This is a genomic window from Corynebacterium macclintockiae, assembly GCF_027570165.1.
GTDB lineage: Bacteria > Actinomycetota > Actinomycetes > Mycobacteriales > Mycobacteriaceae > Corynebacterium > Corynebacterium macclintockiae.
The window spans coordinates 230253-286509 of sequence record NZ_JAKMUV010000003.1 but is presented as its reverse complement, the minus strand read 5'-3'; the positions used below and the strand labels follow the sequence as shown (position 1 = coordinate 286509).

At 61.9% G+C, this 56257-nt stretch carries 57 protein-coding genes and 1 pseudogene (2 of these 58 only partly in view); 11 read left to right on the top strand and 47 right to left on the bottom strand.

The window, feature by feature from the left end; genetic code table 11:
- Positions 1–40 carry the end of a methionine ABC transporter ATP-binding protein gene (locus L8U58_RS04790; protein WP_269954796.1) on the top strand. It extends 1061 nt beyond the left edge of the window, so the window shows 40 of its 1101 coding nt (coding positions 1062–1101); the start codon falls outside the window, past its left edge; the stop codon is at positions 38–40.
- Positions 37–717 (top strand): methionine ABC transporter permease, encoded by a 681-nt coding sequence (locus L8U58_RS04785; RefSeq protein WP_034971153.1) that lies wholly within the window; start codon positions 37–39, stop codon positions 715–717. The genes L8U58_RS04790 and L8U58_RS04785 overlap by 4 nt, the downstream gene beginning before the upstream one ends.
- 94 nt (positions 718–811) lie before the next feature.
- On the opposite strand, the gene L8U58_RS04780 is transcribed toward L8U58_RS04785, so the two are convergent.
- The 3 genes from L8U58_RS04780 to L8U58_RS04770 are packed head-to-tail and all read right to left on the bottom strand — an operon-like array spanning position 812 to position 4394.
- Entirely contained in the window at positions 812–1867 is a 1056-nt protein-coding gene (locus tag L8U58_RS04780) for a sucrase ferredoxin (protein WP_269954795.1), read from the bottom strand.
- 38 nt (positions 1868–1905) lie between these two features.
- Positions 1906–3651: a Y-family DNA polymerase gene (locus L8U58_RS04775; protein ID WP_269954794.1), complete on the bottom strand. Its 1746-nt coding sequence runs from the start codon at positions 3649–3651 to the stop codon at positions 1906–1908.
- Positions 3642–4394, bottom strand: a complete 753-nt coding sequence (locus tag L8U58_RS04770; RefSeq protein ID WP_269954793.1) for a hypothetical protein — start codon at positions 4392–4394, stop codon at positions 3642–3644. Before L8U58_RS04770 ends, L8U58_RS04775 begins: the two co-directional genes overlap by 10 nt.
- Before the next feature lie 247 nt (positions 4395–4641).
- Here L8U58_RS04770 and L8U58_RS04765 point away from each other — a divergent pair, with 247 nt between their 5' ends.
- On the top strand, positions 4642–5073 hold the full coding sequence (locus L8U58_RS04765) for a hypothetical protein (RefSeq protein ID WP_034971150.1): 432 nt from the start codon (positions 4642–4644) through the stop codon (positions 5071–5073).
- A 90-nt stretch (positions 5074–5163) separates the two neighbouring features.
- Here L8U58_RS04765 and L8U58_RS04760 read toward each other — a convergent pair whose 3' ends face one another.
- The 6 genes from L8U58_RS04760 to L8U58_RS04735 all read right to left on the bottom strand — a co-directional run bounded on the left by L8U58_RS04760 (position 5164) and on the right by L8U58_RS04735 (position 12278).
- Positions 5164–5850, bottom strand: a complete 687-nt coding sequence (locus tag L8U58_RS04760) for a hypothetical protein (protein WP_034976977.1) — start codon at positions 5848–5850, stop codon at positions 5164–5166.
- A 158-nt stretch (positions 5851–6008) separates the two neighbouring features.
- The gene (gene guaA, locus L8U58_RS04755) at positions 6009–7598 is read right to left on the bottom strand and encodes a glutamine-hydrolyzing GMP synthase (protein WP_269954792.1); all 1590 of its coding nucleotides are present in this window, start codon (positions 7596–7598) and stop codon (positions 6009–6011) included.
- Positions 7599–7647: 49 nt separating this feature from the next.
- A complete protein-coding gene (locus tag L8U58_RS04750; protein ID WP_035001334.1) occupies positions 7648–8079 on the bottom strand; it encodes a hypothetical protein in 432 nt (143 codons plus the stop codon).
- 25 nt (positions 8080–8104) lie between these two features.
- A complete protein-coding gene (locus L8U58_RS04745; protein WP_034971146.1) occupies positions 8105–9271 on the bottom strand; it encodes a GuaB3 family IMP dehydrogenase-related protein in 1167 nt (388 codons plus the stop codon).
- A gap of 39 nt (positions 9272–9310) precedes the next feature.
- Entirely contained in the window at positions 9311–10846 is a 1536-nt protein-coding gene (guaB, locus tag L8U58_RS04740; RefSeq protein WP_034971145.1) for an IMP dehydrogenase, read from the bottom strand.
- A 181-nt stretch (positions 10847–11027) separates the two neighbouring features.
- On the bottom strand, positions 11028–12278 hold the full coding sequence (locus L8U58_RS04735) for an ATP-binding protein (protein WP_269954791.1): 1251 nt from the start codon (positions 12276–12278) through the stop codon (positions 11028–11030).
- 156 nt (positions 12279–12434) lie between these two features.
- Here L8U58_RS04735 and L8U58_RS04730 point away from each other — a divergent pair, with 156 nt between their 5' ends.
- A complete protein-coding gene (locus L8U58_RS04730) occupies positions 12435–12833 on the top strand; it encodes a DUF5319 domain-containing protein (RefSeq protein ID WP_034971311.1) in 399 nt (132 codons plus the stop codon).
- Between the two features lie 43 nt (positions 12834–12876).
- Here the strand turns inward: L8U58_RS04730 and L8U58_RS04725 are convergent, their stop codons facing one another.
- Complete coding sequence (locus L8U58_RS04725; RefSeq protein WP_269954790.1) at positions 12877–13779, bottom strand: hypothetical protein; 903 nt, start codon at positions 13777–13779, stop codon at positions 12877–12879.
- Between the two features lie 130 nt (positions 13780–13909).
- Complete coding sequence (locus L8U58_RS04720; RefSeq protein WP_338078541.1) at positions 13910–14539, bottom strand: sigma-70 family RNA polymerase sigma factor; 630 nt, start codon at positions 14537–14539, stop codon at positions 13910–13912.
- A gap of 375 nt (positions 14540–14914) precedes the next feature.
- Between L8U58_RS04720 and L8U58_RS04715 the strand changes: the two genes are divergently transcribed.
- A complete protein-coding gene (locus L8U58_RS04715) occupies positions 14915–15220 on the top strand; it encodes a WhiB family transcriptional regulator (protein WP_034971141.1) in 306 nt (101 codons plus the stop codon).
- Between the two features lie 135 nt (positions 15221–15355).
- Here L8U58_RS04715 and groL read toward each other — a convergent pair whose 3' ends face one another.
- From groL to glmS, 6 genes are all read right to left on the bottom strand, one after another.
- Positions 15356–16975, bottom strand: a complete 1620-nt coding sequence (gene groL / locus L8U58_RS04710) for a chaperonin GroEL (protein WP_034976967.1) — start codon at positions 16973–16975, stop codon at positions 15356–15358.
- Between the two features lie 12 nt (positions 16976–16987).
- On the bottom strand, positions 16988–17287 hold the full coding sequence (gene groES / locus L8U58_RS04705) for a co-chaperone GroES (RefSeq protein ID WP_013889160.1): 300 nt from the start codon (positions 17285–17287) through the stop codon (positions 16988–16990).
- 165 nt (positions 17288–17452) lie between these two features.
- On the bottom strand, positions 17453–17881 hold the full coding sequence (locus L8U58_RS04700) for a hypothetical protein (protein ID WP_034971136.1): 429 nt from the start codon (positions 17879–17881) through the stop codon (positions 17453–17455).
- A gap of 80 nt (positions 17882–17961) precedes the next feature.
- On the bottom strand, positions 17962–20478 hold the full coding sequence (gene tsaD / locus L8U58_RS04695; protein ID WP_034976965.1) for a tRNA (adenosine(37)-N6)-threonylcarbamoyltransferase complex transferase subunit TsaD: 2517 nt from the start codon (positions 20476–20478) through the stop codon (positions 17962–17964).
- A gap of 317 nt (positions 20479–20795) precedes the next feature.
- Complete coding sequence (gene alr, locus L8U58_RS04690; protein WP_269954789.1) at positions 20796–22481, bottom strand: alanine racemase; 1686 nt, start codon at positions 22479–22481, stop codon at positions 20796–20798.
- A 78-nt stretch (positions 22482–22559) separates the two neighbouring features.
- The gene (glmS, locus tag L8U58_RS04685) at positions 22560–24422 is read right to left on the bottom strand and encodes a glutamine--fructose-6-phosphate transaminase (isomerizing) (protein ID WP_269954788.1); all 1863 of its coding nucleotides are present in this window, start codon (positions 24420–24422) and stop codon (positions 22560–22562) included.
- Between the two features lie 61 nt (positions 24423–24483).
- On the opposite strand from glmS, the gene L8U58_RS04680 reads away from it, so the two are divergent.
- The gene (locus L8U58_RS04680) at positions 24484–25359 is read left to right on the top strand and encodes a dienelactone hydrolase family protein (protein WP_269954811.1); all 876 of its coding nucleotides are present in this window, start codon (positions 24484–24486) and stop codon (positions 25357–25359) included.
- 51 nt (positions 25360–25410) lie between these two features.
- Here L8U58_RS04680 and L8U58_RS04675 read toward each other — a convergent pair whose 3' ends face one another.
- The 11 genes from L8U58_RS04675 to L8U58_RS04625 form a co-directional block, all read right to left on the bottom strand.
- Positions 25411–25638 carry a hypothetical protein gene (locus L8U58_RS04675; protein ID WP_269954787.1) on the bottom strand — a complete coding sequence of 76 codons (228 nt, stop codon included), beginning with the start codon at positions 25636–25638 and terminating at the stop codon, positions 25411–25413.
- Positions 25635–27206 carry a PspC-like choline-binding domain-containing protein gene (locus L8U58_RS04670; RefSeq protein WP_269954786.1) on the bottom strand — a complete coding sequence of 524 codons (1572 nt, stop codon included), beginning with the start codon at positions 27204–27206 and terminating at the stop codon, positions 25635–25637. The genes L8U58_RS04675 and L8U58_RS04670 overlap by 4 nt, the downstream gene beginning before the upstream one ends.
- Positions 27203–27511 carry a hypothetical protein gene (locus L8U58_RS04665; RefSeq protein WP_034971124.1) on the bottom strand — a complete coding sequence of 103 codons (309 nt, stop codon included), beginning with the start codon at positions 27509–27511 and terminating at the stop codon, positions 27203–27205. The genes L8U58_RS04670 and L8U58_RS04665 overlap by 4 nt, the downstream gene beginning before the upstream one ends.
- Positions 27512–27602: 91 nt before the next feature.
- A complete protein-coding gene (gene glmM / locus L8U58_RS04660; RefSeq protein WP_070552186.1) occupies positions 27603–28946 on the bottom strand; it encodes a phosphoglucosamine mutase in 1344 nt (447 codons plus the stop codon).
- 178 nt (positions 28947–29124) lie between these two features.
- Positions 29125–29685 (bottom strand): 30S ribosomal protein S9, encoded by a 561-nt coding sequence (rpsI, locus tag L8U58_RS04655; RefSeq protein ID WP_034971122.1) that lies wholly within the window; start codon positions 29683–29685, stop codon positions 29125–29127.
- Positions 29685–30128 carry a 50S ribosomal protein L13 gene (rplM, locus tag L8U58_RS04650; RefSeq protein ID WP_034971121.1) on the bottom strand — a complete coding sequence of 148 codons (444 nt, stop codon included), beginning with the start codon at positions 30126–30128 and terminating at the stop codon, positions 29685–29687. Before rplM ends, rpsI begins: the two co-directional genes overlap by 1 nt.
- 250 nt (positions 30129–30378) lie before the next feature.
- Positions 30379–31305 (bottom strand): PRC and DUF2382 domain-containing protein, encoded by a 927-nt coding sequence (locus tag L8U58_RS04645; protein WP_269954785.1) that lies wholly within the window; start codon positions 31303–31305, stop codon positions 30379–30381.
- Between the two features lie 395 nt (positions 31306–31700).
- On the bottom strand, positions 31701–31982 hold the full coding sequence (locus L8U58_RS04640) for a WXG100 family type VII secretion target (protein WP_034971118.1): 282 nt from the start codon (positions 31980–31982) through the stop codon (positions 31701–31703).
- Positions 31983–32021: 39 nt separating this feature from the next.
- Positions 32022–32309, bottom strand: a complete 288-nt coding sequence (locus L8U58_RS04635) for a WXG100 family type VII secretion target (RefSeq protein WP_034980294.1) — start codon at positions 32307–32309, stop codon at positions 32022–32024.
- 193 nt (positions 32310–32502) lie between these two features.
- Positions 32503–33837 carry a type VII secretion-associated protein gene (locus L8U58_RS04630; RefSeq protein ID WP_269954784.1) on the bottom strand — a complete coding sequence of 445 codons (1335 nt, stop codon included), beginning with the start codon at positions 33835–33837 and terminating at the stop codon, positions 32503–32505.
- A gap of 51 nt (positions 33838–33888) precedes the next feature.
- On the bottom strand, positions 33889–37065 hold the full coding sequence (locus tag L8U58_RS04625) for an FtsK/SpoIIIE domain-containing protein (RefSeq protein WP_269954783.1): 3177 nt from the start codon (positions 37063–37065) through the stop codon (positions 33889–33891).
- 255 nt (positions 37066–37320) lie between these two features.
- Between L8U58_RS04625 and L8U58_RS04620 the strand changes: the two genes are divergently transcribed.
- Positions 37321–38472 carry an EsaB/YukD family protein gene (locus L8U58_RS04620; RefSeq protein WP_269954782.1) on the top strand — a complete coding sequence of 384 codons (1152 nt, stop codon included), beginning with the start codon at positions 37321–37323 and terminating at the stop codon, positions 38470–38472.
- Positions 38472–39287, top strand: a pseudogene (locus L8U58_RS04615) (S8 family serine peptidase); the annotation flags it as partial. The gene L8U58_RS04620 and the pseudogene L8U58_RS04615, both read left to right, overlap by 1 nt.
- 185 nt (positions 39288–39472) lie before the next feature.
- On the opposite strand, the gene eccB reads toward L8U58_RS04615, so the two are convergent.
- Positions 39473–40753, bottom strand: coding sequence for a type VII secretion protein EccB (gene eccB, locus L8U58_RS04610; protein ID WP_269954781.1), 1281 nt, complete (start codon positions 40751–40753; stop codon positions 39473–39475).
- Positions 40754–40881: 128 nt separating this feature from the next.
- Here eccB and L8U58_RS04605 point away from each other — a divergent pair, with 128 nt between their 5' ends.
- Complete coding sequence (locus L8U58_RS04605; protein WP_269954780.1) at positions 40882–42129, top strand: hypothetical protein; 1248 nt, start codon at positions 40882–40884, stop codon at positions 42127–42129.
- On the opposite strand, the gene truA is transcribed toward L8U58_RS04605, so the two are convergent.
- Positions 42033–42935, bottom strand: coding sequence for a tRNA pseudouridine(38-40) synthase TruA (gene truA / locus L8U58_RS04600; RefSeq protein ID WP_269954779.1), 903 nt, complete (start codon positions 42933–42935; stop codon positions 42033–42035). The genes L8U58_RS04605 and truA overlap by 97 nt on opposite strands.
- Positions 42936–43040: 105 nt before the next feature.
- Here truA and L8U58_RS04595 point away from each other — a divergent pair, with 105 nt between their 5' ends.
- Positions 43041–43655: a cation efflux transmembrane domain-containing protein gene (locus L8U58_RS04595; protein WP_269954778.1), complete on the top strand. Its 615-nt coding sequence runs from the start codon at positions 43041–43043 to the stop codon at positions 43653–43655.
- Between the two features lie 217 nt (positions 43656–43872).
- Here L8U58_RS04595 and rplQ read toward each other — a convergent pair whose 3' ends face one another.
- The 17 genes from rplQ to L8U58_RS04510 form a co-directional block, all read right to left on the bottom strand.
- Positions 43873–44445, bottom strand: coding sequence for a 50S ribosomal protein L17 (gene rplQ, locus L8U58_RS04590; protein WP_187402095.1), 573 nt, complete (start codon positions 44443–44445; stop codon positions 43873–43875).
- Positions 44446–44499: 54 nt separating this feature from the next.
- Positions 44500–45513 carry a DNA-directed RNA polymerase subunit alpha gene (locus tag L8U58_RS04585; protein WP_034972456.1) on the bottom strand — a complete coding sequence of 338 codons (1014 nt, stop codon included), beginning with the start codon at positions 45511–45513 and terminating at the stop codon, positions 44500–44502.
- A 142-nt stretch (positions 45514–45655) separates the two neighbouring features.
- Positions 45656–46261, bottom strand: coding sequence for a 30S ribosomal protein S4 (gene rpsD, locus L8U58_RS04580; RefSeq protein ID WP_034971104.1), 606 nt, complete (start codon positions 46259–46261; stop codon positions 45656–45658).
- 26 nt (positions 46262–46287) lie between these two features.
- Positions 46288–46692: a 30S ribosomal protein S11 gene (gene rpsK, locus L8U58_RS04575; protein ID WP_005291870.1), complete on the bottom strand. Its 405-nt coding sequence runs from the start codon at positions 46690–46692 to the stop codon at positions 46288–46290.
- Between the two features lie 3 nt (positions 46693–46695).
- Complete coding sequence (rpsM, locus tag L8U58_RS04570; RefSeq protein WP_005291872.1) at positions 46696–47064, bottom strand: 30S ribosomal protein S13; 369 nt, start codon at positions 47062–47064, stop codon at positions 46696–46698.
- 240 nt (positions 47065–47304) lie between these two features.
- A complete protein-coding gene (gene infA, locus L8U58_RS04565) occupies positions 47305–47526 on the bottom strand; it encodes a translation initiation factor IF-1 (RefSeq protein ID WP_005519800.1) in 222 nt (73 codons plus the stop codon).
- Positions 47527–47717: 191 nt separating this feature from the next.
- On the bottom strand, positions 47718–48911 hold the full coding sequence (locus L8U58_RS04560) for a dicarboxylate/amino acid:cation symporter (protein WP_269954777.1): 1194 nt from the start codon (positions 48909–48911) through the stop codon (positions 47718–47720).
- A 149-nt stretch (positions 48912–49060) separates the two neighbouring features.
- Positions 49061–49855 carry a type I methionyl aminopeptidase gene (gene map, locus L8U58_RS04555; RefSeq protein ID WP_043012326.1) on the bottom strand — a complete coding sequence of 265 codons (795 nt, stop codon included), beginning with the start codon at positions 49853–49855 and terminating at the stop codon, positions 49061–49063.
- A gap of 144 nt (positions 49856–49999) precedes the next feature.
- Positions 50000–50545, bottom strand: a complete 546-nt coding sequence (locus L8U58_RS04550) for an adenylate kinase (RefSeq protein ID WP_269954776.1) — start codon at positions 50543–50545, stop codon at positions 50000–50002.
- Positions 50542–51876: a preprotein translocase subunit SecY gene (gene secY, locus L8U58_RS04545; RefSeq protein ID WP_034971099.1), complete on the bottom strand. Its 1335-nt coding sequence runs from the start codon at positions 51874–51876 to the stop codon at positions 50542–50544. Before secY ends, L8U58_RS04550 begins: the two co-directional genes overlap by 4 nt.
- Positions 51877–52201: 325 nt before the next feature.
- On the bottom strand, positions 52202–52651 hold the full coding sequence (rplO, locus tag L8U58_RS04540) for a 50S ribosomal protein L15 (RefSeq protein WP_034971098.1): 450 nt from the start codon (positions 52649–52651) through the stop codon (positions 52202–52204).
- A gap of 2 nt (positions 52652–52653) precedes the next feature.
- Entirely contained in the window at positions 52654–52839 is a 186-nt protein-coding gene (gene rpmD / locus L8U58_RS04535; protein ID WP_034971097.1) for a 50S ribosomal protein L30, read from the bottom strand.
- A 3-nt stretch (positions 52840–52842) separates the two neighbouring features.
- Complete coding sequence (gene rpsE / locus L8U58_RS04530) at positions 52843–53496, bottom strand: 30S ribosomal protein S5 (RefSeq protein ID WP_034971096.1); 654 nt, start codon at positions 53494–53496, stop codon at positions 52843–52845.
- A gap of 40 nt (positions 53497–53536) precedes the next feature.
- Complete coding sequence (gene rplR, locus L8U58_RS04525; RefSeq protein ID WP_034971095.1) at positions 53537–53941, bottom strand: 50S ribosomal protein L18; 405 nt, start codon at positions 53939–53941, stop codon at positions 53537–53539.
- Positions 53941–54477, bottom strand: coding sequence for a 50S ribosomal protein L6 (gene rplF / locus L8U58_RS04520; RefSeq protein WP_269954775.1), 537 nt, complete (start codon positions 54475–54477; stop codon positions 53941–53943). Before rplF ends, rplR begins: the two co-directional genes overlap by 1 nt.
- Before the next feature lie 18 nt (positions 54478–54495).
- Positions 54496–54894 carry a 30S ribosomal protein S8 gene (gene rpsH / locus L8U58_RS04515; protein ID WP_034971093.1) on the bottom strand — a complete coding sequence of 133 codons (399 nt, stop codon included), beginning with the start codon at positions 54892–54894 and terminating at the stop codon, positions 54496–54498.
- A 285-nt stretch (positions 54895–55179) separates the two neighbouring features.
- Complete coding sequence (locus tag L8U58_RS04510; protein WP_269954774.1) at positions 55180–55809, bottom strand: hypothetical protein; 630 nt, start codon at positions 55807–55809, stop codon at positions 55180–55182.
- Between the two features lie 327 nt (positions 55810–56136).
- On the opposite strand from L8U58_RS04510, the gene L8U58_RS04505 reads away from it, so the two are divergent.
- Positions 56137–56257, top strand: the 5' end (the start) of a protein-coding gene (locus tag L8U58_RS04505) for a hypothetical protein (protein WP_043012329.1). 305 nt of this gene lie beyond the right edge of the window; only the first 121 of its 426 coding nucleotides appear in the window; it begins with the start codon at positions 56137–56139; its stop codon lies off the right edge, out of view.

Below are 56257 nucleotides of genomic sequence, written 5' to 3'. Positions count from 1 at the left end.
CCATATGCAGGATTCCACCGAGATTGAGGAGATCCGATGAACACGATGACCCTCGCGCAAATGGATTGGGACCGCTACGGCAACACGTTCCAAAAGGCGATCTTCGAGACGCTATACATGGTCTCGATCACGCTGGTGATCTCGTCGATCCTGGGCCTAATCATCGGCCTGCTGCTATACACCACCCGCAAGGGCGGCATTCTGCAGAACTCGGTGATCTACTGGGTTACGAACTTCCTGGTTAACTTCATCCGCCCCATCCCGTTCATCATTTTGCTGACTGCGATCGGGCCGCTGACGGATCTGGTGGTGCAGACCCGCATTGGTACGGATGCAGCTATCGTCGGCATGGTCGTCGCCGCCACGTTCGGCGCTGCGCGTATCTTCGAGCAGAACCTCGTAGCAATCGACCCGGGCGTGATCGAGGCCGCCAAGGCGATGGGTGCCTCGCCACTGAAGATCATCTTCACGGTGATCATCCCCGAGGCACTCGGCCCGCTGATCCTGGGCTTCACCTTCATGTTTATCGCCATCGTCGATATGTCCGCCATGGCCGGCTACATCGGTGCAGGTGGTCTGGGCGACTTCGCGATTGTCTACGGTTATCGCTCGTTTAATGACGCCGTCACGTGGACGACCGTTGCAGTGATCATCGTCATCGTTCAGATTGCGCAGCTGGGCGGAAACTGGCTGTCGAAGAAGATCATGCGCCGCTAGTTAGCGGGGAACGCTAGACAGCAAAACCCCTAGGCAGCAAAACCCCCGGGTGCTAGTTCACAGATGTGAACTGCCCCGGGGTTTTGTTGTGCGTTTAGAATTCCGCGACCCAGGTCACGGTCTGCTTGGGCTTCTTACCGCAGGAGGGAACGGAGGTTCCGCCTGGGCGCGAGTGCAAGCGGACCGTGATTTCCTTTTCTGGACTGGATTCTGAGCCGACTTCTACGGCAGCTTCTGGGTTAGCATCCGTGCCTGCTTCTGGGGCAATGGTCACGACGCGCACCTCTGTGGCGGAGTCTGCATCAGGGTTCGTGGCCTCTGTGTTTTCCGACTTGCTCACGCGCATACTCGCCAGCTTGACGGGGTAGCCTTCGCCAGCCATCTTCTCTGCGACGGCGAGTTCGGCTGCCTGACCGATGGGATCCCACAGGCCGCGGCCACGGCAACCTTCCAGCCACAGCTCGCCCTGCTTGGCGTGTTCCAACATGCTGCGCGCGCCGGCGGTTCCGAGCTGGCCATAGGAGTAGTTGCTAGGCAGCAGGATCATGGAGGGTGCGAAGCGGTGCCCCTTGGTGTGGGAGGATTCCCACACCAGCTGGCCATATTCTGCGGTGAGTTCTTCGGCGACGGGGCGACCGAATACGGCACAGCATTTGTCGCGCTTGCCGTGGGTGCACACCAGCAGCAGGGGGCCGTCGATGCGCTGGCCACCAGCTGCGCCGGGGGCGCTGAGGTCGAGTTCTAGGAGCGCTTCAGGGCCGGAGACCTGCAGGCTTTCGAGAATGGGCGTGGGATCGTCGCCATAACCTTCGGCCCAGCTGATGTAGAGCTGCCGGGTGGGGTTGGCGGCACGCTGCTGGCCTTCGCGACCCGGCCTGCGAATGAACTGCAGTTGGGCGCCGTTTTCGTCGAGGAATTTCTCTATCTTCTTTGAGAGTTCCTCCCCCAGCGCAGTGCCGTCGAGGATGTCGTGTCCCCAATTGGTGACGTACTCGAGAGCAAGGATCAACCGACCGGGCTTGGCGGTGCCCGGCAACGTCTCGTCGGTCCGCTGGGAGCACATATCCGCATAGATTCCGCCGGAGGCCTCAGCGGCGGTAACCTGTCCCGAATTTGGCTGTCCAGCCTGCGCATTTCTGGTTGTTGGCATGGTTCCCAGAGTAGCAAGTTACAAAGAATCCGTAGGGGCTAGTAGGTTGCTTCGATCCGCCATTGCCTTCCTTTGCACACCAGCAAGAATGCGTGCACAGATTCCGATGTACCTTCGCGTGCCGAGACCTGCAGCCGGGCATAGCGCTTCCCTTCCGCCCACCAGTGTTCGTCGACGGGCCAGGGGCCAGCCCAGCCGGTGATGTGGAGCTGCCTGGCACCCCAGCGCAGAGTGTCCGGAGGCGCGCTCATCAGACCCCGGCCAGTGACATGGACGGGGGCACTGTGGCGGTCCAGCAGCATCAGTCTGGCGGCGGGATGCGCAGCGCTGGGGTTATGGGTATCAGCTGCCCCGCTGGCCGGGACTACCCCGCTGGTTGGGGCCCCGATCAGCCCGGGCAGGGGGTGCACCAGCTGGCCTTCCCACTGGCGGGTCGGCAACGCGGTGATAGCCTCCGGGTCGTCCTCCCCGTAGGGCACAGTGGCGATGCGTCGAGCAACGGCACGCCCGCCCCTGTGAATGGGGCGCAGTACCCGGTTCATGCCGATCAGTGCTTGCGCTCGACCGGCCGCGGCGCGGGCAGCGCGGATGCCTTCGTCCGGCCCGCCCCACAGTGGGGTGGCCAGGCTCCCCGCCGGCACGGTCTCCACGGGCACGAGCTCGATGCAGGTCACACCGGCGGTATTGTCCGCCCAGTCTGCTTCCCCGCCATGCGCGTCCCCGTCATGCACGTCCCCACCATGCACGTTTCCGCCATCAGCCGTCCCTGCCCGCAGTCGGGTGAGCCAGCCATCGAGTTGCCAGCGCACCCGCTGGGCGGTGTCCTGCTCCGATAGGGGCTCGCGGCAGCGCCAGAGCCGCTCGATGACGGTCGGCCCGGTGTAGTTCGCCGGGGGCTCCAGGTAGGCACGCACGGCCAGGCGCAGGCAGGCCTCCCCCGCGGCGAAAAGTGTGTTGTGCAGCGCGGTAGCTACGTGGCGGGCGATGAAAGCTGCGGTTTCGGTGCGTGCGATGGGGTCCTCGGCCTCATAGCGCACCTCCAATTCCTCACGTCGGCGCGCGGGCGCCACCGCTCTTTCCACGTGTCCGCTGGCTATGCGATGCCATTCCACGGCCTCTTGCCCAAAGCGAGCGGCCACGTCGGCGCGGGGCAGTGCCGCGAAGTCCCGCATTGTGCGCAGCCCCAGCTGCTGCAGCGTGGAACTAAGGTGCGCGGGCGCGCGCAGCTCTGGTTCTATCCCCAGCACGTTGATCGGCAACCCCGCGATGAACGCCGCACTGCCTCCCGGAGGGATACTCTTCCCCTGCCGTGCTGCCCACACTGCGGATACAAGGTCGTCTGCCACCCCGGCCATGCAGTCGGCATGCACTCGCACTGCAGCGTCCAGCAGCTTCTCCACAGCGGTATCTTCGTCCCCGTAGTATCTGGCCAAAGCGTCCACGGGAAAGGCCAGCAGTCCGGGGCGCAAGGTCTCCACCACTGCGCTGACGTCCTGCAGCGCCGCCAGCACGTCCTCATGCACCGAGGCCTGCTTATTCGGGTCATCCTCCGCGACGTTGAGCTGCGGATATGCCGCCAATGCGTGCCGTTGCTTCATTCCGATCTGGATCCCCTGGGCTCGCGCGGCAGCATTGCAGGCCAACACGCGATAATCGGCGATCACCGCGGCGGGTGCCAGTACGTCCCATCCCCGCGATTGAGCTTGCACATACACCGGCCAATCCGGGAACCACAGCACAGCCACCCGCGCTGTGCTGTTTACCTTCGCCCTACTTAAGCCCACTGCTCTCCTACCTCCGCAGCGCTCTCGGCTCCCATCGCTTCTTCTGCCCCGATCGTCGCCCGCACCGCACTGGGCGGCTGAGCTTTGCCCCATACGCGCCCTTCGACCTCCACGGCACGGATCCGTCCGCTTCCACGGCGCAGCCCCAGCACACCACATACCTGCAGTTCCACGTGCATTCTCGCCTGTGGCCACGCGCGCCCACACACCAATAGGGCACATTCGCTTTTGCGCAGTCGCGCCTCCACTGGCCGCGCAAATGTCGGGGGCACGGCACCGCGCTGCATACCCCGTGCACCCTGTACCCCCTGTACGCTCTGTGCACCCTGCCCGCCCGCCGCGAACAGCACCACGTCCATCCCCTCTATCAGCGTGCCTAACACCGCCGCCGTGTGTGGAGTGGAGTCCGGCACCAACACCAGCCTCTCCACGTCACCACCCGCGGCCGCCACTGCCGCGATCGCCAGCCGCGGATAGTCCACCACCGCCACACACATTCCCCGCGCCGTAAGATGCGCCAGCACATCCACCAGCACCGCCGGACAATCCGATATCTGCGTCGCCTGCCCGCGCGCCACCCCGCCACCTGGTAGGTGCCCGGCCAGCCACTGTGGCACTGGCGCTACACGCACGCTTTCTTTTATTTGGGACGCCCCCTCCCCCACCGCAGCACTTTTCGCCTCGATCTGCCGCATCTTTTGCCGCAAACTTGCAATCGTCGCCGTCGCCTCGACCTGCGCCATCGCCTTCACCTCCCTTCCCTGTGCAACAAACGCTGCTACCAACGCACGGCAACCAACTCACGGCAACCAGCACCGCATGTTCTATCAGCACCTGCGGACAGCCCTCCGCCCCACAAACACAGATTAGAACACATGTTCTAACTAAGTTGTGTTGAATATATCCCTCCCCCTCCACAGCGTCAAACGAACAGCCAAAGGCGCAGGTTACAAGGGGCGAGGAATGTGGCGTCACCTAATATGGACAACCATGAGCCAAGAAACCCGCAACGAGCCCGTCATCACCCCACCGACCGCCGTGCGCGCCATAGCCTCGGTGTTATTCGGCCTAGCGGTGGGAATCATGGCCGCTCCGCTCGCGCCAGGATTTCAGGTCATCGTGCTGGTAACAACGGTCGGCGCAGCGCTGCTACTAACGTTTAGCCACCCGTACCGCAGGAAGGTGCGTGAAGAAGTAGAGAAGCGCGACGAGCGCTACCGCACCAGCGCCGCCCAGGTCGCGCCACTATTCCCGCTCTGGATCGCGCTGATGACCATCCCGCTACTCAGCACACGCTCGTGGCTCCTCGTAGCCATCGCCTGGGTAATCGCCGGCGCTTATACCTGGCTTATCTACCCACACATTGACGGCACCGCACACATCAAGCCAATCGGCACAGCCAAGAGGAACAAGAAGAAATAGCGCTGCAGAAACGCAGCGCGCATACAGAAACGGCCCGCACTCCCCAAAATGCCGGGGAGGCGGGCCGAAAAACTGGCTTTAGCTTCCGGATTAGGAGCCAGCGATCGAGGAACCGGACAGACTGCCGGACGGAGCGGCGCCCTTCTTCACGACGATCGGAGTGCCGGTATCGAAGGTCTTGTTGTTGTTAACAACAGCGCCGATCTTCAGGCCAGCACCGTTCTTGTAGGTACCCTCCTTCTCGGGGGCCTTCCAGGTGAAGTCCAGCAGCAGCGGAGTGGCGGTATCGACGGTGGGCTTGTGCTTGATCAGCAGACCCTCCTCCCAAGAGACGTGAACCTCAGTGTTGTCCTTGTTTTGAGTCACGGCGTACTCGGACTGGCCCAGCTGGTGGACAGAGTCACCCAGCAGGCCACCCTTAATGCGCTCAACCTTGACCAGCTTGAAGCCCTTCGGCATCCACTCAATAACCTCGTTGATGCTGGTCTTACCCTTCACACCCTGCACCTCAATGCGGGTCTTGACGGTAGCACCCGGAGCCACGGTGGTCGCACCGTGAACCTGCTTGTACAGGTCAACGTTGAAGGCCGGACCACCGACGTTACCCAGCTTGACCCTGTCCCCCTCCGGGGTATCCAGGTCCTTCTTGCCACCCAGGGAGCCAGTCAGGCCTCCCAGGGAGCCAGCCGGAGCAGCAGATGCGGCACTCACGCCGCCGAAAGCCAATGCAGATGCGGCAGCGATAGCGGTTGCGCCACGAACGAACTTAGAAGCCATGAGGAAATACCTTTTCTAGGAAAGAACAGAACAGACTGCCGCAAAACGTGCAGAGCACTGCAAGTAACGACAACGCACAGCTTAGCCTAGTTAGCGTAGCAAAATCAGTATTTCGGAAGTTTCTTCTAAAAAATCTCTGAGACAGAGCGAAACCGCTTCTACTCCCACTCGATGGTTCCCGGTGGCTTGCTGGTGACGTCCAGCACCACGCGGTTAACTTCCTCCACCTCGTTGGTGATGCGCGTAGAGATCTTCTCCAGCACGTCGAAAGGAATGCGGGTCCAGTCGGCCGTCATCGCGTCCTCACTGGATACCGGGCGCAGAACGATCGGGTGGCCGTAGGTACGGCCATCACCCTGCACACCCACGGAACGCACGTCGGCCAGCAGAACCACCGGGCACTGCCAGATCACGTCGTCCAAGCCAGCAGCAGTTAGCTCCGCGCGGGCGATAGCGTCGGCAGCACGCAGAGTCTCCAGGCGCTCCTCCGTCACCTCACCGATGATGCGGATACCCAGGCCCGGCCCCGGGAACGGCTGGCGTGCCACGATTTCCTCCGGCAGGCCCAGCTCGCGGCCCACCGCGCGAACCTCGTCCTTGAACAGCAGGCGCAGGGGCTCCACCAGTTCAAACTCCACGTCGTCCGGCAGACCGCCGACGTTGTGGTGGCTCTTGATGTTCGCGGTGCCGGAGCCGCCGCCGGATTCCACCACGTCCGGGTACAGGGTGCCCTGCACCAGGAAGTCCACGCTGGATCCCGCCGGGGCATCAGCCAGCACGCCCGCAACGGCGCGCTCGAAGGAGCGGATGAACTCCGCACCGATGGCCTTGCGCTTAGCCTCCGGCTCGGTCACGCCAGCCAGCTTCTGCAGGAACGCCTCGCGCTCGTCCACCGTCACCAGCTTCGCACCGGTGGCGGCCACAAAGTCCTTCTCCACCTGCTCGCGCTCACCGGCGCGCAGCAGGCCGTGGTCGACGAACACACAAGTCAAACGGTCGCCGATCGCGCGCTGCACCAGCGCAGCAGCCACGGCGGAATCCACGCCACCCGAAAGGCCGCAAATCGCGCGCCCTTCGTCGCCGATCTGCTCGCGCACCTGCTCGATCAGCTGCTCGGCAATGTTGCCCGCGGTCCACGTCGGCTCCAGCCCAGCGGTTTCCAGCAGGAAGCGGCGCAGCACCTCCTGCCCCTTCGGGGAGTGCAGAACCTCAGGGTGGTACTGCACGCCCGCCATGCGCTTCTCCGGGCACTCGAAAGCAGCCACCGGCGCGCCTTCGGTACGGGCGGTCACAGTGAAGCCCTCCGGCGCCTCAGAGACAGAGTCGCCGTGGCTCATCCACACCTGCTGGCTGTCCCCCATGCCCTCGTGCAGCACGCCAGCCTCCGACTGGATCTGCAGCTCGGTGCGGCCGTACTCGCGCAGGCCGGTCTTCGCCACGGTGCCCCCCATGGCTTTGGTCATCGCTTGGAAGCCGTAGCAGATGCCGAATACCGGCACCCCTAGCTCCAGCAGTTCGGGGTGAAGCGAGGGGGCGTCATCTGCATAAACAGAAGAAGGTCCACCGGACAGGATCAGGGCCGCAGGGTTCTTCGCGGCGACCTCGTCGGCGGACATGGTGTGCGGGATGACCTCGGAGTACAGGTTCACCTCGCGCACCCGGCGGGCAATGAGCTGTGCGTATTGCGCACCGAAATCCACGACAAGTACGGGCCGTGGAGCGGCGGCAGCTGGGTCTTGTTGAGTCACGCCCCTAACTTTAACGCACCTGCGCGCCAGGGAGCACACCGGTCGCTTACTAGCTCCGTCCGTCCACGAAGCGCTGCTTGTACCAATCCATCGACGGTGGGGAGAAAATCAGGGCCAGAGATACCGCAGCAATCACGCCGAAGATCGACGCGAGCCAGAACACACCCGCCTTAATCACCGTGACTGTGATGAACACCAGCGTGACATGCGTGAGCACCAGCCCCGACAAACCCCACGTACGCCCCTGGATAATCATCGCTCCGAACAGCGCGAAGGCAAAGAAGTACAGCCCCACCATCACGCCGGTCGCGCCGACGTTCATCTTCACGGTCTCGTCGCCATGCTGCGGCTGGTAGCCCAGGTAGACCACGATCGTGGCGACGATGCCGATCACACCGATTATTATTGACGCCCACGACAGCACCGCCAGCTGCATCGGCAGCCGTTCAGTTGTGCGCTGCCACCACTGGGAAATCTTCATTCGAATCAGTTGTGTTCTTTCTGTACTAACGGACGACCAGGTCGACCTTCTGGAAGCTCTTGATGTCCGTGTAACCACACTTGGCCATCGAGCGACGCAGGGCGCCGATGATGTTCTCTCCACCGATCGGGTTGGTGGTCGGGCCGAACAGCAGCTCTTCCAGTGGCTGTGTCTCGCCCAGGCCTACCTCTTCCACCAGGCCACGTGGCAGCTTCGGGTGGCCCGCGGTGGACGGCCAATACCAGTTCGGCGCACCCGCGGAGGCTGCGGTGGCCAGGGGTAGCCCCAGAGAGACAGCATCCGCGCCACAGGCGATGGCCTTGGCTACATCACCGGAATTGTGCAGCGAGGAGTCGGCGATGATGTGAACGTAGCGGCCACCCGTCTCGTCCAAGTAGTCGCGGCGTGCCGCAGCCGCGTCGGCGATGGCGGTGGCCATCGGCACGTCGATACCCAGGGACTCGTTGTTGGTGGTGTGGCCGGAGCCGATGATCACGCCCGCTGCACCGGTGCGCATCAGGTGCATGGCGGTGGTGTAGTCCACCACGCCACCGGCGATCACCGGGATGTCCAGGCTGCCGATGAACTCCTTCAGGTTCAGCGGCTCGCCGTCGCGGTGTACGTGCTCTGCAGAGACCAGGGTGCCCTGGACCACCAGCAGGTCCATGCCGGACTTGATCAGTACCGGCGCGAGCTCACGGGCGTTCTGCGGGGACACACGGACGGCGAAGCGCACGCCGGATTCCCGCACCTTGTCCAGGCGCTCCTGCAGCAGGTCCACGTTCAGTTCCAGCGCGTGGAGGCGCTGGAGCTCCGCGTTGGCGCCGTAGAGATCTGGGACCGAGGTGGCGTCACTCCCCTGCTCTTCGAACAGGAAAGCCTCGGCCTTTCGGGCAGCTTCAACAACCCCGCGCAGAGCCGCGTCCAGGTCATCCACGCGCCCCCACAGACCCTCGGCGTTGATAACCGGCAGGCCGCCAAGCTGGCCGAACTCGATGGCGAACTCGGGAGTGACGATCGAGTCGGTCGGATGCGTCATCACGGGAATGTCGAAGGAATAAGCGTCGATTTTCCACGACGTATCCACATCGTGCGAGCTGCGGGTGCGCCTCGACGGCACAATGTCAATCTGGTTCAGGCCGTACACCCGGCGCGCGGTGCGCGAGCGTCCGATGTCTACGTATTCCTGCATGAAGGGCGTGCTCCTTTAGCGTGCTTAAGCTGGCGTGCTTTAGCGGTTCGGGTTGTAGTTCGGCGCTTCCATGATTCCCTGCACATCGTGCGGGTGGGATTCACGCAGGCCCGCGCCGGTGATGCGCACGAAGCGCGCATTCTGCAGCTCCGCGATCGTAGCCGCACCGGTGTAGCCCATAGCAGCGCGCAGGCCGCCGACCTGCTGGTGCAGGATCGAGCTGATCGAGCCGCGGAACGGCACACGGCCTTCGATGCCTTCCGGCACCAGCTTCTCCTCGGACTTCACGTCCGCCTGGAAGTAGCGGTCCTTGGAGTAGGAGCGCTTCTCGCCGGTCAGGCCACGGCCCTGCATGGCGCCCATGGAGCCCATGCCGCGGTAGCGCTTGTACTGCTTGCCGTTGATGGTCACGATCTCACCGGGGGTCTCGGCCGATCCGGCGAGCATGGAGCCAAGCATTACTGTGGACGCCCCAGCGGCCAGCGCCTTGGCGATGTCACCGGAGAACTGCATGCCTCCGTCGGCGATGATCGGCACACCAGCCTTCTTGGCCGGGACGGATGCCTCCATGATGGCGGTGATCTGCGGGGCGCCAACGCCCGCTACGACGCGGGTGGTGCAGATGGAGCCCGGGCCAATACCGACCTTGATGGCGTCAGCGCCGGCCTCGATCATTGCCTGTGCTGCCTCGCGGGTGGCCAGGTTGCCGCCGACAACGTCCACGCGGTCACCGAATTCCTTCTTCACGCGGGAAACCATGTCCAGCACGCCGCGGTTGTGGGCGTGGGCGGTATCGACAATCAGGACGTCCACGCCAGCGTCCACCAGGTTGCCTGCGCGGGTCCATGCATCCTCGCCGGTACCGATGCCGGCGGCAGCCAGAAGGCGGCCGGAGGAATCCTTGGCTGCCAGCGGGTACTGCTCGCGCTTAGCGAAGTCCTTGACGGTGATCAGGCCGGTCAGCTTGCCAGCACCATCGACGATCGGCAGCTTCTCTACCTTGTGCTCAGACAGCAGGCTCAGGGCGGCTTCGGCGGACACGCCTTCTTGGGCGACGACCAGTGGCATGGGGGTCATGGCCTCGGAGACCTTGCGGCTGAAGTCGGTCTCGAAGCGCATGTCGCGGTTGGTGAGGATGCCGACCAGCACGCCTTCGTCATCCACGACCGGCAGGCCGGAGATGCGGTAGCGGGCGCACAGGTCGTCTACTTCCTGAATCGTCATATCCGGAGACGCGGTAACCGGGTCGGTGACCATGCCAGCTTCGGAGCGCTTGACGATCTCCACCTGCTGCGCCTGATCCTCGATGGACAGGTTGCGGTGCAGCACACCGATGCCGCCGTGGCGAGCCATAGCGACGGCCATGCGAGCCTCGGTGACGGTATCCATCGCGGCGGAAGCCACCGGAATGTTCAGGTTGATGTTGCGGGTGAACTGGGTGGAAGTGTCCACGCCAGAAGGGATCACCTCGGATGCGGCGGGCAGCAGTAGGACGTCGTCGAAAGTCAGGCCGACCAGGGCAACCTTGTTGGGATCGTCACCCCCGGTGGCAACTGGGTAGATTTTCGCGTTCATCTCAGGGTTCGTCACGGTTGCCCGACCTTCCTCTAGAAATTGCTGGTAGCCAAACCCGCCCGGGCGTGATTGCCAAGGGAGTTTTCGCCGTCTTGTCGCTGATGTACTACAGAATAACCCTTTGATGCGCCTTTTTGTTTGCCGGGGTTGAGTAGTCGGGTAGCTCGCGACGTGGTTCGAGCTATGGCGCCAAGTGCGACAGCGAAGTGACGAATACACCACTTGGCAACTGAACGCTCAAGTTGCCCCCTGTAACAATTAGTAGAAGCGGGGGTGTGTCCCACGTAAACCTGTCAGCAAAGGCCAGTAGGTTCTGGGCAGCCTTGTCCAGCACTTGGGGGCTTTGCCCCAACTTGATCTCCACCAACACTGTCTTGCCCGCCATCTCGAAAACTGCATCCACCTCGAGCCCGGATGCATCGCGAGCGTGGAAGATCTGCCTGCCCGAAAGCGCGCGCAGATCATGCACCACCTGGGATTCGAACAGCTGCCCCGTGAAGTCGAGGTTCTGCAATAGCTTCCCCGGAGTCGCTTCTAGCACTGCTGCGGCTAATGCAGGATCTGCAAGGTGGCGCTTTGGAACCTTGCGCAGGCTGGCACGCGAGCGTAAATGTGAGGACCAGGCGCGCTGTTCTTCGGCAATGAAAATGCGCTGCAGGGCGGTGAGGTACTCGCTGGCGGTCGTTCGATCAATGTCTATATCTGTAGCGATCGCACTGATGGACTGCTCCGTCCCTACGCCACGCGCAAGGGAACGTAGGAGTGCCTGGACCTTCACGGGATCCCGGCGCCTACTATCGGTGACATTAATGTCTACGTGCGCTACGGTTTCGGCATAGCTACGCAGGTTCTCTTGAGCTGCAGCCGTGGAAAAGTTTCTATTACCTGGCCACCCACCGTGGGCCATACGATCAATAATCTCTCGCACGTCCAGCACAGTTTCGTTATTGTGCGCTAATTCGCCTTCTTCCACCAGCTTCGCCAGGGAGACAGCCCCGTTTGAATGCCCAGACTCGAAGAAGCTAAATGTCTGCATCCGCAGCCGCGCGATCCTGCCGGCTCCCGAATGGCGGGACTTCCCCTCTCCCGGCGCTGTTGAACCCGTGAGGATAAATTGCCCCGGGGCCTGGCGCCGATCGATCTCGTGCCGCACCAGATTCCACAGTCGGGGTTGTTCTTGCCATTCGTCGAATACGCGCGGTGTTTCACCCTGAAGCGCCAGATCCGGAAGGGTGTTGAGCTGCGTCTCTAGGTTGAGGTCCGTGTCCACTTGCACGAAACTGCCTGCAACTTGCCGTGCCGTAGCAGATTTGCCACAGCCTTTGGGACCTTCAATTAACACCCCACCAGCACGCGCCAAGGCGCTTTTGAGCCGTTTGTCTTCGACCCTCGGCAGGTAATTTACAGCTTCTTTACCAGGCACTTTATTCACATCCCGCAGATTGTAGCTATTTCATCCCACAGTTTATCAGCGTTTCATCCCGCAGTTTGTAGACATTTCATCCCGCAGTTTGTAGGCAGTCGGCGTTGTTGTCCTCTACCACCGGCCACAGGGTACGGTGTTTGTGTGAGCTTTAACCACGATCAGATGCCGCCGGACCCTTTCGCCGATGACCCAAACGACCCAGCGTCGTTCCTGGATCCCGACGAGTTTGATGAGTCCGTTCCGCCGCTGTCACCCGATGAGGTTCAGGCTCTACGGGAGGATTTGAAGAACGTTCGGGATTTCCGCAAGCTTCTAGAACCCCGCGGGGTGCGGGGCGTGGCGATGCTGTGCGAGGACTGCGAAGAGAATCACTTCTACGACTGGGACATCATCGAGTCCAACATTCAGACGATGCTGAACAACGAGCTCGTCCCCGTGCATGAGCCATCCGCACAGCCGAATCCTCACGATTACGTGACGTGGGACTACTGTCTCGGCTACGCGGACGCGATCGATTTCGCACTCCACGGCCTGCGCCCACCATTTATGTGGGGCAAATAGCCTGCAGGCCGAATAGCCAGCGGCCCTTAAAGCAAGCAGCTAACTATTTGTCTGCTGGCTCATCACTACCGCCGACTCGCGGCGCCGTGTAGTCAGTGAGCGTCGGCACCTTCGGCTGCGCGGGCACGGTGGTGCTTTGCACAGCGCTAGACGTGCTGGTCGGCTTAGGTGACTTCGTTGTCGTCGTCCCGTCAACGGTGCTGGTCGGCGCGGGAGCGCCCAACGGCATTGCCGGCTCGGCACCATGAACCGGAGTGCCCGTTCCGCCCAGGAGGATGGTCGTCGTCGGAATCTCCGCTACCGTTGCCTTGGGTGCCGACGAGCTCGCCGCGCTTGTCTTCTTCGGCTCATTCTTGGGGCTTCGCTTACTGCTGACCTTCTCTTCGCGCTCGCCCTTGTCACCTTCCGCAAGGTTCTCTTCGTTGGTGACGCCACCTCGTCCGCCGGCTACCCCGTCACCGGAACCCTCGAGGCTCTGCACCTCAGCAGTGCCCTCCTTGGCTGCTGTCTCACGATTGATGTGCGGATCGTGCGAGTTGGAGTACGCCGCGTACCCCAGTCCACCCACGGCAAGAGCGGCAGCTACGCCACCTGCAATGAGCATGCTGGTGACAGAAAGCCCCCCGGCCGCCGCGGCCTTTGCACCAGCACGCAGGAAACGAGAATTCCCCTCGGTGGACTCCCCCGATTCCTCTTGCGCGCCAAAATCGCCATACGCAACATTGCCGTCATCGGCAACGAGATGGCTCATATCTGGCGCAGGCGGAATATCGCGGTAGAGATCCTTACGTGCGTTAGCAAGCTCTGCGAAAACCGGATCATTAGCGTCGAAGCTCTCGGTCTCCGGAATGGGTTTCCCCTGCCCGATCGCGTCAAGAATGCGATCGAGATCCAGGATCGAGGAGAAGTTCTCCTCGTATCCCTGGGTGTCGTCATTCTGTGCCATAGCGCTAAGCTCTTTTCGTTCTGGTCGCTACCTGGCGGTAGCTAACAATTTATACCCTGACTTCGCCTCCACGCCACACGCGCTATCCACTAGCCGGGGCGCAGCTCCTAGGCGCCCTGTCAGGAGGACTCTAGGAGCTTGTGATGATTCCATGCTTCTTCAACTTCGCCACTGCCCTGTGTTGTGCAACGCGGACGGCAGTGGGCTTGGAGCCTACAATCTTCGCAGTTTCCTCGGCGGAGTAGCCGTGAATAACGCGCAGAATAAGGATTTCTCTTGATTTCTCACCTAGGATATCGAGCTTCTTTGCAAAATCGTTACAGGCATCCTGGCTCAAATACACCTGTTCAGGGGATTCTTCGAAAGACTCTTCCTCTGGCAGCTCATCCGCAGGGTCGGACATGTCCCGCTGCTGCGCACGGTAGGCGTCAGTAACCTTGTTCCGCGCCACGCGATAAACGAAGGCCATAAAAGGGGCGCCCTTATCCTCATAGCGCGGCAACGCCTTAACGATTGCGATGCAGACATCCTGGGCTACATCATCAGGCGTCGGGTAAGAGTTCATCCCCAACTTGCCACGGCAGAACACGACAACCTTAGGGTGCACAAGTTCTATTAGCCGGTTCACAGCGCGCCGATCCTGAGCAATGGCCGCTGGAAGGAGATCCTGAATCTCCTTATCCGCATCCCACAATGCAGCCATCGTTTTTACTCCGCTATACCTTCGAACGTCTTCATCAACCTGGGTTGAACTATCCATTACTCCTCACGTGCATGCAATTGCGCACGTTCAGAACATGTTCCCATTTTTTCCAAGAATATTCATATATATACAGCTTGCCCCGCAGCTTTTTCGGACATCACCTGTGCTCCAGCTGTGAAGTCGAGCAGAGCTAAGAGCCCAGCCTAACCCCCTTTGGGGGAATCTGGGCGTGGCGCAGAACAAGTTAATCCATTGTTCAACTAAGGGCGTTAGCGCAGGTGAAAGCATATGGAAACGTAATCACCTTCCATCAGTGCAGGCTCTAGATACTCTTAGGGCACTCCCTCGTTACCTAAAGTTCATCTAAGGATTGGAACCTCTCTGACGTCACTACAAGTGAGCATCTTTACTTTCACGAGGAGTTTCCACCTAATGCCACAGCCCAGCCAACTTCCGGGACCAGCTTCTTCGACTTGGGAATGGCAACTCCACGGCGCATGCCGCGGCGCTGATTCCTCCGTCTTCTTCCACCCGGACGGCGAGCGTGGCCGCGCCCGCGCCATGCGCGAGCACCGCGCCAAGGCTATCTGCCGCGAATGCCCAGTCATTGAGCAGTGCCGCAGCCATGCACTCAGCGTTGGCGAGCCCTATGGCATCTGGGGCGGCCTCAGCGAATCTGAGCGAGACGCTATCCTGCGCCCCACCTCGCGCAACCGCGGTCGCCGCGCAGCCTCCTAAAAAGGAAAGCGGGGGATGCTTCCCAAAACAATGGGAAGCATCCCCCGCTTTGTTCCTGGCTAACCCGCCGGGTAGCCAAGCACAGCAGCCAGGCGCAGTGACCAGACACAGAGACCAGGCGCCTAGTCGGAATGACTAGTGCACGTGGCCTGCGTGGGCACCAGCCTGCTTGGCTGGGTCGGCGGGCTTATCCACCACAGCGGTCTCGGTCGTCAGCACCATGCGGGCGACAGAGGTGGCGTTAACCACAGCGGAGTGGGTCACCTTTACCGGATCGATGATGCCCTGCTCCAGCAGGTTGCCGTACTCCAGGGTGGCGGCATTGAAACCGGAGCCATTGGGCTGCTCAGCGGTCTTGGCAACCACAACAGCACCATCCAGGCCAGCATTGTCGGCGATCCAGAAAGTCGGGCGACGCAGCGCGCGCGCCAGGGAGCGCAGGCCGATGCTCTCGTCGCCTTCCGCCTGGCGGGACATTTCCTCGATCTCGGCGGCGATCTGCACCAGCGCGGAGCCGCCACCGGCGATAACGCCTTCCTGGGAAGCAGCGCGGGCAGCGTTGATGGCATCCTCGATGCGCAGCTTGCGCTCGTTGACCTCGGTCTCGGTAGCGCCACCGGCACGGATCACAGCTACGCCGCCGGACAGCTTCGCCAGGCGCTCCTCAAACTTCTCCTTATCCCAAGAAGAGTCGGTGCGCTCGATGTCGCCGCGAATCTGGTTACGGCGCTGCTCCACTGCCTCTGCGGAACCCGCACCGTCGACCAGTACGGTCTCTTCCTTCGTGATGTTCACGCGGCGGGCAGAGCCCAGCTGCTCCAGAGTGGTCTCGGAGAGCTTGTGGCCCAGCTCGCTGTCGATCACGGTACCGCCGGTCACGATGGCCAGGTCGTCCATGAATGCCGCGCGGCGGTCACCGAAGTACGGAGACTTCACCGCTGCTACCTTCAGGGACTTGCGGATCGCGTTCAGCACCAGCATCTGCAGCGGCTCGCCCTCGATATCCTCGGCGACGATCAGCAGCGGCTTGCCGGAGTTAGCGACCTTCTCCAGCACCGGCAGGAAGTCCGGCAGAGAGGAGATCTTCTCGCGCACCAGCAGGATCAGCGGATTCTCCAGCTCAGCGTGGCCGGTCTCCTGATCCGTGACGAAGTACGGGGACAGGTAGCCCTTGTCGAAGGACACACCCTCGGTGACGATGGACTCGTCTTCGATGGACTGGGATTCTTCAACGGTCACCACGCCGTCCTTGCCCACCTTGTCGAAAGCATCGGCAACCATGGCGCCGATCTTCTCGTCACGGGAGGAAACGGTAGCAACGTTGGCGATGGCCGCGTTGTCAGCAACAGGCTGTGCCATCTCGCGTAGCAGCTCCAGAACACGCTCGGTGCCCTCCGCGATACCGCGGTTCACGGCAATCGGGTTGGCACCGGCAGCCACCGTGCGCAGGCCCTCGTTGATCAGAGCCTGCGCCAGCAGGGTGGCGGTGGTGGTGCCGTCGCCGGCGATGTCGTTGGTCTTGATAGCTACGGACTTGACCAGCTGGGCGCCCAGGTTCTCGAAGGGATCCGCCAGGTCGATGTCGCGTGCAATGGTCACGCCATCGTTGGTTACGGTCGGCCCACCGAAGGCCTTGTCCAGCACGACGTTGCGGCCGCGCGGGCCTAGGGTCACCTTCACCGCGTCCGCCAGGGCGTCTACGCCCTTCTGCAGCCCTTCACGGGCTTCTTGATCAAATGCGATGAGTTTCGACATGCAGCTACCCGCTTACTTTTCGATGACGGCCAGGATGTCGCGCTGGCTCAGCAGCAGGTACTCTTCGCCGTTGTACTTCAGCTCGGTGCCGCCGTACTTGGAGAAGACGACGGTGTCGCCCTCCTTAACATCCATCGGGATGCGGTCATCGTCATCTGCCCAGCGGCCGGGGCCTACTGCGATAACGGTTGCCTCCTGCGGCTTCTCCTTTGCGGAGTCCGGGATGACCAGGCCGGATGCGGTGGTCGTCTCTGCCTCGACGATCTGCACGAGAACGCGGTCCTCGAGGGGCTTGATGTTGACGTTAGCCACGATTGAATACCTCCGTGTATTCGAGCTGTAGGGTTTCACTCTTGTGAACTGTTGTGCCGGTTGGTTTTCCAGATACAGCCGTCGTCGCGGGTGAACAACTGTGAGTCAAACAACCTATCTGGCACTCTACCCTCGCAAGTGCTAACGCTCAACAAACCCCCGGCGTTAGATACCCTTCGTCAGGTTAATCACTGCGTCGTGCCAGAGCTGGTAGTCCTTGGCGTTATCTGCCTTGTAATTCTCTACCGCACGAATGCCGTTGTGGATCGACTCGATGTCCTCGTCCGTCAGGTCCGCGCCCTCGTCACCCACGAACAGAACCGGGCCGAGGATCGCGCGGGTCGGGTCGGAGATAAAGGCGGAATCGCCCGTTTCCTGTTCCTTGCGCCCCATGGAAGCCAGTGGGTTCGGCTCCGGGTTTTCAGCCTTACGCGCGTCGGAAGAATAAACAGCAGCAACCGTCAGGCCACTCTCCACGAAAACGACGTGCAGGCGATCCTGTGCACTACCCCCCAGTACGTCGGCGGCCTCCGAAAGTTCGATGTCGAGTTCCTTCGCCTGAAGGTCGGGCGTTACCAGCATGCTGCGTGCCATTGTGAGCTCCTAGATATTTGATGGATACTTGATGAAAGGCTTTCGCTTTTTACATAGGCACCCCACATTTTGCCAGCAAATTAGGGATTGCGCAGGACAGGCTCTTCCACGTCCAGCGAAGGGTCAGTCGGCGTCGATAAACCACTCGGCTCCTCCCCCGCCGCAACGAGTCGCGCGGCCAGTGCCGCAATCATCACGCCATTGTCGGTGCACAGCTTTGCTTGCGGAATCTTTAGTTCGACGCCCACTTCTCCGCACCTTTCGGCCGCCACCTCACGCAGGCGTTTATTCGCGGAAACACCTCCGCCGAGCAGCATCACGCGGGCATTCTTATCCTCGCAGGCGCGCAGGGCTTTGGTGACAAGGACGTCCACCACTGCCTCCTGGAAGGAAGCGCACACGTCTTCGATGGGAATGGTTGCACCCTCCCGATCCGCAGTTTCCACGTATCGGGCAACGGCGGTCTTAAGGCCGGAGAACGAGAAGTCGTAGCGTGAATCCTGTTGTCGCATCATTCCGCGGGGAAACGCAATGGCCTGCGGGTTGCCCTGGGAGGCCAGACGGTCGATGACCGGCCCGCCGGGGTACCCCAGTCCCAGCAGTCGGGCGACCTTGTCGTAGGCCTCGCCGGCGGCATCGTCCAGCGTGCTGCCGAGTTCCTCCATCGGCGCGCCCGCGCCAGTGACATGCAGAATCTGTGTGTGCCCGCCACTAACTAGCAGGGCAATGGCGTTGCTGAGGTCTCTGTCAGTGCCGGTGCTGGCGCCGGCTCCCTCTGCGACATCCTCTGCGAGAGTTCCGACAGCCACATGCCCGCCCAGGTGGTTCACTCCGTAGAACGGCACCTCCCACGCCAAGGCGTAAGCCTTCGCGGCCGCCGCGCCGACCAGCAACGCTCCGGCCAGGCCGGGGCCCACCGTCGCGGCCACCACGTCCGGGATGCGGAAACCGGGGACGCGCTCGCGTGCCTCCGCCAAGGCGGCCCGCATGGTCGGCTGCATTGCTTCGAGGTGCGCGCGGGAGGCGATCTCCGGGACCACTCCGCCGAAGCGGGCGTGCTGCTCCATCGAAGAGGCCACCTGGTTGGCAATGATCTCTAGCTGCGCTGCGTCACCATCATCAGTGACAGTGCTAGCGACGATCCCCACGCCGGTCTCATCGCAGGAGCTCTCGATGCCCATGATGTAGCGCGGCCGATCCCGGTCACCGTCCTCTGAGGCTTTGGCTTCTGAGGCTGGGGTGGCGTCATCAATAGAACCAGGGCGCACCATGGTGAAGGCATCGGCACCAGAGGGCTGGTAGTAGGCCTTGCGCGTGCCCTCGATGGTGAAGCCGTAGCGTTCGTATAGGCCGACGGCGGGCTGATTGTCGGTGCGCACCTCAAGGAATACCGGGGCGCTCAGGCGATCGGCGACAGCGATGAGCGGATCCATCAGAAGCTTGGACAGGCCACTGCCCTGGAATTCGGGGAGGAGGCCGATGGTGTGGATCTCCCCTTCCGGATCCTGGGCGGGGCCGCCGACGGCGAGAATGGCATAGCCGACCAGCTGAGGTTCGTTCGCGGGATCGGTGACTTCCAGACCGAGGCAGTGGGTGTGCGGCGCGGCGATCTCGCTGGCAAAGGCCTCCGCGGACCAGGGGGAATCCTCGGGGAAGAGGACTTTCTCTATGTCCGCGCAGGCGGGTGCGTCGGTGGGCGCAAGCAGGCGGACCCGGGCAGCTTGGCCATTGGCCTTCCTATCTACACCGGCGATGTCAGGGTCGACTGCGTAGGCGCTGTTCTGACCCGCTTCTTCCTCTTGAACGCCCAACTCCTGCACGCGGGAGAAGTCCAGCGCCTTAGAAATCGCCTTTGCTTTTGGCTCCTGTGCATCCGGGCGGCGCAGGTAGAGCGCGCGGAGTGCGGGCGCGTCGGCCAACAATCCCGGAACGGAACCGAGGGATTCCAGTGCCGCAAGCACTAGCCCCCGAGGCGTGGGATGGGCATCCAGGCTCTCCACCTGGCAATTCTGCAGGGACCCGAAAAGCTCCTGCGCCTGGTCCGCGACCGCGGAAGCGCTTAGCACCCGCAAAGGCCAGCGGTCGAGTTCCTGCTGGATATCCCGCACCACGTCGGGAGAGTGAACCGACGCCGGAACCTGCACCTCAGAACACAGCCGCCCTGCCGACCCCGCGAAAAAACTTATACGCGAGTGGTAGAACTCCCGGCGCCGGGCATCGGAGACGATCAGGTAGTCGCCGAAGGCTTTCGATCCGACCTGGGAGGTTGCGTGCTCCCAGGCCGTGGCGGCCGCGCTGGGAATGCCGTGGACGGGGATCGAGAGGGCGTCACCAAAAGCAGCAGCAGTAGCCATACCTACCCGCAGCCCCGTGAATGGCCCCGGGCCGGTGCCCACAACGACGGTGTGCAGGTCGCGAGGGGACAGCTTCGCCTCGGTCAAGCAGGCCTGAATATTGGGCGCGAGGAGCTCCATGTGGCCGCGGACGTTATCCACGAGGCGCTCGGTGAGCACGCGCACCTGGCCGTTCGCGGAGACCTGAACAACACCGCAGGTGACGTAATTGGTGGAGGTATCGACGGCCAGCACGTTAATCATGGGGATATTCTAGGCCGGGGTGCGGGGTGGGCACCAAGCGCACGGGTGGAGCGTCCAGACAGCGGCCCGGAAAAACAAGAAGTCCCCGAGAGGCTCTCGCAGTAAACCTCTCAGGGACTGTGTACGCCTGGCGGGTTGATCAGGCCCTTCAGTGCCAGCGTCTTGTGAAACACCCCTCACGGTGATTCGTCAACTATTTTTACACAGCGCAGGGACAAAAAGCAAGTCTTGCCGAGAGGTTCCATAGATTTTCCTAAGAAATTGCCAGAATACGCCGCGGCGGAATTCAACGCTGCGAGATACAGCACAGCGGAACGCTAGACCCAGCGCCAGGTCACGGTGCGGATTTCGCTGGCAGCATCCGCGGCGCCACTCACGCTACCCCGGTCGATCTGCACATCCAGCACCTTGTCGCTCAAGGGCTCCACCACGCCGCGCCCCCACTCTGCGACCACGACCACGTCGTCGATATCCGCGTCGATGTCCAGGCTCTCCAGTGCATCGAGCACCTCGTTGCGGTCGATGTGACGCCCCGGTTCGATCCCCTCGTCCACATCCGCGCCCAGCAGGCGGTAGGCATCCATGTGCAACAGCCCGACCCCACGCTGCCCGGCGCGGTGCGTCCGCACGATGGTGAACGTCGGCGATTGCACGCGCCCTTTCACCCCCAGACCGGCCGCCAACCCCTGGGTCAGAGTCGTCTTGCCCGCGCCCAACGGACCGGACAGCACCACGACGGTCCCCGCCTCTAGCTGCGCCCCCAGCTGTTCACCCAGGTGCCGCATGTCGTCGGCGGTCGCCACGGTGCGAGAACCATCGCCGGAAAAGTCGGGGCTCCCTCCGCGGAACACCCGTGCGATCCGTGGGCCGCGTGGCATCGTCAGCACCTCGTAGCTGATCGTTCCGGCCAGCTCCGCGAACTCGTCGATGCTTGTTCCGCCTTCGCCGAAGATCACCGCCCAGTCGCCTGGCTGCACGGCGCTGGTCTCCGCCTCTGCGCCGTCCGCCGGCCCCAGCTCCACGACGATCTGATCCATACAGACCCGTCCGATCTGCGGATAAGCCTTCCCGTTGATCGTCACCTGCATCTTGCCGGAGACGCTGCGGGGCAGTCCATCGGCGTAGCCCAGCGCCACCACGGCAGTGCGGGTATCGCGTTGCGCCCGCCACGTGTGGCTGTAGCTCACGCCCTCCCCCTTCGGCACCACGCGAGTCGTTATCACGCGAGCGCGCAGCGTCATCGCCGGTCGTAGCTCTACGCCCGCGCCTGCCGGGTCGATGCCGTATAGTCCGACGCCCGGTCGTACCAACTCATAAGCCAAATCAGGGCGGTTGAGCGTTGCCGGTGTGTTTGCAATGTGATTGCAGGGCACCGACAGACCGTGGTTGCGGCAGAACTCGATGGCCTGCGCGAAGCGAGTGGCCTGCAGATCGTTTGCTTCCGACTGGGGCTCGTCAGCGCTGGCCATGTGGCTCATCACGCCGGTGATATCTACGCAATCTGTGTGGGCCGCCAGCAGCTCCACGGTCTGCTGCCACTCGGCAGGGCTTACCCCGGAGCGGGAAAGGCCGGTATCCACCATGAGGGAGGCGCGCACGGGAGCACTGACCTGCGTTTCCCGTAGCGCCCGCTCGGCCTGCTCCACCAGAGATTTCGCGTGTGCCAGTGAGGGCACGCCAACGGTAATTCCTGCAGCAAAGACGTCCGCCAACTCATCGCCCGGCATCCACATCCACGCGGTGATCGGGGTGGAATGATGGCGCTCCCCCAGGTCATTGAGGATCCCGCGCAGGTGCAATGCCTCCCCTAGCGTGGCCACGCCGAGCTGTTCCACGCCCGCGTCCAACATGGCGGGAGCAACCACATCTACCCCGTGGTTGTAGGCATCGGCCTTCACTACTGCCATCACCCCGGCTGGCGCCGCAGCCTCCTGGAACACGCGCACATTGTGCGCAATGGCATCCAGGTCAACGACTAATTCCGCAAGGTGACGATCCGACATGTTCATAACCTTAGCCACCCCTCCTGGAATCCTAGGAAAAGGGCACGGCAGGGGGCGTCACTAAGAAAGAACCCGCAGCTACTCGACAGTGACGGACTTGGCGAGGTTACGCGGCTTGTCGATGTCCTGGTTGCCGCACTCGCGGGCGATGTCGGCGGCCAGGAACTGCAGCGGCACCGTGGACAGCAGCGGCTGCATCAGCGACGTAGTACCCGGGATCTCCAGCAGCCAGTTGGCGAAGGGGCGCACGGCCTCGTCGCCTTCCTCGGCGATAACGATGGTCTTCGCACCGCGGGCGCGGATCTCCTGAATGTTAGAAACGATCTTGGAGTGCAGCACCGGACGGCCATTCGGGCTGGGCACGACCACGACGACGGGCAAATCGTCCTCGATCAGGGCAATCGGGCCGTGCTTGAGCTCACCGGCGGCGAAGCCCTCGGCGTGGATGTAGGCCAGCTCCTTCAGCTTCAGCGCGCCCTCGAGCGCAACTGGGAAGCCCACGTGGCGCCCCAGGAACAGCATGGTCTTCACCGGGCCGAGTTCCTTCGACAGCTCCAGGATCTGGTCGCGCAGCTCGAGAGTCTTCTCGATCTTCTCGGGGATAGCCTCCAGCGCGTAGTAAATCTCCGCGATTTCGTCGGCGTACTTCGTGCCGCGCGCCTGGGCCAAAGCCAAGCCGACCAGGTAGTTCGCCGCAACCTGCGCCAGGAAAGCCTTCGTGGAAGCCACGCCGATCTCCGGGCCGGCGTGGGTGTACAGCACGGCATCGGATTCGCGTGGGATCTGCGAACCGTTGGTGTTACAGACCGCCAGTACGCGGGCGCCCTGCATCTTCGCGTGACGCACCGCCTCCAGCGTGTCGGCGGTCTCGCCGGACTGGGAAACAGCAACGACGAGGGTGCGCTGGTCCAGAACCGGGTCGCGGTAGCGGAACTCGCTGGCGACCTCGATCTCGACGGGAAGGCGAACCCAGTGCTCGATGGCGTACTTAGCCAGCAGGCCAGAGTGGTAGGCCGAGCCACAAGCGACAACGAAGACCTTTTCTACGCCACGCAGATCCTCATCGGACAGGCGCTGCTCGTCCAGCACGATTCGGCGGCCGTCGAAGTGACCGGCCAGGGTGTCGCGGACGGCAGCGGGCTGCTCGTGGATTTCCTTCATCATGAAGGAATCAAAGCCGTCCTTCTGTGCAGCATCCAGGTCCCAGTCGATGGTGAAGGGCTTGCCTTCTACCGGGTTGCCGTCGAAGTCGTAAATATCGTAGGAGTCGGGGGTGATAACCACCGCGTTATCCTGCCCCAGCTCTACGGCGTTCTTCGTGCGGTCGATAAAGGCTGCAACGTCGGAACCCAGGAACATCTCGCCCTCGCCCACGCCGACGATCAGCGGGGTGGAACGACGACCGGCGACGATGGTGCCCGGGTGATCGTCGTGAACGAACAGCACGGTGAAAGCACCATCGAGTCGGGATAGAACCTTCAGCGCGGAGGCTTGGAAGTCGCCTGCGGTCTCGCCTTCGTTGTAGGCGAGCGCCAGCAGGTGTGCGGCGACTTCGGAGTCGGTTTCGGATTCCAATTCGATGCCGGCGGCTTCGAGTTCTGCACGCAGGGTGGAGAAGTTTTCGATGATGCCGTTGTGGACGATGGCGGCTTTGCCGTCGAAGGAACGGTGCGGGTGCGCGTTGACGTCATTAGGCCGACCGTGGGTTGCCCAGCGGGTATGGCCGATGCAGGCGGTGCCGTGGAAGTCATCGCGACCTACCTCATCGATACGGTCGATGAGGTTTTGCAGTTTGCCTTCCTTCTTTTCGATGTGCAGGGAGTCCTGCTCGACAACTGCGATGCCTGCGGAATCGTATCCGCGATATTCCATTCGCTCCAGCGCGTCCAACCCGATTTGGAGAGCCTCGGAGTTACCTACGTAGCCAACAATTGCACACATGCCTCTGACGATACACAATGGCCACTTGATTTCGGTAAGCTGTGGGGCTGTGGCAGATAAGATTAATAACCTAATTACTCGCTTGGGCAAGCGCGGCCCACACCGCGTGATGGTCGGTGACCTGAACTTCGCCGGAATTCCGGGGCGTGTGTACACCCCCGCCGAGGGCAAGGGAATTCCGGGCATCGCCTTCGGTCACGACTGGCGTGTTGGGGTGCACAGCTACCACGCAACTTTGCGCCACCTGGCAAGTTGGGGCTTCGCCGTAGCCGCGCCGGATACGGAGACCGGCCTGGCGGCCAACCACCGTGGCTTCGCCGCCGACCTGGAGACCGCACTGCAGATCCTGGCCGGTGTGCGCCTCGGCAACGGCAACGTCACGGTACAGCCGAATGATCTGTACCTCGCTGGTCATGGCATGGGCGCCTCGGCTGCCGTGCTGGCTGCGACGGGGCGTAGTCACCGCAGCGAGCTGAAGGGCTACGAAACCGAACCCACCATTGCCGGCGTTATGGCTGTGTACCCTGCGGATACTTCCCCGGATGCAACGGAAGCCGCAAAGTACGTAAAGGCCCCTGGCCTGGTCCTGGAGGCTGGCCGTTTGGGCGAAACCCCGAGGGGCAACGCGAAGCGTATGGCCGCCAACTGGGGCGGTGACGTGGTCTACCGCGAACTGCTGAGCGCTTCTTCCACCAGCTTTAGCGAAAACTACGGCCGCAACTTTGCCTTGGGCTCTGGCCTGCCGCAGTTCAGCCAGCAGGAGCTGGTCCGTGGCCTGCTGACGGGCTTTGTTCTGGCGGAGGATAAGGGCAAGTACAAGTCCTTCCGCGATAGCCACGCGGAGCTGAAGAAGACCCGCATTGCCACCCAGCACGAGCTGTACAAGAACCTGCCCGAGAACGTGGATCTAGAAGAGCGCCTGAGCGAAATCTTCTAGGTTAGTCTCCCCCCGGTTGATGGGTGCATCTACTTGGGACTCCGGACGTAACTAGTCGAAGATCCTTCCGCGCATTCCTTGGGTGCCGTGATTGCCCACCTGGCGGGATTCCCCAACCTGATCTACCTTCGCTCCCCGCCGCGACTCCTTCGCTTCCTCAAGCTGCCGGGTGCATTCCTTCAGGGTTTCTTCAAACTCTCGCACCGATTCTTCTACTTCTGCCATATATTCATCGACGATGCGCTGGTAGCGCGTCGCTAATTCCTCTTGTCGGTTCACCACTCACCGCTCCTTTCTATTCCGACGCCCACCGCCGCTGCTCCTGCCAGTTCCACAGAGGCACCTTCCATCTCAATCGAAGCAGAACCCGCTGCCGCAACCCAGATATCAGGCTTCCACTGCTGTGATGGCGCGGCAGGCGCAGTGGGCTCTGGGGCTGGTTTGGGTTCTGTCTTCTGCTCTGGGACTGGGGGCTCACAGCGCGGAGGCTCCGGCTGTGGATTCGGCTGTGGATCCGGTTGCGGCGCTGGAGCTGGTTCCGGCTTAGGTGCCGGCTCCGGCGCTGGGGCTGGCTCTGGTTTAGGGGCTGGCTCTGGCTTAGCCTCTGCCTGTTCAGGCTTCGGCTCAGGGGCGGGCTTTTCCTCGCAGACGTGTGCGTGTGCAGGCTTATGCTGGGCTTCCTCGCATTCGTCCTTCTGCACGACTTGTTCAGGTTTCGGGTCTGGTTCCGGCGCGGGCTTCGGCTCGGGAGCTGGTTCCGGTTCCGGCTTGGGTTCTGGCTCCGGTTTCGGGTCCGGTTGCGGCGTTGGATCTGGTTGCGGTGCAGGATCCGACTGCGGCACCGGACATTCCTCAACTGGCGGGGTAAGAAGCTCCGTCACGCAATGGACAAAGTCGCCCCATAGCCTCATTGCCCCCTGCATGTTGATCTGTAGGCAGCCTGCTAGTGGAGGTGGCGCCGGCTGCGCGGGTGGCACCTCCACGCGCGTCTGCTCCGGCATCGATGCGGGTGGAGGCGACGGAACCGGGACTTGCTCTGGTGCAGGCGCGGGACTCGGCGCTGGCGCTGGCACAGGTGTCTGGGCCATCGCCGGACGAGTGACCGTCTGAGGCTCTTCCGCTTGCACTGGCGCCGGAGCCTTTACCGCAGGTGGCTCTGCAGGCTTTTCCGCCGGGGTATCCGCGGGCTTCTCTGCGGGCTGTACTGGCTGCTCGCACCGCGGAGGTTCCTTAGCTTGCTCGGGACACTTCGTTTCCGCAGGGCGCGGATCCTCGCAGACAGGCTTCTTGGAATTGCCGGGTTCGGCGGCGGGCTTTGCATCCTTAATCAACGTGTCCATGGTTTTATTCAGACAGTTGTTACGACTGTGCAGGATGTTCTTCGACAACTTTCCCGCAAGCTTCGCCAGCACTTCCAACAGCGGCTTTCCACCGCCAACCAGGCCGACCCCCAGAAACGCAAAAAGCTCTAGCTTTTCGGCGATCCCCTCGATAGAGCTCACCGCGGTCTCCGAGGATTCCCCCATCACATCGGCAGTATTTCGCACCGCCACGCAACGATCCTGGACGCATCGCTCGTGATCCCGCTGCTCCTTCCCCGCCTTCTCAGTCGCCTTCCCCGGCCGACCATCCCCCAAGCCACGGAAGCTATCTTTCGCGTCTTTCTCCGCTTCGCCTCCCGGCGCTTGTCGCTTGCTGTTGCTCGCCGGCCCTAGCGACACTCTGATCGCTTCGGGATTCATGCCATTGGTAAATGACGCCGCAGCTTTCGCCTCCTCCACCGGTGCACCGAAGCGGGCCATCACATCAAGCGCAGCGTTCAGACGTATATCCAACGAAGCCGTCATGCCCACACGCTCCCTTCACCCAAGCGTGTGGAGTTATCCTGATCCGCGTCCCCCACGCGGCCAGCTAACCCGACAAGATCTTCCCCCGCTTTGACCATGCGCTCGGCATGGCTGATGCGCACCGAATGCCCCTGATCCACAAGGGAAAGAAATTCTTGAGCCTTTTCTTGCAGCCCCGCGCCAAAAATAGCGGCAGAAACTTGAGGGCGGTTTCCACCCAGATGGGATACCCAGCTTTCCTGTTCGCCCCGCACCTTCGCTGCTCTGTCCGCAGCGACCAGCGGATCCACTTGTAACTCTTCCACGACCTTTTATTCCCCCTTTGATCCTTCCGCACAGTTAGACCGTGCGGAAGCACAAAAGGTTCACGGAAGATTCCCAACATCGTGGGCAGGCTTAAACCTCCGCCACAACAGCCGCTAGCTTGCCGGCGATACGACGCGCCGTCCCAGGATCAGCAGCTTCCACCATCACACGAAACAGCTCTTCAGTGCCAGAGGGGCGCAGCAGCACACGGCCTGCATCGCCCAGATCCTCTTCTGCCTTCGCGATGGCCTCCACCACCCGCTCGTCGTCGGCGATGACGGATTTATCCGCCACCGGCACGTTGATCAGCGTCTGCGGCAGCACCGTCATGATCTTCGCCAGCTCGGACAAGGGCTTACCCGTCTGCGCCATGCGCGCCATCAAGGTCAGTCCGGTCAGGGTGCCGTCGCCGGTGGTTGCGTGCTCAGAGATAATGACGTGCCCCGACTGCTCGCCGCCCAGCGAAAGATCAGAGGCCAACAGCTCGGCCAGCACGTAGCGGTCGCCGACCTGGGTTTCCAGGACCTTGATTCCGTTTGCCCGCATGGCCAGCTTCAGCCCTAGGTTGGACATCACAGTGGCCACGAGGGTGTTCTGCTTAAGCTCTCCGTTTTCCTTCATCGCCAGCGCAATGATGGCCATGATCTGGTCGCCATCCACCACGTTGCCCTCGGAATCGACGGCCAGGCAACGGTCCGCATCGCCATCGTGTGCCAGCCCCAGGTCCGCCTGGTGCTCCAGGACGGCCTTCTGCAGCACGTCAATGTGGGTAGAGCCCACACCATCGTTGATGTTGAAGCTATTCGGGCGGCTGTGAATAGCCACGACGTCTGCTCCGGCCTGGCGATACGCTTCCGGTGCGGCGGTCGATGCCGCTCCATTGGCACAGTCCACCACCACGCGGATGCCATCCAGTGGGTGATTAATGGCCGTGCCCACGTGCGCCAGGTAGCGTTCCAGCGCATCGTGGGACTCGTCAAGGATGCGTCCGATTGCGGCACCAGTTGGTCCGGATTCGGGCAGCTCCAGCATCGTGGCCTCGATGGCGTCTTCCACATCATCCTGCAGCTTGCGCCCACCAGCCGCAAAGAACTTAATGCCGTTATCTGGCATTGGGTTGTGGGAGGCGGAGATCATCACGCCCATGTCGGCACCGAAATCATCGGTGAGGAAGGCTACGGCCGGCGTCGGGATCACGCCGACGTCCAGCACATCCACGCCCTGCGAGGCCATGCCTGCCGACAGCGCAGCCATCAGCATCTCCCCCGATACGCGCGGATCGCGGCCGACCACGGCGGTGGGGCGGCGCCCGCCCACTTCCTCCTTGGATACCAACACGCGTGCGGCGGCAGCACCCAGCTTCATCGCCAACGGCGCAGTCAGCTTCTTGTTCGCCAGGCCGCGCACACCATCAGTTCCGAACAATTTACCCATGGGGCGAAATGTTACCCGGTCAACCCCCTGACACTATGCCTGCCACTCCCGGACTTAGAAAAAGAGGCCTGAAGAAAAGGATAGAAAGCGCGACAAAAAGGGAAACCCCCTCGCCCCAGCCGACATGTTGTACGGCTGGAATGAGGGGGCGTCGCCACCAAAAAAGGAAGGAGGCGATTTAACGCTTGGAGTACTGCGGGGCACGACGCGCCTTGTGCAGACCGGCCTTCTTGCGCTCCACTGCACGAGCGTCGCGGGTCAGGAAGCCAGCGCGCTTCAGCTCAGTGCGCTCGGCCGGGTTGTACTTGTTCAGTGCACGGGCGATAGCCAGGCGGAAAGCACCAGCCTGACCGGAGGGGCCGCCACCGTTCAGGTTTGCGTGGATGTCGAACTGGTTCTCGCGGTCCAGCAGAACCAGCGGAGCCTTGATCAGCTGCTGGTGCAGCTTGTTCGGGAAGTAGTCCTCCAGGGTGCGGCCGTTGCAAACGAACTCGCCAGAGCCCGGAACCATGCGGACGCGGACGACAGCTTCCTTACGACGACCAACGGTCTGGATGGGGCCTTCGTACAGAACCGGCTCAGCAGCAACCTGCTCAGCGTCGTCCTCGGAAGCGACGGAGTCACCGATGGTGGCAACGAACTCTTCGTTCACTGCATCGGCAGCGGTGTACTCGCCCTCGTAGTTGTCCTCGACGGCAACGTTCTGCTCGTCGGTTACGTTCTCGTTGTACTCGGTCATTACTGTGCCACCTGCTTGATCTCGTAGGTCTCAGGCTTCTGGGCCTCGAAAGTGTGCTCCGGGCCAGCGAAGACGCGGAGCTTCTTGATGGACGCGCGGGACAGCTTGTTGTGCGGCATCATGCCCTTCACTGCCTCCTCGATAACGCGCTCCGGGTGCAGCTCCAGGGAACGACCCAGGGACATGGTCTTCAGACCACCCGGGTAGCCGGAGTGACGGTAGCGCATCTCGCGCTCGCGCTTGTTGGAGGAAACGTGAACCTTGTCGGCGTTGATGATGATGACGTTGTCGCCGCAGTCAACGTTGGGTGCGTAGTAAGGCTTCTTCTTGCCGCGCAGCAGGTCAGCTGCGGTAACAGCAAGACGACCCAGCACCACATCGGTGGCGTCGATGACGTACCACTTACGGGTAATGTCACCGCTCTTCGGGTGGAAAGTAGTCACAGTGGACTCCTAAAAGTCTTGATCTTGGAACTGCCAGCCAGATGAACACTTAAAGCTGAATACTTGAGCGCTTCTGCGGCGGCCGGTTGTGACCCGCAGAAATGCATGAACCCGAAACCTTTCGAGCGGCATGCACACAACCCTTGGGAATTTACTACAGTCCGGCACGAACACCAAAAATCCCCGTCTCCCCTTCCTCGATGGGAAGGTGCGGAGCCAGGGATCGCGCGGTTGTCGGGAGTTGAGGTTTTTAGGAGTTGACGCCGCCGTCTACGTCGGTGTCGATCTGCTCCTTACGGAGCTCCTCAGTGTGACGCTCGGTCTCGGTGATCTGCTCCTTGTTCAGGGATACCTTCTCCACCGGCACGGTTTCCTTGTTGACAGAGACACGCTCTTCGCTCAGAGTCACGGATGCTTCCTGGCCGCCCTCGTCGATGGAGCCCTTGTAATTAGCAGCCTCGTCTGCGGAAATCGGGGTGCGCTCCACGCGAACCTCTTCGCGGGTGACCGGAACCTCGACGGTCTCAGTGTCGGTGACAACGTACTTACGCAGGCGTGCCTCGCCGGTCTGCACCTTATCCTTCTGAACGTTCAAACGCTCTTCGGAGCGGATGATCTCGCCCTCGTTGTTTACGGCAGCCTCGCGGCTAGCGGCGGTGTTAGCAGCATCGCCGGTCTGTGCAGCGTCGCGCTCGGTAGCGCCGGAGTTAGCTCCCGCAACACCAGCGCCAGCACCCGCAACACCAGCGCCAGCAGCGCCAACACCATCTGCGGCGCTACCACCGGCAGCCTCGTGGCGCTCCAGGGTGCTGCGCTCTTCGCCGGTGCCCTGCTGACCAGCGGTGTCGCCGTAGCGGGTGGTGTCTTCGACATTGTCCAGCCCGTAGTGGCGGTAGATCTCGTTCTGCTGCTCCGGGGTCAGCGCCTGGTCAGCGTCGAAGTCCGGCGCGTCCTTCACACGATCCTTTGCGAAGGCCAGGTTCAGGTTCTCGCCGTCGAACTTGTGGCCGCGCATCGGAACCAGGCTGGAGTTCATGCCGAACAGGCCGTGGTTGACCTCAACGAAAGTCGGCTGGCCGGACTGGTCATCAACGAAGATTTCCTTCACGCTGCCCAGCTTGTCGCCGGCGTTGTCGTAAGCGGTTGCCTTGAACAGATCCTTGATGTCGTTGCTCATTAGCTAATAAATCCTTTCGCCAAGTCGGTACGCAATACGGGTTAGGTTTTGCTTGGTGAGTACCAACATTTGGGAGTTACATAGTGGTGTGACTTCAGCGTGGTGATCGCTGATTGTCTTTCTGTTTCCCGTACATCGACGACGCTACGTATGGATTTATTGACTTTTCAACCAACATCGGCGCAAACGACCTGCTGAAGCAGATTTCATCAACGAACCGCCAGCTCAATCCCCAGGGTTAAGATTCCATTACGTTTCCGATCAACCCGGCTTCACTGTCGCTACCCACGCGTGACCGCGTCAGAAAAGAAAGCGTTCAGCTCTCCCCGAAACTGCTCGGGGAGGGCTGAACGCTCTGACGGAGAAAAACAGCGAACCGAAGCTCTTACAAGTGTTTAGGCCCAGCTGTTTGCAGCGTTGGTGTTGATTTCGTTCATACGATCATTCGCCTGGCGAACCGTGCGGGAGATCTGCCCCAACACATCGTTGATCTCCTGCGCGGAATCGTCCCACTTCTTCTGCGCAGCCTGGTAGCTGTCGGAAGCAGCGCCTTCCCATTCATTCACCATGGGCTGCAGGTCTCGCTTCAGATCGCCGAGCAGACCATTGATCGTGGAATTGCCACGGTTAATATCGTCCGCGGCATTACTGATCTGTGCAAAGTTGTACTGAATCATCTTCTATCCCCTTCTTCTCTTCTTGGCCTTCTCTTGTTCCTAGACGTTGAACGTCGAAGCATTGTCTGCGTCGGTGCTATCGAAGTCACCGGCGTTAGCGCGAATGTTGTCCGCAATGCTCTGCAGCGCTTCATTCAGCTTTCGCGCATTGTCATCCCACCGCTGCATAAGCGAGTGGAACGAAGCCTGTGCCTGGCCCTTCCAGCTACCAGAAACCTCTTCCACTACCCCGCGTAGTCGAGACAGCTCCCCCTGAACCTCGTTCTTCACACGGTCGACGTTCGACGCCGCCTGGTTCATCGTGCTGACATCTGTTCTAAAGCTCATGCTCTAACTCCCCCTCAAAGAATCTGAATGCAAAACCGTTACATGCAAGCACTGATGCGTGCCTTCCATGTCTTCTATGTCGCCGGGTATCCCCTGTTGATGGCGCCATCAAAAGAGTTATACTCACCGGCCCACTTAAAGGTTCACTGCTTCTGGTGAATTTCTTTGTGATCGGCGCCAACGGCTGCGATCGCTACACTTCAGGCGGGCCGCCCTCCACCTTTTCCGGCCGGGCGGTGTTCACGAACTCCTGGCACACCTTTTCCCTTTGCTTATTCCACTGCCGGTACTGGCAGCCCACCGAAATCTGGTGTCCGTCGACGAGCCGCACGTGCCACAACGTGGTCGAGTTCGCATAGGTCTCCTCGTAGCTAACCGGCTGGGTCGATACGACGGTCACTCCATTCGCCTCTACCCGCCCCACGTCATTCAGCGCGTTCAACAGAGCTGCGTCCAGCTCGTTTTGAGTCTTCAGCGGGGTTTGCTTCGCCGCCACCAGCACGCGCATTCCGTCATCGTCACCGACGTACTCTTCCCGCGACCTCGTCGCACCCCCAAGGTGCCAGCCATCTACGTTTACACTGATTGGGATATCCGCACGTCGCGCGCTGTGCTCTGCCACGGTGGCACCGTTCTTGCGAGGCTCGGGGAACGGTTCCCTCGTCGTCACCTCCCCGCCTTGTACATCGGGGCTCTGCACATCAGGGCTCTGTACATCGGAGTTCTGCACTTCCCCACTCTGCACAGCCCCATCGGGGGCTGCGGCTAGATCAGGCTCCTGCGTTGTTCCTTCAGTCGGCTGTGAGTCAAAGACAGTAAACGTCGCAATCACGCCGCCGACGATGAACAGCGCCAAAGCTGCCAAGGCGATCGCAAGCCTCCGGCTCTCCTTATCCTCCTCATCCCATTCATCTCGTTCCTCTCGTTCCCCTCGCACATCCCGCTCCTCGAGTGTTCGGGCATCCGCCTCTGCATCGGATTCTTCCGCTGGCTCCGCCGGTAACACCGCTTCCGAAGTCCGTGCTAGACCCAGGTGTTCCAATTGCTGCTCCGCTACCGCCAACTCACTGGCCACACGCAGCACCGTTTCGTTATCCACCAAGCGCGCCCGGATACCCATGATTCGCAGGTAGCGCACCACCTCCACGGCGAAGGATCCCGTCACCAGCACGTCGACTGCCCGGAGCCCTATTCCCCAGGGGAAATACACGCGTGGCTCCGGCGGATTCACCGCCACCACGTCCGGATAGTCTTTGCGCTGCTCCAACACTTCGCTTACCAGTTCAAAGAGTTCCGACAGCCGCCCCAGGCTCAAACCCGACCGCTGAAACTCGACATCCGGCACCCCTTCGGAGCCCGATGTCGTGCTGTACAGCAGGTACTCGGGATGCTGTGTCTGCGCATCTCCGGCCACCACGAACCCTGTGGAAAGGTCCGTGACGGTCATCCCACTGACCAACACACCCGATTCTTGCAAGGACAGCGATTCCGCCAACAGCCCCCGGGAATCACCCAGCCTCTGATCCATCCTCATACTCTTCCCCCAATTGATTTTCTCGCGGACAGGCACTCGTCCACGTCAGCCTTCATCAGCAATCTCCGCCACATGCACGTCCCAGGTTTCCTTGTGAACGTAGGCGGCGCGCCCCTGTGGGCGTCGTACTAAACGAACCCCGGCAATCGGCCCATCCTCACGCGGCGCAGAAAACAGCAACCAGGCGCTCTGGTCGCGCAAGGCCTGCATCAGCGGTTGATACGCAGCGCGGGCAAACTGCCCCGACCGGCGACCAAGCACCACATGTAAGCCGATATCCGCAGCGTAGGGCAGCAAAGGAACCAGCTGGTCGAGCCCCGGATCAGCATCCGCATCGTCGACAATGACGAAGAGTTCCGGCCCGGACCACCAGCTTTTCTCGCGCAACTGCTGGGGTGCCACGTCGCTGCCCGGAATGCGTGCCCGCAGCGTATCGACCCAACCCGCCAGGTCAGCACGGAAGTCCTCCGGGACGCGGTAACCCGCCACTCCCAGAAGGCCCCGGCGCGTATCCGTGACCAAAAACTCCGGGGGCTCACCACTGTGGCTCTGGCTTTCGGCGACGGACTGCATCACCGCACGCAACGCCGTGGTCACACCGCTGCCGGCCTGGCCAATCGCCACCAGGTGCGGGAACGTGGCGTGCTCCCAGCGCACCGGATCCAGGCGTGGCCCGCCGATGGCGAAGGCCTGCGGATCGGCCAACTCTTCCCACCCGATGCGCTCCGGCAGCACCCGCATGGATAGCTCGGGCTCGCCGCGTTTCACGCTTTCCATGCGCACGTGCTCGATGTCCTGTGCGTTGGAGTTAGCAAACTGTACATGCTTACCGCGGGCCGACACGCCCCTGCCCGGCACGTCAGGCAGGGACTTCTGGGCATCGCGGAAGTGGGCATCCAGCGGGGTCATCCGCAGTTCCAGCTGCCCAGTCAGCACGTCCCGCAGCGAAGGGCGGAAGTTCCACCGCAGGGCTGTGACCACCACGTGCAAACCGCGCTCCAGGCCGGTAGTGGCCAGGCGAATGAGTCGTTGTTCCTCTTCGCCTGTGCCCCCGTTGACCGCACCTACCTGATCCAGGCCATCGATAATCAGCAGGCGCTGCCCCTCCGTCTGTTCCATCTCGTCGAACAGCCGAGCCAGGCCGTCCGGCCCCACAACCGCCGCGACCTGCGGCAAGCGTGCCAGATCCCGCAGGCCGCCGCCCGGGTCGAAAATGTACACCGGCCACCCCGGGGAACTTAAGACCCACCCCAGCACCAGACTGCGCACCGCCGTTGTCTTACCTGTCCGTGGCTGGCCGACGATCGCCCAGTGCTTGCGCCGCAGATCGATATCCAACGGCACCTGCAGCCCCTCGAACGGCAGATCCTCCAAACCGATGCGGGCCACGCCCGGCGCGCGGGATTCCATGATGTCGCTAGCAGGCAGGTCTTCTGGCAAAGGTGGCAGCCACACCGGGTTCTTGTTCGGCCCCTCCAGCCGGTCGATGACCATCTGCATGGTAGTCGTTTCCGCTTCCACTGTGGCTCCTAGCTCGCGCACTAGACGCTGGTCGCGAGGCAATTCTGGCCCAGAGACATAGGCCGAGTGGAAGCGCACCTTGTCGCCCGCGGAAAGGATCGCTGCGCCGGGCGTGGTGGGCAGTTCGTAGGCCTCGGTAGTGCCGATCAGTGCGCGGGATTCGGAGGCGGAGAACGTGCGCAGCGCAATGCGGTAGCTCAGGTGCGATTCCAGGCCGCGCAGTCGCCCCTCCTCCAGCCGCTGCGTTGCCAGCAGCAGGTGCATCCGCAGGCTTCGCCCCAGCCGACCGATCGCGGCAAATACCTCGGCGAACTCAGGTCGGGCGTGCAGCAACTCGGAGAACTCGTCCACCACGATAAAAAGCGCGGGCATCTGTCCGGGGTAGGCGCGGTTGTATTCGGCCGCCGTGGTCAGGCCTGCGGCGCGTAGTCTTTCTTGACGCCGATGCATCTCCCCCAGCAGACTATCCTGCATTCGATCGACAAGCCCCGCCTCCTCAGCCAAGTTGGTGATCAGCGCGGACGTATGGGGCAAACGATCCATTCCCAGGAAGCTGGCGCCGCCTTTGAAGTCCACGAGCACGAAGTTCAGCTCCTCCGGGCTGTGTTGATGGGCGAAGCTGATCACCACGCTCTTCAACAATTCCGATTTGCCGCTGCCGGTAGCGCCCACGCAAAGGCCGTGCGGGCCAATGCCTCCTAGGGCTGATTCTTTGATGTCCAGATACACCGGCGCACCGGAGAACCCGATCGGCGCACGCAAGTCCCCACCCGGCAGTTCCAACAGTGACGTGCTGGATTTCACGGTGGACCGGGCGCGGCAGATCTGCGCCAGCTCTACCTCACTGAGCTGATCGGCCACCCCGAAAGGCACCCAGCCGTCAACGGTCCAAGCGCTCAGCAAGTACCCGCCATCGGCATCGTCCACCTGCAATAACAGGCCATTCCCCTTAGCGTTTTCCACCCACTCATCACTTGGTTCCGTGACCACCGCCCCGGCGATCACCGGGCTATCGCCAGTACAAAAGTGCGCCTTGCGGGGCCCGTCATGCGGTAACCACTGCTCGAAGGGGCCGGTGATTCCGATGATGTCCGGATCCTGCATTGCCAGCTGTGCCTGCATCGCATGGGCCAGGCCAGGCGCACCTTCGCCGAGTAGCACGATGCAGTGGAAACTAGCTAGATCCACCGACACTGGGGCTTCGATAGTTGCGTAGCGCAGGGCCACCTCGCGCAGGCTCATGGCGCTGACTGGTTCTAGGTCCTCTGGCGGCGCGTTGACCGGCACCTCCAGCGGGTCATCTGGGGTCTGCACTGCGGTACCGATACGCACCACTCCCGGCTTGGCGGTGACGTCGGTTCCCGTATGCACATGCGTCCACAGCGATTGCGGGTGCGGGTGGGCCGCCAGCATGGTCTGCAGTTGTTCGTCGTGGCTGCGCTGCACGCTGTCCTTCAGCGCGTCGATATGGCGGTGAAAGGAGCGCCGAGTCTCATCGATGTTGGCCCCTGGCTGGAACATCATCGCCATACTCCCCAGCATCATCAGCGGAAAGATGAAGCTGATGGGGTTACGCCCAGACCCGGACAGCACCATGGCGGCGATCATTCCCACCACCGCGATCAACATCACGGCGGGCATGAGCAACCTGATGAAAGGCTGTTTGTCTTTAGGCAGCGTCGGTGGCGCCTGTGTCTGCATGATGGAGAAATCCCCCAATTTCCTTCTAGTCCCCAGGGACATCCCGTGTTATCCCCATCCAACCCCCTGGATGTGGTTTTAGATTCTAAGCCTTCCCCGGATCTACCGCAGGACAAGCGCAATCTCTGTGCCTCGGCTACTATCTGTGCCGTGTAAGCCACACGGGCGAGGATCCAAGGGGGGATGCTCGCCGACCAACAGCGGCAAAGGGCCGCACCCAACACTCTTTACACGCTTTTTACCAGGGGGAATAAAGTGCTTGCTCTACGCATTTCCGTGCCCGCTAAAGGCACCACCATCAACGCTGCGATTGCCGACCACGTGCCGGTGGCGGAACTCATCCCGCACCTCGTAGACGCTGAACCGGGGGAACACTGGGTTTTGCACCGCGCCGTCGGTCACGTCGCGCCACAACACACGTTGGCGGAAGCCGGGGTCCGCCCCGGCGAGTCACTAACTTTGCAGGTCGCCGCAGTTCCCGCCCCGCCCGCCGAGGCCGTAGAGGAACTGTCCGGCCCGATCCCCACCAGCCCTGCAGCCTGGATTGCCGCAGCCATCGTTTCGCTGTTTAGCCTGCAAGCAGCGCCAGCGTGGCATCCTTTGGACAATCAATTGGTTGGAGCTGGGGGCGTCCTTACCCTCAACAATTCCGCAGACACCGCAACGATCGTGGCAACCGCCGTGGCAGCACTTGCCGCAGCGGCGGCCTCCTTGCACCACCGCAACTTCAGCTACCTCGCCGCGATTCTGGGCTTCGGGCTGGGGCTGCACGTGAACGTCCTGTGCGCCTGTTTCGTGGCCGCGCTTCTGGTGTGGCGCAGCGGCCCGGCGCGGATCGTGACGGTCACATGGGTGGTGTTTGCGGCGGTGAATTTCTGGCCGGGGATTACGCTGCTGCTGGCGATGTTCGCGTTGGCTTACTCCGGGCAGATTGCCATTGGCCTAGCGGGAATCAAGCTACCGAAAGTGCCCGCGACCGGTGTGTTTACAGAGCCCACGACCACCCGCGCAGGTCAGGTGGTGGAGGTGCACTCCAGCCTGGTGGTCGCCATCGTGGCAGCGCTGGGCGCGTGTGTCTATCAGCTGGCACCGTGGGGCGAATCGCTGGATCTTTGGACCGCCGTGCTGCTGGTGATGGTGGCGGTCCTCGGCGTGAGTGCGCGAAGCACCCGGCCGGTGCACTCTGTGGCGCTGGCGGTGCTGTCGGCGACGACGATTCTGTGGCTGGCATTGCACGAACCTTGGGGCGCATTGTGCCTGGTGCTGGTGGGTCTGCCTGCGCTGCGGGTGCAGTCGCCGATGCTGGGGCGCGCGATCGACATGGTGGAGGCCATCGCGTTTTGCCTGGCCATCCCCCTGGCACTGCACGCCACGGGGTTGTTCGACGCGATTCGGGGGATTGGCTGATGATCGTCAAAGATTCCTCGCCGCACGGGAACTGCCAGGAAGGCACTGTCGCCCAGGCGGGTACCTTGCCGTTGCCGGATATTGACGCCCCCTCGTACCCAGCGCTTCACGCCCTGTCACGGGGCCGGGACGTGGACGTGGCTGTGATTGATACGGGTTCGGCCGGGCCGGGCGTGGTGGGCGACCGGGATTTTTGCGTGCTGCACGGGTCTGTGGTGACCAGTGTGCTGCACACGATCGCGCCGGAGGCGAAGGTGCATTCTTTCCGGCATAACTCGGCCCCCGACCGGGCAGAGGGCACGGTGGAGGAGCTAGTCCGCGCGATTGATCGGGCACTGAAGGCGCGGGTGAAGATCATCAATATATCCATGGTGGCCTGCGAAGATACGGCCGTCCTGCGGGGAGCGATCGACCGTGCGGAGAAAGCCGGGGTGCTCGTGGTGGCCTCGACCGGTAACACGGGTCAATGTCCGGAGGGGGTACCTACATTCCCCTCCAGTCTGGATCCGGTGCTGGCAGTGGGCGCGGTCGCGCCACGTGTGAGCCCGCAATCTCCGCACGAGGGTGGTCGTGCCGACCAGGGGCGCGTGCCCGCGCACTACAACGCGCCGACAAAGTGGGTGGATCTGTTCGCGCCGGGCGGGCCAGCCGAAGGGCGTGTGGTGATCGGCAAGCAGGTACACACCATCGTCGGAAATCCTGCACCCTTTGAAGGCACCAGCTTCGCCACCCCGGTTGTCAGCGCGACGGCGGCGCTGGTTTGGCAGGTCGCCCCACAGTTGACGGCGCGCGAGGTGCGGGAGCTGTTGGCCTCCACGGCCTCCCCCGGCGCGAGCGGGCCGGGTCTGGGCAAACAGATGTTGGTGGTCAACCCCGCCGCGGCGGTGGATAAGGCGCTAGACCTGCGGGACGCATTGGCGAGAGGTGGTAGCGATTCGACGGGCGCCGACTACACCCTGCAGACCGTCAGCACCCAGCCGTACGGGCCGGAACCTGCCGACTATTCTGTGCCGGTTGTGCTGTCCCTGGTGCTAGCGCTGGGCATCATCGCGACGGTTGTCTGCCGGGCTTTCTCCTCGGACAACAAACCCCCGTCCGGCAGCGAGGCAATGCGGGCGAACTGAACACTTCGTTCGGCCTTAAAGCCCAGGGCGTGCAGCTCGGCTTCGCTACCCACGGAGTAGCGCACACCATTCTCGCTGACCAGCACGTATCCACGCTCCGTCTTCAGTGCGGACGTTCCACGCGGGCCGTAGAAGGGGCTCGGGTATTCCGTCCCCGCCTCCCCAACCGGCTCCGCCAGCCCTTCCGGCCCTGCGCACAACACGGGTGGCTGCGCCCACGATACGGGCTGCTCGCCGTCAAACTCGGGGATCCCAGACAGCACATCCACGCTCGGCTGGCGCATCACTTCCGACAGAGCGACCTCCACCGGCGGCTCCGGACTGCTGGCCTCCGCGTAGGAGCGCCGCGCCCCCTTGACCTCCCCCACGCCGACGCGATCCACCAGAAACGCCCGGTCACCGGCCTTCACAACCCTGCCCGCTTTGTCGAAGGGCGCGGGCATCTTTGTCTTCCCCGTCGGCATGGCAATGTCGGGGCGTCGGTGGAACTGCTGTGCCAATTCATCGCTGGCCGGAACCGCCTCGGTGCCGAAAGCCCTGGCTGCGTCTGGGGTTATGCGGGCGCGAGTGGTGGCGTCGATAAGCCAATAACCCGAAGGGGCAGCCAGTAGAGCATGGCGATGGGTCTTGATGCGCTCGACGGCCACGACAGTCCCCGCTGTATGCGCCGTGCCCGCAGTCCCCGCCGCGCTTGCACTACCCGTAGCGCCCGCGCCAGTGGTCCGGTCGCAGTACAGCCACTCGCGATCCGGCGCGCTAACCAGTCCAGGCACCTGGCCGATCCCCAGTGGCTGCCCGAGCGGCACCTTCGATAGCTGCTCAGCGGTGGTTTTCTGCACCTCGACGGGCTGCTGCAGAATCAGCCGTGCCGAGGCAACATTCGTGACCGGATGGTAGGTATCGGCCAGTCGGACGTGCAGCGTGCCGGTCTCGTCGGCCACCAGATCCGCGCCGTCCAGGCTGGGCTGCGGGCGCAGCAACCCCAGCATCACCGCACCACCGGCGATCAGCAGACTCAGCAGCACGCCGACAATCAACGCGCGCCGTTGGCTCCGCAGCGGATCGTGAGCCATCCGCGGATCCCCAATGACCAGCGCAAGCTCTAACCTGCGAAGCAGAAAATTAAATCCAGATACTTGTATCCCCGTTGTGCGCATGGTTACTGCGCTCCCCCCTTGTTGTTTTTGTGCTGTCTAGCCCCCGCTAGCGCTGCCAAGTATTCCATGGTTGAATTGCTGGCGCGAGGGGAAGCTTCGCATTCGGGGGATTTTTCACAATTTTGGGGATGGGACAAATGGATTTTGCGGCTCTATGGCCATGGGTTTTGTGTGCTTTGTTGGCTATCGCGTGCATCGTAGCGGGCTGGTTCGCGTTCGACCGCAGCCGCGCTACGACGGATCAGGGCACGCGCTGGTTCCGGCTGTTGTGCGTGCACGACAAGCTGTGGGGCGAGCCGTCGTCGCGGCGGATTTCTGCCGACCGGTTGGCCGGTGGTCTGGGGCTTTCTCTTATGGACGCCAACCTGTCCACCACAACCACCCCCACCCCACCGTTCGGCCGCGGCTGGTTGGGCGATTCCCAAGCGACCCTTGTAGGCGTGCCGGAGCACGCGGCGGCGCGGATGCCCTTTGCCGCCAGCGGGTGCGGGGTGTGGGCGCTGCCCGCAGAGGCACCGCCGGTGGGAACCAAGGTCACCGGGCTGGCTGAGCAGCTGACGGTTCCCGCTGCACCCGGTTGGTTTATCGGCCTTACAGATTCCGGCGAATCAATGCTGGTACATCCAATCCCCGGCGCGACGTTCGCAGTGTTCGGCACTGCCCCGCAGCTGCGCACCCTGGAGGGGTCGATGAACTGGCCAGAAGCGCTGTTCGCGGTGCACCGCATCGGCGCGAGGCAGTCTGATCCGTGGGAGGGCGCGGGCGAAAACCCGACAGAAGATACAGCGAGTCTGCCCGGGTTGAACACCGGTGGAGCAAAGACGTCGATCCTGTTCGTGGAGGTTCCCGCTTCGCCGGGGCCACGTTCCTCTGCGCGCGGGGCGGCGACCAGCGCGGGTGGCATAAGTGCTGGCGGTGGTGGCGGTGGCCTCAGCGCTGGTGGTTTTGGCGCAGCGGAAAATGTGCTGCGGCTGGGGAGGGAAAGGCTCCGGTCGCTGGAACGCTCCACGCTAGCGACGGTGAACCTGCGCGCGGATGTGTTCATCGCGGTGCCGCCGGTCGGAACGGGAACGGTGCTCCTCCACGGCGAACACCGGGAATACTTCAACTTCTTTGCCATCACTGCGCCCGCCCCACAGCCCGCGGCACAAGTCGCACCGCAGGCCGCACTTGCGCGACAGGGTGCACCGAGACGGCAAACTGCGCCGACGCGGCAAGCGCCCACCAAACAGACGCGCGGCGAACGCTCACGAATCGCAGCGCCTAAGCACCGCCACCATCACAGGTCGGTGGACGGCTCACTTCCGTTGCCCACCGGCGAGCGCTTGGCGCGGGTCGTCCGCGCGCGTTCCGCCAGCTCCTCATCGGCCGGGTAATCCACCCGCACCAGGTTCAACCCTTCCGCGGGCGCGACCGGCACCGCGGAGCTGCGCTTCGTCTCCTGCAACAATCCCGGGGTGAAGTCCTCCGGTCGTTTGCCCGATCCGACTGTCAGTGCCGCCCCCACCAGGGAACGCACCATCGACCAGCAGAAGGCATCGGCGGTCACATGTGCCTCATAAGTCTGCGGTTCCGCCTCGGTGGAGACGTCCACCCAGCGGAATTCCTGCAGCTCGCGGACAGTCGTGGCACCCTCGCGGGCCTTGCAGAACGCCGCGAAGTCGTTCAAACCAATCAGGGCGTCAGAAGCCGCCTGAGTCTTCGCCAGATCAATCGGGTGGCGCCACGCTGCCGTATCCCGGGCACGCACCGGCACGGGGCCGGCCGGGTGAGTCGTCACGCGATAGATGTAGTGCCGGCGTAGCGCGGAGAAGCGGGCGTCAAAACCCTGCGGAGCAACACTAGCCCCGTGCAACCGCACGTCGGAAGGCAACATGCGGGAAAGGCGCCGCACCAGATCCTCCGGGCGGGTCAGCGAGCGCTGCTCGAACGCATCTACCGGGATGTCCGTATGGCAGACCTGGCCGCTGGCGTGTACTCCCGCGTCGGTGCGGCCGGCGACGACCAGCTCGATCGGATGACGGGTGACCAGGGACAGCTTTTCCTGCAAAACTCCCGCGACCGTGCGCAGGCCACCGGATTGCGTGGCCCAGCCGTGAAAATCCGTGCCGTCGTAGGCGACATCCAGGCGGACGCGCACCAGGTCGCTCGGGTCCTGCTTAGCCTGCGGTGTATCGAGCATGGGCGGGGCGCCTCCTTCGGATGGTCATTCGACTAACTCGACTAGCTATTGCTGCTCAGCTGCTGCATTCGCCATAGGCAGCGTGCGCGCCTTAGTCTAGTCTGCGTGCACGACAACGAATTCTCCGCCTCCACCCTCGACTCCCGCGCGCGACGTCTGGTCGCATGGGTCGCCGCACTCAACGGCCTTGGCTTCGTCGTTGAAGTGACTATTGCGCTGGTCATTGGTTCTGCCGCCCTTTTTGCGGACGCCGCAGACTTCCTCGAAGACACTCTCATCAACGTTCTGGTGCTGACCGCGCTGGGGTGGTCGGTGGCCAGTCGGCGGAAAGCCAGCTATGCCCTGGCGGGGTTGATCCTGATTCCAGCTTTCGCCGCTTTCGGCACGGCGGCCTGGAAGGTGTGGACGGGGCATCCGCCGGAACCGACGACTCTGAGCGTGACGGCCATCGGCGCGCTGGTTATCAACCTGGTCTGCGCAGTCCTTTTGCTGCGACTGCGCGGGGCGGATAGTGCGCTGGTGCAGGGTGCTTGGCTGGCGGCGCGCAATGATGCGGCGGCAAACCTGCTGATCCTCGGCGCGGGCGTGGTGATGATTTTCTGGGCCAGCGCATGGCCGGACATCGTGGTCGGCGTGATTATCGGCCTGATTAACCTGTCGGCGGCGAAGGAAGTGTTCGAGCAGGCCCGGGCCGAGGAACCGGAGCTAGAGCTGGACTAGCCGCCGGCTACTGCCCCTATAACGTATTCCCGTTCTAGCGACATATGCCAGCCCAGTGGCGGGCTTTACAGACCTTGCACAGGCGAGTTGCTACGCCTCAACGACATCGGTGATGGTTGGGGCGGGTGGCGTCCATAAACAAAAACAAAAAGGCGGGCCACGAGCTACCCGGATGGGTAACCGTGGCCCGCCTTAGAGCTTGGCGGGGGCGCCGGACTTACTTGTCCTCGGCAGCCTCGTCAGCCTTGGCCTCTTCAGCCTCAGCCTCAGCGGCCTCTGCCTTGGCAGCCTCGTCGGTTGCGGTGTCAGCCTCAACCTCCGGAGCCTCCTCAGCCTTGGTCTCCTCAGCCTTAGCCTCTTCAGCCTCAGCCTCAGCCTTCTTGGCCTTAGAAGCAGCAACGCGGTTAGCGCGCTCGGCCTCGGTGGAAACCAGCTGCTCCGTCACCAGGGAGATCTGGGAAATCGGAGCGTTGTCGCCCTTGCGGTTCTCCAGCTTGATGATGCGGGTGTAGCCACCCGGACGGCCTTCGAACTTCGGAGCCAGCTCGTTGAACAGGTAAGCAACAACTTCCTTGTTCGGAATGAGCTTCAGCACGTTGCGGCGATCCGCCAGGGTGCCGCGCTTGGCCTTGGTGATGATCTTCTCGACGTAGGGGCGCAGCAGCTTAGCCTTAGCGTCCGTGGTCTTGATGGCGCCGTGCTCAATCAGCTGAGCAGCGAGGTTGGACAGGATCTTCTTCTGGTGGGAAGCAGAACCGCCCAGGCGGGCGCCCTTCTTTGGGGTAGGCATTAGTTCTCCTCGTGTGGATCTTTAAATCAGTGAGCGCGTGCGGTTAACCACCGGTTATTCCGCGATGTCCTCGCCCTCGGTGTCGATGAACTCGCCGGTCTCTGCGTCGTAGCCCTCGATATCAGTGATATCGAAGCCCTCCGGAGCGTCCTTCAGGCCCAGACCCAAGCCAGCCAGCTTGACCTTGACCTCGTTGATGGACTTCTGGCCGAAGTTACGGATGTCCAGCAGGTCGGACTCCGTGCGGGCAGCCAGCTCGCCGACAGTGTGAATCTCTTCACGCTTCAGGCAGTTGTAAGAGCGGACAGAGAAGTTCAGGTCCTCGATCGGCATGCTGTAGGCAGCGATGTGCTCGCTTTCCTGCGGCGACGGGCCGATTTCGATGCCCTCTGCTTCGTAGTTCAGCTCCTGAGCCAGACCGAACAGCTCCACCAGGGTCTTACCTGCGGATGCCATGGCATCGCGGGCGGTGATGGAGTTCTTCGTCTCCACGTCCAGAATCAGCTTGTCGAAGTCCGTGCGCTGTTCCACACGGGTTGCCTCGACCTTGTAGCTGACCTTCAGAACCGGAGAGTAAATCTGGTCGACCGGGATACGTCCGATCTCAGAAGAAGCCGGGGCAGCCGGAACGTAGCCACGGCCACGCTCGACGGTCATCTCGATCTCCAGCTTGCCCTGCTCGTTCAGCGTGGCGATGTGCAGGTCCTTGCTGTGGACCTCAACGCCAGCCGGAACCTCAACGTCAGCGCCGGTAACCTCGCCCGGGCCTTCCTTGCGGATGTACATCGCGACGGGCTCATCGGAGTCGCTGGACAGAACCAGGGACTTGATATTCAGGATGATGTCGGAAACATCTTCCTTCACACCCGGGATGGTGGTGAACTCGTGGAGCACACCCTCGATGCGCAGGGAGGTCACTGCCGCGCCCGGGATGGACGACAGCAGGGTCCGGCGCAGGGAGTTACCCAGCGTGTAGCCAAAGCCCGGCTCCAGTGGCTCGATAACGAACCGGGAGCGGGAATCATCGATGAACTCTTCGGTGAGCGCGGGGCGCTGCGAGATGAGCATGTTTAAGCTTCTCCTTTTTCGGCGACCGCTATATGACGCCGTTACGGGGACAACCGCCACCGGGTTTGGTGGACGGTGCGGACGGTAGAAACCGCGTTTGGTGTTCTATCCGAAGTAAGTCTAACGAATTAGACCGTCAGTTTTACTTCGAGTAGAGCTCGACGATCAGCTGTTCCTGCAGCGGAATGTCGATCTGAGCGCGCTCGGGCAGCTGGTGCACGAGGATGCGCAGGGTTGCCGGTACGACCTGCAGCCAAGCAGGAACGATCGTATCGACCAGGTTCTCCTGAGCCTCTTCGAACCACAGCATCGAACGGGACTTTTCACGCACGTCGATGATGTCGTACTGGGAGACCTTGAAGGAGGGAACGTTGATCTTCTTGCCGTTCACGGTGAAGTGACCGTGGGAAACCAGCTGGCGAGCCTGACGACGGGTGCGTGCCAGACCTGCACGGTAAACAACGTTATCCAGGCGAGACTCCAGCAGGATGACCAGGTTGTCGCCGGTCTTACCCGGGCGACGGTTGGCCTCTGCGTAGTAGCGGCGGAACTGCTTCTCCAGTACGCCGTAGGTGTACTTCGCCTTCTGCTTCTCCTGCAGCTGCAGCAGGTACTCGGACTCCTTGATGCGAGCACGGCCAGCCTGCCCCGGAGGGTAGGGGCGACGCTCGAAGGAGTTGTCGCCGCCGACGAGGTCGACGCGGAGGCGACGGGACTTACGGGTTGCGGGGCCGGTATAACGAGCCATTGTTAATCCCTAATCCTTTCTTCTCTTTAGACGCGACGACGCTTCGGCGGGCGGCAGCCGTTGTGCGGCTGAGGGGTGACGTCGGCGATGGTGCCAACCTCGAGGCCCGCGGTGGACAGGGAACGGATAGCGGTCTCGCGGCCGGAGCCCGGACCCTTAACGAAAACGTCAACCTTCTTCATGCCGTGGTCCATTGCCTTGCGGGCAGCGGACTCGGCAGCCATCTGAGCAGCGAAGGGGGTGGACTTACGGGAGCCCTTGAAGCCGACGTGGCCCGAGGAAGCCCAGGAAATCACAGCGCCCTTCGGGTCCGTGATGGACACGATGGTGTTGTTGAAGGTGGACTTGATGTATGCGTGGCCGTTGGCCACATTCTTCTTTACGACGCGACGGCCGGTACGGCGCGCGCCGGAACGAGTCTTCGGAGGCATAGGTTACTTCTTCTTTCCTGCGATCGTCTTCTTGGGTCCCTTGCGGGTACGAGCATTGGTCTTGGTGCGCTGACCACGAACCGGCAGACCACGGCGGTGGCGCAGGCCCTGGTAGGAACCAATCTCGATCTTGCGGCGAATATCGGCCTGGATCTCGCGGCGGAGGTCACCCTCCACCTTCCAGGTGTTCTCGATAACGTCACGCAGAGCGGACAGCTGCTCGTCGGTCAGATCCTTGGAGCGAAGATCAGGGGAGATGCCGGTCTTTTCCAGCAGCTCCTTGGAACGGGCGGGGCCGATTCCGAAGATGTAGGTCAGTGCGACCTCCATGCGCTTTTCGCGTGGCAGGTCAACACCAGCAAGGCGTGCCATAGGGCATTTTCCTTCCGGTTTAGCGGCGGTTTTCTCCACACTCGTCCCTGTTGATCCTTCGAGTATTTCGCGCGCAGCCACGGAAGGGACTGTGTAGGCACCAGGTGCCTGAATGTGCGAAACCAACACCCCAACTGTTGAGGTGTTGGAAGGAGGGCTCCGGCCGCCGCGGCCAGAGGTAGTGACTAAAAAGTGCTGTTAAGAGCACTTCCTAGATTGGATGTGTGGAGGCTTGACGTATTACTTGTAGCGGTAAACGATGCGCCCGCGGGTCAGGTCGTAGGGAGACAGCTCCACGACAACCCGATCCTCCGGGAGGATACGGATGTAGTGCTGGCGCATCTTGCCGGAAATGTGAGCCAATACCTTGTGGCCATTGTCCAGCTCGACACGGAACATCGCATTCGGCAGAGGCTCGACAATGCGACCCTCAACCTCGATGGCGCCTTCCTTCTTTGCCATATCCTCCAACGCTTCCCCAGCTCTTTTAGCTGGATGGGTGATGTTTTGCTACATGTGGTACTGGTTTTTCCGCACTCAGGCTGACTGTCTTAAGCAGCCATGGTCCGAATCATCGAACCCGTCGGGTACTGAAAGCCCATGCACCACCTGATTACAATACACGCGACCTGCGGGGATACCAAAACGCTGGTTTAGGCGTGCTGCTCTTCGCGGCGCAGCTGTCCCTTCGCCAAGCGGTTGACAGTCAGCGCGATTGCACCGTCGCCCGTGACGTTACATGCAGTACCGAAGGAGTCGATGGCGATGTAGGCAGCGATCATCAGTGCCACCTGGCCATCATCGAAGCCCAGCTGGGACTGCAGCAGGCCAACGGCTGCCATAATGGCGCCACCAGGAACGCCCGGAGCGGCAATCATCATCACACCCAGCAGGAAGATGAAGCCCAGCGCCATCCCCGGGGACATGTCGATTCCCGTCATGTACACAATGGAGAATGCGAACAGGGCGATCTTCTGCATAGAACCGGACAGGTGCACCGTGGCGCACAGCGGCACCACGAAGTCAGCCACGGACTGGGAAACGCCGTTCTTGCGTGTGCATTCCAGGGTCACAGGAATGGTTGCCGCGGAAGACGAGGTACCCAGCGCGGTGAAGTAGGCGGGCATCATGTTCCTCAGGGCAGTCAGCGGATTACGTCCGGCAAAAAGTCCGGCCAGCAGGAACTGGAGCGCCAGGATCACCCACGTCATCAGAACAGCCAGGATCAGCACCTTCGAGAACTGAGTCAGGGTTACCTTCAGGTTGCCGTTCATACCCATAGTCAGGAACACGCCAAAGATGTAGATCGGCAACAGAGGAATGATGAACTTCTGGATGACGTTCATGCTGACCTCGCGAAGTTCCTCGGCACCTCTGTACAGCACCTCCGTGCGCATCGAAGCCAAAGCAATGCCGACGGTGAAGGCCAGTAGCAGTGCCGACATCACGCCCATCGGCGGATCCATCTCGACGGAGAAGAACGGCTGCAGCGCACCTTCGTCGATGTCTTTCACCTCAACCATGGATTCGTTATTCAGCAGGGACGGGTAGGTGCCCTCTGCCACTCCATAGGCGATCAGGCCGGAGATGATGGTGGAGACGTAAGCGATACCAGCGGTCACGCCTAGCCACTTCCCTGCCCCACGCCCCAGGCTGGCGATCGCCGGGGTGATGAGGGAGAAGATCAGAACCGGAACAAAGAATCCCAGGAAACCGGAGAACAGACCATTAAACGTAGCGAATGTACGGCCGGCCCACTCCGGGAAGAACAGGCTGCACAGAATGCCCAGGCCAATGGCAACGATGATCTTGAAAAGCAGCGAATTAAGTAATCGGGATAGGTTCATGCCAGTTCTTCCCTCATGTCGGCGCTCATAGGAGCTTGTAGGTTCTCATGAAACGATTATGTTTAGCCTACTCTGACTACTTCTTTCTCCAATAATCACCCTCCGCCCACCATCCCCCGCCGTCACTCCCCCAGTGGCACCGCCCGGCGTCACTTCCGGGGCGTCAGGATCCGCGGCCCGTCGGCGGTCGCGGCGACTGTGTGCTCCCAGTGCGAGGAAAAGCTGCCGTCCAACGTCACCACCGACCACTCGTCGTCGAGCACGCGGGAATCGGCAGTCCCCAGCGCCAGCATCGGCTCGATGGCCAGCACGGATCCTTCCTGAATTTCCGGCCCGCGCCCGCCGCGGCCTTCGTTGGCCAGGTACGGATCCTCATGCATGGTGCGCCCGATACCGTGGCCGCCGTAGCCGTCGACGATCCACAGTTCCACGTCGAATTTCTCCTCGGCTGCGTCCGTCGCTTTCTCCAGCGCCCAGGACACATCGGTCAGCCGATTTCCCGGGATCATGGCCTTCAGCCCTTCGTGCAGAACCCATTCGGTTGCTCGGTTCAGCCGATCGTGCTCCTCAGCGATCTCCCCGATCCCGAAAGTCCAGGCGGAATCCCCCACCCAGCCATTCAGCGTAGCTCCACAGTCGATGGAGATCAGGTCGCCTTCCTTCAACACCACATCTGCGGCTGGGATGCCGTGGACGATCATGTCGTTCGGGCTCGCACAAATGGAGCCCGGGAAACCGCCGTAGCCCTTGAAAGTTGGGATTGCACCGTGGTCGCGGATCACCTGCTCAGCCACGCGGTCGAGGTCGAGCGTCGTCTTGCCCGGCGCCGCCGCCTTCTTGACCTCCTGCAGCGCCAGCCCCACGATCTCGCCTGCAGCCTGCATCGCATCTAGCTGCTCGGGTGTCTTCGCCACAATCTTTTTGTTCCTACGCCGGAAGCCCATTGGTGTTGTCTTCTTCCTGTACTTCTTGTCTGTTCTTGTTGTTTCTTGGTTCCATGACGCCCCCTCGCCGCCCAGAACCACAAATCCCGCCAGGTCGAACCGTGTGGGGCCGGCTGGCGGGATCAGCTGTGAATTGCGCGGGGTTTACTTGTCCAGCGCGTTCAGCGTGGTGGTGGAGATGTCCTCCACGGTGCCCTCTGCGTCGATGTTCAGCAGAATGTCCTTGTAGTGGTCGATCAGCGGGGCGGTCTCGTTGCGGTAGACCTCCAGGCGGGTGCGGATCGTGTCCTCGTTGTCATCGTTGCGTCCGCGGGCCAGCATGCGATCGACGACGACGTCTTCGGAGACTACGTAGTTGATCACTGCGTCCAGGGAGTGGCCGTCTTCCTGCAGCATCTGCTCCAGCAGCTCAGCCTGTTCGATGGTGCGGGGGAAGCCGTCCAGCAGGAAACCGTTGGCGGCATCGTCCTGGCCCAGTCGGTCACGCACCATGTTGGCAGTCACGGAGGTTGGAACCAGCTTGCCGGCATCCATGTACTCCTGCGCCTGCTTGCCCAAGTCGGTGCCCTGGGAGATGTTGGCGCGGAAAAGATCACCGGTAGAGATGTGCGGGATCTTCAGAGCATCGGACAGCAGGGAAGCTTGAGTGCCCTTGCCAGCGCCGGGAGGGCCGAGCAGAACTAGTCTCATTTCAGGAATCCTTCGTAGTTAGACTGCATGACTTGCGATTCGAGTTGCTTGATCGTGGTCAGGGCAACGGATACCAGAATCAGGATGGCGGTACCGCCGAAGGGCATCTGGCCCTGGCCGCTGGCCTGAGTCGTCTGCACGCCCATGTTGATGAGGATGTTCGGCAGTGCAGCGATGACAGCCAGGTAGATGGAACCGACGATCAGCAGACGGTTCATCACATATCCAAGGTACTCCGCGGTCGGGCGACCCGGGCGGATGCCCGGAATGAAGCCACCGTACTTCTTCATGTTATCCGCCTGATCGTAGGGATCGTACTGGACGGATACGTAGAAGAAGGAGAAGAAGATGATCAGACCGACGTACACCAGGATGTACTGCCATGCCGCAGGGTCAGACAGCACGGTCATAACGTTGCGGTTCCACCAGTTGTCCTGGCCAGCGGCCTCCGGATTGCCGGACTGGATGATCTGGGTAATCAGGATCGGCACGGTCAGCAGCGAGGACGCGAAGATCACGGGGATCACGCCAGCCTGGTTGACCTTCAGCGGCAGGTAGGTGGAGGTCTCGCCGTACTGGCGGCGACCGATCATGCGCTTTGCGTACTGGACCGGGATGCGGCGCTGACCCTGCTCGATGAAGACCACACCGACCACCAGGATCAGCACACCAACAACCACGCCGGCGAACACAAAGCCACCGGAGCTAGCAAGGATGGATGCACCCTGCCCCGGCAACGCGGTCGCAATACCCGCGAAGATGAGCAGCGACATACCGTTGCCAATGCCGCGGTCGGTGATCAACTCGCCCATCCACATCAGCAGCACAGCACCGGAGGTCATGACCATGACCATCACAATCAGGCCGAAGATGCCGGTATCTTCCTTCAGCACCGGCACGCCCTGACCCAGCAGCTGCTTACGGTCAGCCAGCGCCACGATGCCGGCGGACTGCAGAAGCGCGAGGGCGACGGTCAGGTAACGGGTGTACTCCGTCATCTTGGCCTGACCGGACTGGCCTTCCTTCTTCAGCTGCTCAAACTTCGGGATCACCACGGTCAGCAGCTGCACAATAATGGACGCCGTAATGTACGGCATAATTCCAACAGCGAAGACAGACAGCTTCAGCAGCGCGCCACCTGAGAACAGGTTGATCAGCGAGTACATCGCCGAGCTATCCGTCAGGCTATTGATCTGCGCTTGGATCCCGCCGTAGTCTACGCCGGGGGTTGGGATCTGGGCGCCGATGCGATAGAGGATGACCATCGCAAGAGAGAACAAAATCTTCTTGCGGAGATCATCGTTCTTGAACGCCGAGGAGATGGCGGACAAACTTGGCCTCCTGTGTAGTTTCTTACCTTTGTGCGGGATCTATTCGCTAGCGCACCTGCACTTTAAGATACGCCCGCGTAAAGAGGCGACACTAATTGCAACCTAGCCAGGTTAGCAGACAGGACAAATGCTTAGGAAACTGTACCACCTATAGCACGCAATATATCAAGTACCGCTTCGCGGTCTGACTGTATCGCTTCCCTGAGACGAGGGGCGGTGGGTACGTGGGCGTCAATAGGAAAGAAAAAAATCGCCCTGCCAGCGCAACAACGCACTGGCAGGGCGATGGATGAGGGCTAAGTTCGGCTAGGATCTAGCCAGCCGCTTACTTGGCCTCGGTGACGGTGCCACCGGCAGCCTCGATCTTCTGCTTTGCAGAACCCGAGAACTTGTTAGCGGTGACGTTCAGCTTCACGCTGATCTCACCGTTGCCCAGGATCTTCACCGGCTGGTTCTTGCGAGCCAGGCCAGCTGCAACGATGTCAGCAACGGTGACGTCGCCGCCCTTGGAGAATGCCTTCTCCAGGTCAGCCACGTTAACCACCTGGTAGGTGATCTTCGCGGGGTTACGGAAGCCCTTCAGCTTAGGCAGGCGCATGTGCAGTGGCATCTGGCCACCCTCGAATGCTGCCGAAACCTGCTTACGAGCCTTGGTGCCCTTGGTACCACGACCTGCGGTCTTACCCTTAGACGCCTCACCACGACCCACGCGGGTCTTGGCCTTCTTGGCGCCCGGAGCAGGGCGGAGGTCGTGGAGCTTAATTGGATCGCTCATGTTTACTCTCCTGCCACTTCTTCGACCTCGACCAGGTGGCGCACAACGTTGATCTGGCCACGGACGATCGGGCTATCCTCGCGGACAACTGCCTGGCCAATGCGCTTCAGGCCGAGGGAGCGCATGGAATTGCGCTGCTTCGGCTTGGTTCCGACCAAGCCCTTGGTCTGGGTAATCTTCAAAGCCATTTCTTATGCCCCCTGTCCTGCTGCACGTGCGCGCAGCATAGCGGCCGGAGCAACCTCGTCCAGAGACTTGCCACGGCGAGCGGCAACCTCTTCCGGACGGACCAGCTGCTTCAGGCCGTCTACGGTTGCGTGGACAACGTTGATGGCATTGTCGGAGCCCAGGGACTTCGACAGGATGTCCTGCACGCCGGCGCACTCCAGCACCGGGCGGGCAGCGCCACCGGCGATCACACCGGTACCAGGAGCTGCGGGCTTCATCATGACGATGCCTGCAGCAGCCTCACCCTGAACCGGGTGGGTGATGGTGCCGTTGATCATCGGAACGCGGAAGAAGTTCTTGCGAGCCTCTTCTGCGCCCTTCTGAATTGCGGCAGGAACTTCCTTAGCCTTGCCGTAGCCGACGCCGACCATGCCCTGGCCGTCGCCGACGATAACCAGCGCAGTGAAGCTGAAGCGGCGACCGCCCTTCACGACCTTCGAGACGCGGTTGATGGTAACCACGCGCTCGATGAACTGGCTGCGCTCGTCCTGCTGGTTGCGACGATCGTTGCGTCCGCCGCGATCGTTGTTGCGATCGTTGCGGCCGTTACGCTCGTTGCGCTCGTTGTTGTCGTTGTTCTCGGCGGAGCGTCCGCCGTTACGTTCACGTCCCGACATCACGCGTTCCTTCCGTTGGTGTTGTTCGTGGAGTTGGTCATTAGAACTTCAGACCACCTTCGCGGGCAGCGTCGGCCAGAGCGGCGACGCGGCCGTGGTACTTGTAGCCCGCACGGTCGAAGACGACGGCCTCGATGCCAGCGGCCTTGGCACGCTCGGCGATCAGCTGACCGACCTTCGCACCGCGAGCCTTCTTGTCGCCCTCCATGGCGCGCACATCGGCTTCCATCGTGGAAGCTGCGACCAGGGTGTGGCCTGCAACATCGTCGATGACCTGTGCGTGCATGTGGCGAGAGGTGCGGTGAACGACCAGACGCGGGGTCTCCGGGGTGCCGGAGAGGGTCTTGCGGATACGGAAGTGACGACGTGCGCGTGCGGTGCGACGGCGGGTGGAAATATCCTTGCCCACCGGCAGACGCTTTTCGTTTTGTGCAGTGTTGCTCATTACTTACCCGTCTTTCCGACCTTGCGACGGACCTGCTCGCCCTCGTAGCGAATGCCCTTGCCCTTGTAAGGATCGTCCTTACGCAGACGACGGATGTTCGCGGCGATCTGTCCGACCTTCTGCTTGTCGATACCAGCGATGGAGAACTTGGTGTTCCCATCCACGGCGAAGGTGATACCCTCCGGTGCCTCAATCAGCACAGGGTGAGAGTAACCCAGTGCGAACTCCAGGTTCTTACCCTTGAGCTGCACACGGTAACCAACACCGAAGATTTCCATGTTGATGGTGTAGCCCTTGGTCACGCCCTCGATCATGTTGAAGACCAGGGAACGGGACAGGCCGTGCAGGGAACGATTCTTGCGGTGATCATCCGGGCGGGAAACGACGATCTCGCCGCCTTCCTGTGCCACGGTGATCGGGGCCGGAATGTCCAGGTTCAGGGTGCCCTTCGGGCCCTTGACCTCTACAGACTGGCCGTTGATGTTGATGGTGACGCCAGAGGGGACAGCCACCGGTGCCTTGCCAACACGAGACATGGTTTAGACCTCCTCTAGTTACCAGACGTAGGCGAGAACTTCTCCGCCCACACCCTTGTTCTGTGCCTCACGGTCAGTCAGCAGGCCGTGGGACGTGGAAATGATAGCCACACCCAGGCCGCCGAGAACCTGCGGCAGCTCGTTGGACTTTGCGTACACACGAAGACCCGGCTTGGAAACACGGCGCAGTCCGGAGATAGAACGCTCGCGGGACGGGCCGTACTTCAGCTCGATGTCCAGGGTCTTGCCAACCTTGGCGTCATTGACGGTGTAGTTAGCGATGTAACCCTCCTCCTTCAGGATCTCGGCGATGTTCGCCTTGATCTTGGAGGAAGGCATGGAGACGGAATCGTGGAACGCGTTAGATGCGTTCCGCACGCGGGACAGCATGTCCGCGATGGGATCAGTCATGGTCATAAGTATTGACCCATAGCCTTTCTCATTGCGGTTCCCAGCCCACCCAGGATGCGTGTACCGCGCGCTTGCTGGCTACTTGCGCGCCCCATGCTAAATAACGTGGGGTGCTCGCCGCCGTGTCCGCGCGGCCGCTTTATTGGGCGAGGGGCCTACAACAAAGTGGTTTGATGTTTACACTGCTCACGTTGCTGACCCTGTTTTGGGCACGGGGCAACGCAAGACTCGATAACTCTAGCAATCACCTGCGGGTTTACCCAAATCGCTGTTGTTTGGGTCTGGACGCCCCTAGGACCAGAAATCCAGCAAGTCCGTCACATCCCAATCCCAGTCGCGGCCGAACCCGAAAGGTCCCCGCGCGGGCACGCCACCAAACGTAACTGTGATACTCCCCCACAGGTGCGGATCAAGGGAGCGGACGAAGCGTTCGCCGTAGACCGCCGCGAGCACATCTTCTTCCCAGTCCCCCGCCCGCTCAGCGAGAGTCTGATAGCCACCCCCGCTTGCCAGCTGATTGCGCAGGGCATCGCGTACTTGCACGCCTACCTCCGTGAGCTGAGGATCCCGGCAGTCGCCAATCCCGCGAATACGTAGGCGCTGTGGTCGGTGAACAAGGCCGGCGGAAATAAGGGGCGTCACAAAAGAATCAACCGCTTGCGACAACCGACGGCGACCAAAGAAGCGCAGGCGACCTTTGGTTCGACGCAAAACCGCGCGAGGATACGGCTGGGTTGCACGAAGAGGCGTGACGGGCAGCAAGACAGAAAGGTGGTTCTTGGGCGAGGACGGTAGAGCTCGAGCGATCGGGCCGAGCTTGTCGGCAAGGTTCCCGACCTGCAGGTCACCTTCGCGAAGGAGTTGCTGCACCGCGACCATGGTCATGTGCGCGCGGCCACCGCACAGCGCGGCAAGAGACATCGGATCCAACGACTGGAGGTGCTGGAGGCCTTGCTAGTTCAGGGCGAAAGCGCTGGGGTGATTGTAGGGATTATCCACGCTTTCAACCTACATTCGTTGAGCTGGGCGCTGGGGCAAATAGGGCGAACGGGACAGCCTCCCCCGCGTTACATGAGTTATGTCACATTATTCGGCAGCACCTTGAAAAACTGAGCCCACATTCATTACACATGCCTTACGTACACCTTGTACGAAGCTATTGGCCGCGAATCAATTCGCAGTTGATTCGACGGCCACAGTCGCGTTTAACGCGCATATCCGAACACCCCTCAAGAAAAGGAGATTCCTTTGAAGTTCAAGAAGTCCCTCGTCACCCTGGCTGCAGCGTCCTCCGTCGCAATGGCTGGCATCCCGGCCGCTACCGCTGAAGAGGTACCGGCTGCGCAGGACGCACCGGCCGCTGCTGCCA

Excerpts from the sequence above, each read along its gene's own strand:
- L8U58_RS04785 (WP_034971153.1), top strand. The coding sequence starts at position 37 with ATGAACACGATGACCCTCGCGCAAATGGATTGGGACCGCTACGGCAAC.
- L8U58_RS04780 (WP_269954795.1), bottom strand. The coding sequence starts at position 1,867 with ATGCCAACAACCAGAAATGCGCAGGCTGGACAGCCAAATTCGGGACAG.
- L8U58_RS04770 (WP_269954793.1), bottom strand. The coding sequence starts at position 4,394 with ATGGCGCAGGTCGAGGCGACGGCGACGATTGCAAGTTTGCGGCAAAAG.
- L8U58_RS04765 (WP_034971150.1), top strand. The coding sequence starts at position 4,642 with ATGAGCCAAGAAACCCGCAACGAGCCCGTCATCACCCCACCGACCGCC.
- L8U58_RS04760 (WP_034976977.1), bottom strand. The coding sequence starts at position 5,850 with ATGGCTTCTAAGTTCGTTCGTGGCGCAACCGCTATCGCTGCCGCATCT.
- L8U58_RS04750 (WP_035001334.1), bottom strand. The coding sequence starts at position 8,079 with ATGAAGATTTCCCAGTGGTGGCAGCGCACAACTGAACGGCTGCCGATG.
- L8U58_RS04745 (WP_034971146.1), bottom strand. The coding sequence starts at position 9,271 with ATGCAGGAATACGTAGACATCGGACGCTCGCGCACCGCGCGCCGGGTG.
- guaB (WP_034971145.1), bottom strand. The coding sequence starts at position 10,846 with ATGAACGCGAAAATCTACCCAGTTGCCACCGGGGGTGACGATCCCAAC.
- L8U58_RS04730 (WP_034971311.1), top strand. The coding sequence starts at position 12,435 with ATGCCGCCGGACCCTTTCGCCGATGACCCAAACGACCCAGCGTCGTTC.
- L8U58_RS04725 (WP_269954790.1), bottom strand. The coding sequence starts at position 13,779 with ATGGCACAGAATGACGACACCCAGGGATACGAGGAGAACTTCTCCTCG.
- L8U58_RS04720 (WP_338078541.1), bottom strand. The coding sequence starts at position 14,539 with ATGGATAGTTCAACCCAGGTTGATGAAGACGTTCGAAGGTATAGCGGA.
- L8U58_RS04715 (WP_034971141.1), top strand. The coding sequence starts at position 14,915 with ATGCCACAGCCCAGCCAACTTCCGGGACCAGCTTCTTCGACTTGGGAA.
- groL (WP_034976967.1), bottom strand. The coding sequence starts at position 16,975 with ATGTCGAAACTCATCGCATTTGATCAAGAAGCCCGTGAAGGGCTGCAG.
- L8U58_RS04700 (WP_034971136.1), bottom strand. The coding sequence starts at position 17,881 with ATGGCACGCAGCATGCTGGTAACGCCCGACCTTCAGGCGAAGGAACTC.
- tsaD (WP_034976965.1), bottom strand. The coding sequence starts at position 20,478 with ATGATTAACGTGCTGGCCGTCGATACCTCCACCAATTACGTCACCTGC.
- alr (WP_269954789.1), bottom strand. The coding sequence starts at position 22,481 with ATGTCGGATCGTCACCTTGCGGAATTAGTCGTTGACCTGGATGCCATT.
- glmS (WP_269954788.1), bottom strand. The coding sequence starts at position 24,422 with ATGTGTGCAATTGTTGGCTACGTAGGTAACTCCGAGGCTCTCCAAATC.
- L8U58_RS04670 (WP_269954786.1), bottom strand. The coding sequence starts at position 27,206 with ATGACGGCTTCGTTGGATATACGTCTGAACGCTGCGCTTGATGTGATG.
- glmM (WP_070552186.1), bottom strand. The coding sequence starts at position 28,946 with ATGGGTAAATTGTTCGGAACTGATGGTGTGCGCGGCCTGGCGAACAAG.
- rpsI (WP_034971122.1), bottom strand. The coding sequence starts at position 29,685 with ATGACCGAGTACAACGAGAACGTAACCGACGAGCAGAACGTTGCCGTC.
- L8U58_RS04645 (WP_269954785.1), bottom strand. The coding sequence starts at position 31,305 with ATGAGCAACGACATCAAGGATCTGTTCAAGGCAACCGCTTACGACAAC.
- L8U58_RS04640 (WP_034971118.1), bottom strand. The coding sequence starts at position 31,982 with ATGATTCAGTACAACTTTGCACAGATCAGTAATGCCGCGGACGATATT.
- L8U58_RS04635 (WP_034980294.1), bottom strand. The coding sequence starts at position 32,309 with ATGAGCTTTAGAACAGATGTCAGCACGATGAACCAGGCGGCGTCGAAC.
- L8U58_RS04630 (WP_269954784.1), bottom strand. The coding sequence starts at position 33,837 with ATGGATCAGAGGCTGGGTGATTCCCGGGGGCTGTTGGCGGAATCGCTG.
- L8U58_RS04625 (WP_269954783.1), bottom strand. The coding sequence starts at position 37,065 with ATGCAGACACAGGCGCCACCGACGCTGCCTAAAGACAAACAGCCTTTC.
- eccB (WP_269954781.1), bottom strand. The coding sequence starts at position 40,753 with ATGCGCACAACGGGGATACAAGTATCTGGATTTAATTTTCTGCTTCGC.
- L8U58_RS04605 (WP_269954780.1), top strand. The coding sequence starts at position 40,882 with ATGGGACAAATGGATTTTGCGGCTCTATGGCCATGGGTTTTGTGTGCT.
- truA (WP_269954779.1), bottom strand. The coding sequence starts at position 42,935 with ATGCTCGATACACCGCAGGCTAAGCAGGACCCGAGCGACCTGGTGCGC.
- rplQ (WP_187402095.1), bottom strand. The coding sequence starts at position 44,445 with ATGCCTACCCCAAAGAAGGGCGCCCGCCTGGGCGGTTCTGCTTCCCAC.
- L8U58_RS04585 (WP_034972456.1), bottom strand. The coding sequence starts at position 45,513 with ATGCTCATCTCGCAGCGCCCCGCGCTCACCGAAGAGTTCATCGATGAT.
- rpsD (WP_034971104.1), bottom strand. The coding sequence starts at position 46,261 with ATGGCTCGTTATACCGGCCCCGCAACCCGTAAGTCCCGTCGCCTCCGC.
- rpsK (WP_005291870.1), bottom strand. The coding sequence starts at position 46,692 with ATGCCTCCGAAGACTCGTTCCGGCGCGCGCCGTACCGGCCGTCGCGTC.
- rpsM (WP_005291872.1), bottom strand. The coding sequence starts at position 47,064 with ATGGCACGCCTTGCTGGTGTTGACCTGCCACGCGAAAAGCGCATGGAG.
- infA (WP_005519800.1), bottom strand. The coding sequence starts at position 47,526 with ATGGCAAAGAAGGAAGGCGCCATCGAGGTTGAGGGTCGCATTGTCGAG.
- L8U58_RS04560 (WP_269954777.1), bottom strand. The coding sequence starts at position 48,911 with ATGAACCTATCCCGATTACTTAATTCGCTGCTTTTCAAGATCATCGTT.
- map (WP_043012326.1), bottom strand. The coding sequence starts at position 49,855 with ATGGGCTTCCGGCGTAGGAACAAAAAGATTGTGGCGAAGACACCCGAG.
- L8U58_RS04550 (WP_269954776.1), bottom strand. The coding sequence starts at position 50,545 with ATGAGACTAGTTCTGCTCGGCCCTCCCGGCGCTGGCAAGGGCACTCAA.
- rplO (WP_034971098.1), bottom strand. The coding sequence starts at position 52,651 with ATGAGCGATCCAATTAAGCTCCACGACCTCCGCCCTGCTCCGGGCGCC.
- rpmD (WP_034971097.1), bottom strand. The coding sequence starts at position 52,839 with ATGGCTTTGAAGATTACCCAGACCAAGGGCTTGGTCGGAACCAAGCCG.
- rpsE (WP_034971096.1), bottom strand. The coding sequence starts at position 53,496 with ATGTCGGGACGTGAACGTAACGGCGGACGCTCCGCCGAGAACAACGAC.
- rplR (WP_034971095.1), bottom strand. The coding sequence starts at position 53,941 with ATGAGCAACACTGCACAAAACGAAAAGCGTCTGCCGGTGGGCAAGGAT.
- rplF (WP_269954775.1), bottom strand. The coding sequence starts at position 54,477 with ATGTCTCGTGTTGGCAAGGCACCGGTGGCTGTCCCCTCTGGCGTCACC.
- rpsH (WP_034971093.1), bottom strand. The coding sequence starts at position 54,894 with ATGACCATGACTGATCCCATCGCGGACATGCTGTCCCGCGTGCGGAAC.
- L8U58_RS04510 (WP_269954774.1), bottom strand. The coding sequence starts at position 55,809 with ATGTCTCTTGCCGCGCTGTGCGGTGGCCGCGCGCACATGACCATGGTC.